The sequence below is a fragment of the Nocardioides sp. SRI_004 genome, from assembly GCF_057586415.1.
In genome coordinates this window covers 1-55180 of record NZ_JBYCZV010000021.1, presented here as the reverse complement: position 1 = coordinate 55180, position 55180 = coordinate 1, and the positions used below count along the sequence as shown (strand labels likewise).

Genomic DNA, 55180 nt, shown 5'->3' with positions numbered 1-55180 from the left:
TGGGCGAAGGCCGTGTCCCGGTCCCAGCGGAAGGTGAGCGCGCCGGACTGCCGGTAGCGGTCGTCGTTGAGGACGGAGTACATCCCGACCTGCAGGCCGTGGAAGCCGGTGAGCATCACGTTGCCGCCGAGCGGCACCGGGTCCTTGTCGCGACGCAGGTTGCCCCATGCGTTCTCGAGCGCCCAGTAGCCCCAGATGCGGCGGTCCAGGACCTTCTCGACCAGGTTGCGCTGCGCCTCGGCGAGGTAGCCGCGGAAGGCCGGCGTGCGGGTGAACTGCGCCATGGCGAGCCCGTAGCCGACGGCATTGATCTGGTACCGCAGGGCGCCCTCGCGGAACTGGTCGAGCCGGGTGAAGCCGGCCAGCCCGTCGACCGGCTGCAGCCCGATGTCGAGCGCCGCGCGCAGCCGGCGCAGGTCGGTGTCGGTGTGCTCGACGACCGGGACGCCGGTCGCGATGTCCGGCGGCCCGCTGATCGTGAAGGAGACCCGACGCAGCCGCTCGTTGATCGCCGCCCCACGACGGGCCTGCGCCCGGTGCCGCAGCGCATGGACGGCGAGCGAGCCCACCAGCAGCGCCGGTACGACGACCAGCACCGCCGTCGCACCACCGTCGCTCACCTCCGGCCGGTCCAGCAGCACCGCGGGCAGCACGGCACCGGCCACCCAGGCGAGCGGTGGCAGCACCGTCGGGCCGGCGGCCCACCACACGAAGACCGCCACCAGCAGCCCGGCCAGCACGAGCAGGCCGCCGACGACGTGGCCGGTCGCCAGCAGCCCGCCGCCGGGGAGCGCCAGCCCGAGGCCGGCGACCTGCCACCGGGCATCCAGCCCGAGCAGGAGCGGCAGCAGGGCGGCGAGCCACAGGACGGCGTACCCGGTGACGCTGCGGAGCAACGCCCGCCGGGTGGCCCGCGGCAGGAGCGGCAGGTCCTGCGGGAGCAGGACGGTGGTGCCGGTGGGGGCTGCGGTCGTCGTCATGCGGATGCCGCCTTCGTAGAGGGGTGGAGGGAGGGTCGGCGCCGGAGGAGGCGGGGGACCAGGACGGCCAGCACGAGGAGCCCGCTGCCGTGGAACAGGACGTCGAGCAGCACCGGGGCGGTGCGGAACTCGAACAGGCCGAGCACGTGCATGTCGACCAGGCCGAGCTCGGTCCAGGCCGCGGCGGCGCCGGCCAGCGCCCAGGACCGGTCGGCGCCGTCCTGCCGGGTGCGCAGGGAGCCGAGCGTCGCGGCGGCCGCGACGACGGCGAGCCCGGTCGCGCGCAGCGACCATGCTCCGTCGAGGGCCCGGGTCGCCGGGGTGGCGAGCAGGGCGGCCACCGCGACGGCGTACAGAAGGGTGCCGGCGGCGATGCCGGCCAGCAGCCCGGCGGTGCCCCGACGTCCGCGGGACGGGGTGGCGGCCGGTGGGGCGGTCGCGACGAGGGGCCCGGCGTCGAGCGGGCGCCGGGCGGGCGGGGCGAAGCCGGCCTCGGCCGGCCGGGCCCCGGGGACGACCCGGAACCACGCCGAGCGGAGCACGCCGATGACGATCGCGATCGCTGCGCAGCAGGCCATCCGTCTCGCCTCCTCAAATCTGTTACGGCACCGTCACAGAATTTAGGACGGCGCGTGAGCCACGTCAATGGCCGCCGTGGCGGTGCGCAAGGATGGCCCCATGGCAGCGACCCCCCGGCCCTACGGCGGCATCAGCGCGGCCGAGCGCCAGACGACCCGCCGGGCGCGGCTGCTCGAGGCCTGCCGCGACCTCGTCGGCCGCGAGGGCGTGGCCGGCGTGACGGTCGAGGCCGTGTGCGGTGAGGCGTCACTCGGCAAGCGGTACTTCTACGAGAGCTTCGCGACGCGCGACGAGCTGCTGCTCGCCGTCGCCGACGCCTTCTTCGTCGGCCTCCGCTCGCGGATGGAGGAGGCGATCGCCGGTGTCGACCCCGCCGAGCGGCCGGTCGTGGTCGTGCGCACCCTCGTCGGTGCCCTGCGCGAGGACCAGCGCGAGGCGCGCCTGTACGTCGAGAGCCCGGCCGTGCCCGTGCTCGCCGCCCGTCGGGAGCAGGCCGTCGCCGACTACGCGGCGTTCGTGGCCGAGGTCGTGATGCCCGACCCGCCGCCGGAGCAGCACGCGATCGTGCGCCGCCGGCTCGCCAGCCGCCTGCTGGTCGCGGGCACGACCGACCTCGTGACCAGCTGGCTCGCGGGGGACGTCGAGGGCGACGTCGACGACGTCGTCGACGCGATCGTCGCGGTCGGCCGGGGCGTCCTCTCCGCCTGAGCGGGGTCCGCCTAGGGGCTCGTCACCTCGAGGATCGTCCGCGCCACCAGCGCGGGATCGTCGGTCATCGGCACGTGCCCGACACCGCGCAGCCGGACCAGCTCCGCGCCCGGCACCAGCGTGCGGAACACCACGCCGTGGTGGCGCCACGGGATGGTGCGGTCGTGCAGCGGCCACGCGATCCGCGCGGGCACGCCGCCCACGTCGAAGGGCGCCGGCGGACCGTGCTGCTCCATCCAGCGCACCAGCGGCGGGAGCGCGGTGCAGGCCCGGGCGTCGGCGAGCAGCGGCGACAGTCGGGCTGCGCCCGGCAGCCGCGAGATGCCCGCGATCAGCCGCAGCTTCGCCAGCAGCAGGTGGTACGACGGCCGCCCCGTCCAGGTGCCGGCAGGGGAGAACGCCACCACCGACGATGCCCGCCCGCGCCGCGCGAGCTCGAGGGCCAGCCACCCGCCGAGCGAGTTGCCGACGACGTGGGCCCGCTCCCAGCCCGCGGCGTCCATTCGCTCCTCGACCGCCTCGACCAGCGGACCGATCCCGATCCGGTCGGCCGGCCACGCCGGTCCGCCGCGGTGGCCGGCCAGCGTCGGCGCGAGAACGTCGTGGTGGGCCCGCAGCCCCGCGAGCACGGGCTGCCACGCGTGCCACGACATGAACAGCCCGTGCAACAGCACCAGCGGCGGACCGGAGCCTCCGCGGAAGGCGGGGCCGGTCGGGGTCACGCGATCAGGTCCGCCCGTCCGTCGGCGGCCAGCGTGGCGACGTACCGCTGCTGGATCGGCTTGGCGCTGGGCAGCAGCGCGATCAGCTTCGGCAGCGCGCCGCCGAGCTTGATCTGGCCGCGCGCGACGGCGAGCGGGACGCTGACCTTGCCCTGCCAGAACCGGTTGGCGGTGTCGGCGGTCAGGCCGAGGGTCATGTTCGCCTCGGGAGCCGCACCGTCGCTGTCGCCGGTGTGGATGGTCTGGTTGACGAGGTCGATGGTCATCACCAGCTCGGGCTCGGTGACGTCCATCCGCAGCACCAGCCCGGACTTCGCGAGCGCGGGACTGATCTCCGGGTCGTCGAAGCCGGCCTGGAAGACGCGGGCGAGGTAGTGCGTGGCGTCGGCGGTGTCGGTGAAGGGCATGGCGGTTCTCCTCGGTTCTCGGGGGGACGTTCGGGGACGGGGATCAGAAGATGAGGCGGAGCAGGCGCCGGGTGAGCGGTCCGTAGGGCGGGTAGACGACGCGCGGGTCGATCCGGGCCGATCGCGCGAGGTGCGCCTTGCGGTGGCTGAAGGCCTCGAAGCCCCAGCGCCCGTGGTAGGCGCCCATCCCGCTGTTGCCGACGCCGCCGAACGGCAGCTCCGGGCAGAGCACGTGCATCGCGGCGTGGTTGGTGACCACCGCCCCGGCCGGCACCTCGGCGCGGAAGAGTCGCTCATCCTCGCCCGACTCGCTGAAGAGGTACGCCGCCAGCGGCTTCGGTCCCGCGTTGACCCGCTCCACGGCCTGGGCCACCGAGTCGACGCTCACGACCGGCAGGATCGGCCCGAAGATCTCCTCCTGCATCAGCGCCGCGTCGGCGGCCGGGTCGAGCACGACGGTGAGGTCGTGCCGCCGGTCGGCGGGAGCCGAGCCACCGCCGAGCAGGACCTCGCCGCCGTGGCCCTGGAGCAGGCCGGCGAGCCGGGCGGCGTGCCGTTCGGTGACGATCGGCAGGTCGCGGCCGCCCCTGCCGTCGGGCGCCATGTCGCGGAAGGCCCGCAGCAGGGCGGCGACGAACTCGTCGCGCACGGAGCGCTCGACGAGCACGTAGTCGGGCGCGATGCAGGTCTGGCCGGAGTTGAGCAGCTTGGTCCACGCGATCCGGCGCGCGGCGACGTCGACCACGGCGTCGGACGAGACCACCGCGGGGCACTTGCCGCCGAGCTCCAGGGTGACCGGGGTGAGGTGCGGCGCGGCAGCGGCCATCACGGCCTTGCCGATCTCCGGGCCGCCGGTGAAGAAGGCGTGGTCGACACCCTGCGCGAGCACGCCCTGGGTGACCTCGGGACCGCCGTTGAGCACGGTGAAGGCGTCGGGGTCGAGGTACCGCGGCACCAGCCGGGCGAGGGCGTCGGCGACGGCCGGCGCGTGCTCGGACGGCTTGAGGACGGCGCAGTTGCCGGCCGCGATCGCTCCGACGAGGGGTCCGAGGGTGAGGTAGACCGGGTAGTTCCAGGGCCCGATGACCAGCACCACCCCGAGCGGCTCGAAGGCGAACCATGCCCGGCCCGGTCGCTGCGAGAGGGGCAGGCCCACCCGCTGCGGCCGACGCCACCGCGCGAGCTTCCTCAGCGCGAAGCGCACCTCCGCCAGGGTCGGTGCGATGTCGCCGAGGAAGCTGTCGTTCGCCGGGCGGCCGAGGTCGGCGAGCAGGGCGGCGGCGAGCTCGGCCTCGTTGTCGACGAGGAGCCGCTCCAGGCCGCGCAGCTGGGCGAGCCGCCACTCGTCGGGCCGGGTGCGTCCGGTGCGGAAGGTGGCGCGCAGCCGGGCCACCTCGGCGGCCTCGAGCGCGCCGTCCGGGGTGGTGGCGATGGATGTCGTCATGGCAGGACCCCCTTCAGGACTGGCTGATCCGGTCGTCGTAGCCCGCGCGCTGGCCACGGTCGAAGTGCAGGAAGGTGTCGTAGGCGCCGAGCCGGCGGCTCATCGCGTCGCGCAGGCGTCGGCCCAGCAGTGGCTGGGTCCGCAGCAGCGGGCCGATCATCCGGGGCACGAAGACGTCCTTGCGCCGGTGCACGATGGCCTCCGCGATCGCCGCCGCCACGTCCTCGGGCTGCACGACCGGGACCAGCCGGGTCGCGGTCGTGCCGGCGATCAGCTCGGTGTCGGTGAAGTGCGGCATCACGCAGGTGAAGTCGACCCCCGTGCCGTCGTACTCGACCCGCGCGGTCTCGGTCAGCGCCACCACCGCGGACTTCGTGGCGCAGTAGGCGATCCCACCCGGGACCGGGGTGCGCCCGGCGGTCGACGCGACGTTGACGACGTGCCCCGAGCCGCGCTCGACCATGGCGGGCAGCGCGAGCTGCAACCCGTTGAGGCAGCCGAGGACGTTGACGTCGAGCGCCCGGCGCAGCGTGGCGGGCGACTGCTCGACGAGCGGGCCGATCGGCATGATGCCGGCGTTGTTGACGAGCACGTCGAGCGGCCCGTCGACGGTCGCCGCCTCGAGGAAGGCGGCATACGACGCGTGGTCGGCCACGTCCAGCGCGAGCCCGGCGACGTCCGGCCCGATGGAGGCGGCCGCAGCGGCCGCGATGTCGCCGTCGAGGTCGCCGATGACGACCGTGGCACCCCGATCGTGGAGCAACCGGGCGGTGGCCAGGCCGATGCCGCGCGCGGCTCCGGTGACGGCGATCCGCCGGCCGGCCAGGGAGTTGGTGGTCATCGTTTCCTCATCTCTCGGGGGTGGGGTCGGCGGTGCTGAAGGCGGCGAGGAGGTCGTCGGCCGCCGCCCGGATGTCGTCGACGAGCCGGGTGCCGTCGGGCAGGCGGCGTGGGTCGGTGGTGACGGAGAAGGTGAGCCGGCCGGCGTAGCTGAGGACCGCCACGGTCAGCGCGTGCCTGCGGGTGAGCGGGGTGGCCCCGAGGATCAGCTCGAGCTCGCGGCCCAGGAAGTGCACCGGCACCGGCGGGCCGGGCACGTTGGTGACGGTCAGGTTGAACAACCCGGCCCGGAGCTGCAGGACGCGGTTGAGGACACCGGCCAGCGGCGCCGGCGCCAGGCCCAGCGCCGACATCAGCGTCGCCGTGGTCGACGGCTGGTGGCCGCGCACGGCCTCGGTGGAGGAGCGCTGGACGAGCGCCAGGCGCTCCCGGGCGGTCATCACCCCGACGGGCAGCGCCGGGTAGGTCATCGCGATCTGGTTGCCGAGCCGGCCGCGGTCGTCACTGGCGCGCCGGTTCACCGGGACGAACGCGTGCACCCGGTCGACCTCCTCGCCGCGCCGGTGGAGGTAGCGCTCGAGCCCGCCGGCCACGACCGTCAGCACCACGGTGTTGAGGGTGGCCTCGGCGGCCTGCTGCACCGCCCGTAGGTCGTCGAGCGGGAGCGTCGCGTAGCGCGTGCGCCGGGTGGGACCGGACGGGCCCGCGTTGAGCGCCGAGCGTGGCGCCTGGCCGAGCATGGCGAGGGTCCCGCCGACCCGGTGGCGCAGCGACGTGCCGGCGCGGGCGGGCGCGGGCCGTGACGTCCCGGCGGGCCGCGCCACCACCGGCAACGGGTCCACCAGCGCCCCGAAGATGTCCATGATCGACAGGCCGTCGACCATGCAGTGGTGCACCTTCAGCGAGATCGCGAAGCCGGCGCCGACGCTCTCGACCAGGCCCAGCTCCCACACCGGCCGGCGCAGGTCGAGCGGCGCGGTCGTCAGCTGGTCGATGTGCGCCTCGACCTCGACCTCCCCGCCGGGAGCGGGGAGTGCGACGTGTGAGAGGTGGTAGTCGAGGTCGAAGGCCGCGTCCTCCACCCAGCGCGGACGACCGAGCCCGAGGACCGAGCCCGCCAGCCGCTGCCGGAAGCGGGGCAGGTCGAGGAGCCTCTCCGCGACGGCGGCCCGGAAGTCGTCGTACGACGGCGCGGGGCCCTCGAAGAGCAGCATGCCGGCGAGCTGCATCCGGTTCTCCGCGTCCTCGACCTGGAGGAAGGCCGCGTCGAGGGCGCTGAGCCGCTGGCTGGCGGGTCGGCCGGTCATCCCCGGCTCACAGGTCCAGCACGAGGCGGTCGGAGCAGGCCCGCGAGACGCACGGCATGAAGCAGCCCTCGGCGCGGTCGTCGTCGCCGAGCACCGAGTCGCGGTGGTCGGGCTCGCCGTCGAGCACGACGGTCTCGCAGGTGCCGCACACGCCCTCGCTGCACGAGCGCACGACGAACACGCCCTCCGCGGTGGCGACGTCGAGGATCGAGACGCCGGCGGGCACGGTTGCGGTCACGCCGGAACGGGCGAACTCGACCTCGAACTCGGTGTCGACCGCGTCCGGGTCGACGGCCCGCGGCGCGAACCGCTCGAGGTGGAGGCTGCCGGCCGGCCAGCTCGCGCAGTGCTGCTCGACCGCGTCGAGCAGGACCTCCGGGCCGCAGCAGTAGACCGCGGTGTCCTCGCGCGGGGTCCCGAGCACGGAGGCCAGGTCGAGCAGGCCGTCGGTGTCGGCGGGCTGCACCCTCACCCGGTCCCCGTACGGCGCCAGCTCGGCCAGGTAGGCCATGGACGCCCGGCTGCGACCGCCGTACAGCAGGTGCCAGTCGGCGCCTGCGGCCTCGGCGGCGCGGACCATGGCGAGGATCGGGGTGATCCCGATGCCGCCGGCGATGAACTGGTAGCGGGGCGCCTCGACGAGCGGGAAGTGGTTGCGGGGGCCGCGGACCTGCAGGGTCGTGCCGACCGCCAGCTCGTCGTGGACGTAGGCGGAGCCACCGCGGCCGTCGGCCTCGCGCAGCACGGCGACCCGCAGGTAGCGCCGGTCGGCGGGGTCGCCGCACAGGGAGTACTGGCGGGCCAGGTCGGGGCCGAGCAGGAGGTCGACGTGGGCGCCCGGCCCCCACGGCGGCAGCGTCGAGCGCGCCTTGAGGACCAGCTCGACGACGCCGTCGGAGAGCGGGCGCTTCTCCTCGAGGGTAAGGGTCAGGTTGAGCTCGGTGCTGGGCTGGACGGCCGGCGGGGCCGGGGCGGTCGTGGTCACGGTTGCTCCTCTCAGGGGGTGCTCGTGAGACATAACATAAGTTACATTACAATCCTCCTGTCAAGGGGTTGACGGATCCGGACGCAGATGTAATGTAAGTCGTATTACATTTGACTTCGAGGAGGTGGCTCCCATGCCGACCCTTGCTCCGAACAGCGTCTCCGCGACTCCCGCCGGCGCCCGCCCGCACGACCCGATCGAGCTCTCGAGCGAGTCCTTCTGGGCGCAGACCGCCCGCCAGCGCGACGAGTCCTTCGCCGTGCTGCGCCGCGAGCGACCGGTCTCCTGGCAGCCGCCGGCGTACGGCTCCCTCATGCCGGACCCCGACGACACCGGCTACTGGGCCGTCGTCGCGCACGAGGACGTGGTCGCCGTCAGCAAGGCCCACGACGTCTTCTCCTCCGCGCCCGAGCACGGCGGCGTGATGTTCGAGGACGTCCCGGCGCCGCTGCTCGAGGAGACCCAGTCGATCCTCGCCATGGACGAGCCCCGGCACGGGATCACCCGCAAGCTGGTGCACGCCGCGTTCAGCCCGCGCCAGATCCGCCGGATCGAGGAGCAGATCAGGCAGCAGGCCGGGGCGATCGTGACCGACTTCCTCGCCGAGGGACCGCGCGACTTCGTCGAGCAGGTCTCGATGCGGCTGCCGCTGTGGACCATCTCCGGGATGCTCGGCGTGCCCGACGACCTGCGCGAGCGCATGGTCAGGGCGGTGGACGACATGGTCGGCCACAACGACCCCGAGTACATCGGCGAGTCCGGCGACCCGTTCACCTGCCTGCTCGGCGGCATCGCCGAGCTGCACGACATCGCGCAGACCCTGATCGACGCCCGGCGCTCGCACCCCACCGACGACCTGATCAGCGACCTGGTCGCCGCCGAGATCGACGGCCACCGGCTCACCGACGACGACATCCGGTCCTACTTCTGCCTGCTCGCCATCGCCGGCAACGACACGACCCGCAACACCACGAGCCACGGGATGAAGGCGCTCAGCGACCACCCCGACCAGAAGGCCCTGCTGACGGAGAACTTCGACCGCGCCATCCCCGGCGCGATCGAGGAGTTCGTGCGCTGGGGCAGCCCGGTGATGACCTTCCGTCGTACCGCCACGGTCGACGCGGTCGTCGGCGGCGTCGACGTGGCGGCCGGCGAGAAGGTCGTCCTGTTCTACTCCTCGGCCAACCGCGACGAGTCCGTCTTCGTGGACCCGTGGCGCTTCGACATCACGCGCAATCCCAACCCCCACGTGGGGTTCGGGGGCGGCGGGCCGCACTACTGCCTCGGCAACCACGTCGCCCGGCTGCAGCTGCGGGCGCTCTTCCGTGAGCTGCTGACCCGCGTCCCGACGCTGGAGCTCGGCGAGCCGGAGCTGGTCGGCGGCCACTTCATGCACGCCGTCAAGCGGATGCCCTGCACCTTCTGAGTCCCTGAGGAGTCCCCACCGATGTATCCCGGCACCCACGCCCGGACCACCCCGGACAAGCCGGCCGTCGTGATGGCCGGCAGCGGCCGGGTCGTCACGTACGCCGAGCTCGACGACGGCTCGCGACGGCTGGCCGTCGCGCTGCACGACCTCGGGCTGCGCCGCGGCGACGTCGTCGCGATGCTCAGCGACAACGCCGCCGAGTGCTTCACCCTCTACTGGGCGGCGCTGCGCTCGGGCCTCTACCTGACGGCGATCAACCACCACCTGACCGCGGGCGAGGCGGCGTACATCGTCGACGACTGCGACGCCCGGGTCCTCATCGCGTCCGGCCGGCTGGCCGGCCTGGCGGCCGAGGTGCGGGCGCAGGCGCCACGAGTCGAGCACGCCGTCGCCTTCGGCGGCGCCGTCGACGGCTTCGGCTCGTACGACGACCTGCTCGCCTCCGCCGGCGAACGGCAGCTCGACGAGCAGCCGCGCGGCAGCGACATGCTCTACTCCTCGGGCACGACCGGCCGGCCCAAGGGGGTCAAGCCGCCGCTGCTGCCGATCGCCGTCGACGAGCCCGGCGACCCGCTGACCGGCCTCGCCGGCGCCGCCTTCGGCTTCGGCCCCGACGACGTCTACCTCTCGCCCGCGCCGATCTACCACGCGGCGCCGCTGCGCTGGTGCGGCGTCGTGCACGCCCACGGCGGGACGGTCGTGGTGATGGAGCGCTTCGACGCCGTCGAGGCACTGGCCGCGATCGCGCGGCACCGGGTCACGATCACGCAGATGGTGCCGACGATGTTCGTGCGGCTGCTCCAGCTCGACGAGGCCGACCGGGCGGCGTACGACGTCGGGAGCCTGCGGCTCGCGATCCACGCGGCCGCGCCCTGCCCGGTCGACGTGAAGCAGGCGATGGTCGAGTGGTGGGGCCCGATCCTGGTCGAGTACTACTCCTCGACCGAGAGCGCCGGGCTGACCCTGATCACCACGCCCGAGTGGCTCGAGCGCCGGGGCTCCGTGGGCCGCAGCATGTTCGGCCCGGTGCACATCTGCGACGAGTCGGGCGCCGAGGCCCCGGCGGGCGAGGTGGGCGCGGTGTACTTCGAGCGCGAGGTGCGGCCCTTCGAGTACCACAAGGACCCCGACAAGACCCGCGCCGCCGAGCACCCCGCGCACCCGACCTGGACGACCGTCGGCGACCTCGGCCGGGTCGACGAGGACGGCTACCTTTACCTGACCGACCGCAAGTCCTTCATGATCATCTCCGGCGGCGTGAACATCTACCCGCAGGAGGTCGAGGACGCGCTCACCCTCCACCCCGCCGTGTACGACGTCGCGGTGATCGGCGTGCCGGACCCGGAGATGGGCGAGCAGGTGAAGGCCGTCGTCCAGCTCCGCGCGGGCGTCACCGGCAGCGACGAGCTGGCCGCCGAGCTGGTCGGTCACGTCAGGGCGCGGCTGGCGTCGTACAAGGCGCCGCGGAGCGTGGACTTCGTCGACGACCTGCCGCGCACGCCGACGGGCAAGCTGGTGAAGCGGACCCTGGTCGAGCACTACCGCGCGCTCGCCGGCGCGGGCGCCTAGGTCGAGGTCGGGATAGCGTTGCGCCGTGCGACTGCTGGTGACCCGCGACGACTACTTCGCCTCGGCGATGGACCTGCTCGCGACCGAGGGCGCGGGCCGGCTGAAGATCGCCGTGCTCTGCAAGCGGCTGAAGGTCACCACGGGCTCCTTCTACGGCTACTTCGGCAGCTTGGACGGCTTCGTCGAGCAGTTCCTCGAGTACTGGGAGGAGGAGCAGACCAACCGCATCGAGCGGCTGGTGGCGGCCTCCGAGGACCCGCTCGAGCGGGTGCTGGTGATGAAGAGGCTCGTGGCCACGGTCCCGCACGCGGCCGAGGCGGCGATCCGCGGGTGGGCGCACACGAACGCCGCGGTCGACGTCGTGCAGAAGCGGGTCGACGAGCACCGGGTCCGGGCGCTGCAGGACGTGCTCGCCTCCGTCATCCCGGACGCCGCGGAGGCGCACCGGCTGGCCGTCATGGGCATCACGCTGCTCGTCGGTCTGCAGCAGTGGCGCTCGCCGGTCACCCCGGCCGACTTCGACCTCGTCTTCGACAGCTACGAGCAGATGGTGCTCGCCCGGGTCGCTCGCGGCTGATCCCCCGCGGGCCGCGCCTGTCGAGCCCGTTGTGCAGCCGGACAATCCGTCCGGCGAGCGTTGGACCCTCGCCACGAGCCTGTGACGGTCGTCTCCCGGTCTCATGGACCTCCACCGGAGGTGGCGTCCGAGCAGGGGGACGTCGCCCGGCCAGCTCCGAAGGATGTGCCGCCGTGGCCCAGACGCGTGCCGACCACGACTACGACGTCCTCGTCGTCGGATCGGGCTTCGGCGGCTCGGTGACCGCCCTCCGGCTCACCGAGAAGGGCTACCGGGTCGGCGTCCTGGAGGCCGGCCGCCGGTTCGCGGACGAGGAGTTCGCGAAGACCTCCTGGGACGTGCGGAGGTTCCTCTACGCGCCGCGCCTGGGCTGCTTCGGCATCCAGCGGATCCGGCTGCTGCGCGACGTCGTCGTGCTCGCCGGCGCGGGCGTCGGCGGCGGGTCGCTCGTCTACGCGAACACCCTCTACGAGCCGGCGTCCGACGCGTTCTACAACGACCCCCAGTGGCGGCACATCACGGACTGGAAGGCCGAGCTGGCGCCGTACTACGACCAGGCGAAGCGGATGCTCGGCGTCGTCCAGAACCCCACCGTCACCGCCTCCGACGAGATCATGAAGGAGGTGGCCGACGAGATGGGCGTCGGCCACACCTACCGCCCCACCCCGATCGGCGTGTGCTTCGGCGCCGGCGGCGAGAAGCAGCCCGGCGCCGCCGTCCCGGACCCCTATTTCGGCGGAGCCGGCCCCGAGCGGCGCGGCTGCATCGAGTGCGGCGAGTGCATGACGGGCTGTCGCCACAACGCGAAGAACACGCTGCTCAAGAACTACCTCCACCTCGCCGAGAAGGCCGGTGCGGAGGTGCTCGAGCGGACCACGGTCGACGCGATCACGCCCCGCCCCGACGGTGGGTACGACGTCACGACCCACCGCTCGGGCCGCTCGGCCCGCCGCAAGCAGGTCCTCAGCGCCGGCCAGGTCGTCCTGGCCGCCGGCACCTGGGGCACCCAGGAGCTGCTGCACGGCATGCGCCGCTCCGGCGACCTGCCCGGGCTCTCGGACCGGCTCGGGTTCCTCACCCGCACCAACTCCGAGGCGCTGTGCGCGTCGAGCACGAAGATGCGCAACAAGGGCTCCTACGACTTCCACCACGGTGTCGCGATCACCTCGTCGATCCACCCCGACCCGGTGACCCACGTGGAGCCGGTCCGCTACGGCAAGGGCTCGGGCCTGATGGGCATGCTGCTCACGGTCATGACCGACGGCGGCGGCCGGACCCCGCGCTGGCTGCGCTGGATCGGGCAGGCGCTGCGCCACCCGCTCCTGCTGCTGTCCTGCCTGGGCGGCCTCGGCAGCTGGCCGGAGCGCACGATCATCGCGCTGGTCATGCAGACCAGCGACAACTCGATCACCGTCCTCCCCAAGCGCGGCCGCGCCGGCAAGCGGGCGCGGCTGACGTCGGAGCAGGGCCACGGCGAGCCGAACCCGACCTGGATCCCGGCGGGCAACGAGGTGGTCCGCAAGATCAGCGAGCGGATCGACGGCGGCTCGTACTCCACGGTCGGCGAGATCTTCAACATCCCCATGACGGCGCACTTCCTCGGCGGCTGCGCGATCGGGGAGAGCGCCGGGACCGGCGTCATCGACCCCTACCACCGGGTCCACGGCCACCCCGGGCTCCACGTCGTCGACGGCGCCGCGATCTCGGCCAACCTCGGCGTCAACCCGAGCCTGACGATCACGGCGCAGGCCGAGCGGGCCATGTCGCTGTGGCCCAACAAGGGCGAGCCGGACCAGCGTCCGGCGCCCGGCGCCGCCTACCAGCGGCTCTCGCCGGTGGCGCCCGTGCGCCCGGCCGTCCCGCCGACCGCGCCCGCGGCGCTGCGCCTCCCGCTGTACGTCGTCCCGAGCCCGGCCACGAAGCAAGCAACGGAGGCCACCGCATGACCCTCGCTCCCGAGCGTCCCGTCGAACCGAAGGGCGCCGGCCCGGCCGGCATGTCCCCGGGCTCGCGGAAGATGGCCGACGACGCGCTGCGCGGCACGCTGCCGTTCAAGGCGCTGTCGACCTTCGGCGACTTCTACACCTTCGTCGGCAAGGTCTTCCGGACTATGTTCACGACGCGCTTCCGGTTCGCGGAGTTCATCTCGCAGGCCTGGTTCGTGACCACGGTGTCCTTCGGCCCGGCGCTGCTGGTCTCGATCCCGTTCTGCGTCGTGATCATCTTCCAGGTCAACCAGCTGCTCATCCAGATCGGTGCGGTCGACCTCGCCGGCGCGGGTGCGGCGGTCGCGGTCGTCCGCGAGATCGGGCCCATCGTGTCGGTGCTCGTCGTCGCCGGTGCCGGGGCGACCGCCATCTGCGCGGACCTCGGCTCCCGCAAGATCCGCGAGGAGATCGACGCGATGGTGACCCTCGGGATCGACCCGATCGAGCGCCTCGTCGTACCGCGGATCGTGGCGTCGACCCTCGTCGGCGTGGCGCTCAACGGCATGGTGACCGTGGTCGGGCTCGTCGGCGGCTACTTCTTCTCGGTCGTGCTGCAAGGGGCCACACCAGGGCTCTACCTGTCGGACCTGACCCTGCTCGTCGGCCTCCCCGACTTCCTCGCCTCCGAGGCGAAAGCCGCGATCTTCGGCCTGCTGGCCGGCCTGACGGCCTGCTATCTCGGGCTCAACGCCAAGGGCGGCCCGAAGGGCGTGGGCGAGGCCGTCAACCAGACCGTCGTCTTCGCGTTCATGCTGCTCTTCGCCGCCAACAGCGTGATCAGCGCCCTGTTCCTCCAGATCAAGCTGGGAGCGTGAGGTAGTCGTGCCCATCAAGCAGCTCGCCAGGCCGACCACGGCCCTGCGCAACCTGGGTGACCAGCTGAGCTTCCACGGTGACGCCTACTCGCACATGCCGCGGGTCATGAGGCACTACCCGAAGGAGGTCGTGCGGCTGCTGGCCGAGGTCTCCCTCGGCACCGGTGCGCTCGCGCTCATCGGCGGCACGGTGCTGGTGATCGGCTTCCTCACCGCCGCCTCCGGGATCGAGGTCGGCCTGCAGGCCTACACGTCCTTCGACAACATCGGCGTCTCGACGCTCTCGGGCTTCTTCTCGGCGTACTTCAACACCCGCGAGGTCGCGCCGATCATCGCCGGCATCGCACTCACCGCGACCGTCGGCGCGGGCTTCACCGCGCAGATCGGCGCCATGCGGGTGAGCGAGGAGATCGACGCGCTCGAGGTGATGGCGGTGCACCCGGTGCCCTTCCTGGTCACCACGCGGATCATCGCCGGGATCATCGCGGTCGTCCCGCTGTTCGCCATCGCGCTGATGATGTGCTGGCTGGCGACGTACCTCGTCGTGACGGTCGGCTACGACCAGGCGCCGGGCACGTACCTGCACTACTTCGACACCTTCCTCATCCCGAGCGACCTCTTCCTCGCGATCATCAAGGTCGCGTTGATGGCGCTCGTGATCGTGTCGATCTGCTGCTACCACGGCTTCCGCGCGTCCGGCGGTCCGGCCGGCGTGGGCAAGGCGGTCGGCAAGGCGGTCCGCTCCGCGCTGATCTGCACGATGTTCATCGACCTGATCTTCGCGATCGCGATCTGGGGTGGGCCGTCGGTCCACATCGCGGGGTGAGCGGCCGATGAGCACCTCCTCCGCGGGCCACGCGCACAGGATCGACCGTCAGGTCGTCTACGGCTTCGTCTTCCTCGCCCTCATCGTCGCGCTCATCGCCGGCACGATCGCGAAGTACCGCGGCGCCTTCGCGGACACCGTCGAGGTCACCGTCCAGGCCGACCGCGCCGGGCTGACCCTCGCGTCCGGGGCGCCGATCAAGCTGCGCGGCGTCGAGATCGGCACCGTCAGCGACATCGAGACCGACGGCAGGCAGGTCACGATCACCCTCGAGATCGACAAGGACAAGGTCGACCGGGTGCCGGCCGACGTCACGGCGCAGATCGTGCCGCCGACCGCCTTCGGCGCGAAGTACGTCCAGCTCACGCCGGCGAAGGAGGGCGGCCCCACGATCGAGGCCGGCGCGGTCATCCCCGCCGACAAGGTGACCGTCGAGGTCGACGAGGCGTTCGAGAACCTCACCAAGGTCCTCGACGTCGCGCGGCCCGCCGAGGTCAACTCGGCGCTCACGGCGGTGGCCGGTGCCCTCGACCAGCGCGGCCGGCTGATCGGCGACCTGATCTCGCAGACCGACGCCTATCTCGTCTCCTTCAACCCGTCCCTGCGCACGCTCAGCGCCGACCTGCGGGTTGCCGACGACGTCGCCGACGTGTACGACGTCGCGCGGCCCGACCTCGTCGCGGCGCTCAGCCAGGCGGGCACCGTCTCGCAGACGCTGGTGCGCCAGCAGGCGTCGCTGCGGGCGCTCGAGCGCAGCCTCACGGGCTTCAGCGACGAGGCGGACTCGCTGCTCCGCAGCTCGCAGCAGGGACTCGTCACGACGCTCGAGCTGCTGGGCCCGGTGACCGAGGTGCTCGATCGGTACTCGCCCGAGCTGCCGTGCCTCGTGCTCGGCCTGGCCCGGACCAACGAGCTGGCGGAGGCGGCCGTGGGTGGTACGCACCCCGGCATCACCACGATCACGCGGATCGTGCCCGGTCGGGACCCGTACACCTACCAGGAGAACCTGCCGCTCGTCGGCGACGACCGCGGCCCCGCCTGCTACGGGCTGCCGGTCATCAGCGCGAAGGAGGCGGCCCAGCAGCCGCCGCGCTTCCGCACCGGCGCCAACCCGTACGTCGGCCCGCAGCCCACGCCCGACCAGGCAGTCCTCGACACCCTGCTCGGCCTGATCAAGGGAGGGACGCAGCTCCGATGAGCCGTGCAGACCGGATCAGCCCGGAGAAGCGCCGCGAGCGCAACGACCTGATCAAGTTCAGCGCCTTCCTCGCGATGGCGGCCGCGTTCACCCTGTGGGTCGCCGCCGTCACCGGCGAGGTCCGGCCCGGCGACCGCGAGGACTACAAGGCCGTCTTCAACGACGTGTCCGGCCTCGCGGTCGGCGACGAGGTGCGGATCGCCGGCGTCGACGTCGGGAAGGTCCGCGAGATCGACGTCCAGCCCGACAACACGGTGCTGGTCACCTTCGACGTCCGCAAGGGACAGCGGCTGACGACCGGGACGCACGCGACGATCCAGTACCGCAACCTGATCGGCGACCGGGTGATCCAGCTGACCCGCGGCGAGGAGGACTCGGGGGAGACGCTCGCCGTCGGCGGCACGCTCCCCGCGGCCCAGACCGCCTCCGCGCTCGACCTCGACACCCTGCTCAACGGCTTCAAGCCGCTGTTCGCCGGGCTCAGCCCGACCCAGGTCAACGAGCTGTCCGGGCAGCTGGTGCAGGTGCTGCAGGGCCAGCAGTCCTCGGTGGCGACGCTCGTCGACAGCGTCGCGTCCTTCACGACCACCATCGGCAACCGCGAGGAGCTGATCGGCCAGGTGGTCCGCAACCTCAACAGCGTGCTCGGCACGGTCGACGACCGGAGGGCGACCGTCGGGCTGCTGCTCGACCGCCTCGACGCCCTGCTCACCGGGCTCGACAGGCAGGACACGCAGGTGCTCGACGCGGCGGCGCGGATCAGCGGCTTCGCCGACCGTACGGCGACGCTCGTCGCCCGGGCGAGGGGCGACCTCCGCTCGGACCTCCAGGGCCTGGCGGTCACCGCCCGCGGGCTCAACAAGCGCCGCGACACCCTCGACGCGCTGGTCAAGAAGCTCCCGAGCCACTACGAGACGCTGCAGAACACCGCGTCGTACGGCAACTTCTTCAACTTCTACCTCTGCGGGGTCCGCATCCAGACCGGCCTGTCGGCCGACCAGCCGGTCCTCACCCCCTGGATCTACTCCGACGCCCCGAGGTGCCAGCGATGAGCCGCGACATCACCCCCGACCGCCTCGCGGTCCGCGGCATCATCGGCACCCTCGTCCTGGTGCTCGCCGTGATGGCCGCGATGAACATCAACAAGCTGCCGCTGATCGGCAACAACGACGTCATCGAGGTCGACTTCGCCGAGGCCGGCGGCCTCAAGGGCGGCGACGCCGTGATGATCTCCGGCGCCCAGGTCGGCAAGGTCCGCGAGGTCGGCATCGACGGCGACCACGTCACCGCCGAGATCGTGCTCACCGACGACTCGGTGAAGCTCGGCGACCTCACCGAGGCGCGGATCATCACGATCACCCTCCTCGGCCGGGCCGCGGTCGAGCTCGAGCCGCGCGGCAGCGGTGACCTGCAGGCCGGTGACACGATCCCGGTCGAGCGGACGTCGTCGCCGTACAACCTGACCGCGACGCTCAACGAGCTGACCGAGACCACCGCCGAGATCGACAAGTCGCAGCTCGCCGCGGCGCTCGACCAGGCGTCGAGGACGCTCAACGCCAGCAGCCCCGACCTCGGTCCCGCGCTCGAGGGCATCACCGCCCTGTCCCGGGCGGTCTCCTCCAACGACGACGAGCTGCGCTCGCTGCTCGCCCACGCCAACGGGGTCACCGAGGTGCTGGCCGGCCGCGACGAGCAGATCGCCTCACTGCTCGGCTCCGGCCGCTCGCTGCTCACCGAGCTCGACGCCCGGCAGAAGGTCGTCACGAACCTGCTGTCCAGCGCCCGTGAGCTGTCGACGGCGCTGCGGACGCTGCTGAAGGACACCGACGACGTCCTCGGCCCGGCGCTCGACGAGCTGGACGGCGTGGTGGGCCTGCTGAACAGGAACCGGAAGAACCTGCAGGCGACGATCACCGGACTGCGCGGCTACGCGACCGCGTTCGGCGAGGCGGTCTCCACCGGGCCGTGGTTCGACGCCTACATCCAGAACCTCACCTCGCCCGCGACCCTCGCCCCGATCATCTCCGGAGTGATGCCATGAACACCCTCGTCACGGGCCGCCGCATCGTGACCCTCCTCGTCGTCGCGGCCGTCGCGCTCGGCCTCCTCGCGTGGAACCGCGACACCAGCAGTACGACGGTGCACGCGATGTTCTCCAGCGCCGAGGGGCTCAACAAGGGCGACGACGTGAAGGTGCTCGGCGTCCGCGTCGGTGAGATCACCGGCATCGAGAACAAGCCCGAGGGCGTGCTGGTCACCATGACGGTCGACTCCGGCCAGCCGATCCCGGCCGACGCGCACGCCGCGATCGTGTCGCCGAGCCTGGTCAGCGGGCGCTTCGTGCAGTTCGAGCCCGTCTACACCGGCGGCGACGAGCTGGAGGACGGCGCCACGATCGCGCTCGATAAGACGGCCGTGCCGGTGACCTTCGACGACGTCAAGCAGCAGCTGACCGACCTCGCCACCACCCTCGGCCCCGACAAGGGCAAGCGGAACGGCCCCCTCGCCGACGCCATCACCGCGATCGAGAAGGGCCTGCGCGACGGCAACTCGACCGACCTGCGGCAGGCGATCACCGAGCTGCAGGGCGCCGCGACCGCGCTGTCCGACGGCCGCTCCGACCTGTTCAGCACGATCCGCAACCTCAACACCTTCACGAAGAACCTCGCCCTCAACGACGCCGCCCTGCGCGGCGTCACCACCGAGCTCGACGACGTGAGCGGCGTGCTGGCGGCCAACCGCAGCAACCTGAGCGGCGCGATCCGCGACCTGGCCGCGGTCCTGCCCGTCGTGGAGAAGTACTTCAGGAAGCACCGTGGCCGGATCAGGGAGTCGGTCACCGACCTGAACACGCTCGCGGCCACGCTGGCCGACCGGTCCAACGAGCTGGCGGGCATCCTGCACCTCGCACCGCACGCGATCGTCGACCTGAGCAACACGATCGAGCACGAGGCCATCACCGGACGCGCGACGCTCAGTGGCCTGGACAGCGCCGCTCAGCTCCTCTGCGGAGCGGTCCTCGGTGCGGGTGGGACCAGCGAGCAGTGCACGCAGGCCCTCCAGCCGTTGCTCGGCCTGCTCGGACTCGACGACCTGGGGAGCGCGCAGTGAGCACGAAGGGGATGCGGGGCCGTCGTACCCGCGGGGCGGTCGGGGCGCTGCTGGTCGGCGCCGCACTGCTCGGCTCGGGCTGCGACATCCAGCCCAACGACAACACGCTGCCCGGCCAGGTCGCCGTCGGCGACGACGGCTACACCGTCACGGTCCACTTCGACCAGATCGAGAACCTGGTGCCGAACTCGACGGTCCAGAAGGACAACGTCGTGATCGGCACGGTCGGCGAGATCGACGTCGAGGGCTGGGAGGCGGTCGTCCAGCTGCACCTGCTCGAGGACGTGCCGCTCCCGAGGGACGCCATCTTCTCGATCGGACAGAAGACCCTCCTCGGCGCGCAGTACGTCGAGGTGTCGGTGCCCGGCTCGGGCGACGGCCGCTCCGACGTCGGCGCCGACGAGGTCGCGCTCGCCGCCGCCGACACCGGTGCGACCGGTCCGGTGCTCGGTGAGGGCGACGTGATCGGCGTGGAGCAGACCGGCACCTACCCGGCGACCGAGCAGGTCCTCGGCGCGGTCGCGCTGCTGCTCAACAACGGCGGCCTCTCCCAGATCAGCACGATCACCGGCGAGCTCTCCACCGCGCTGCGTGACAGGGTCCCGGACACCCGCGGCCTGATCCGTCACGCCAACGAGCTGCTGGCCGTCCTCGACGCCAACAAGGGCGAGATCGTGTCGGCGCTGGAGTCGCTCAACAGCCTGTCCGCGGGGCTCCGCAAGGACGAGACGACGATCGCCACGGCGATCGACCGGATCACGCCCGGGCTCGAGGTGCTCGAGACCGAGCGGGCGCGGCTGGTCAAGGCGCTCACCCATGCCGGCCGGGCGGGCGACCGCGCGGTCCGTGTCGTCGACGCCAGCGAGAGCGCGCTGCTCGCCAACCTGGACGCGCTCGGGCCGATCCTCAGGAACCTCGGCGAGGTCAGCGAGACCCTGCCGGACGCGCTGAAGATCGGCATCACCATGCCCTTCCCCGCCATGACGACCTCGGACGCCGTCCGCGGCGACTACGCCAACCTGTTCGCCACCCTCGACCTCACCACGACGGCGCTGTCGGGCACCTGGCTGGGCGGCGTCGCACCTGCCCTGCAGGCCGGCGACCCGGTCGAGAACCCGCTCGCCGAAGTGCCGGACGGTGCCGCCGCCGAGGGCAGCGACGGGGACCACGGCTCCGACGGTGCGGCTCCGTCCGACAGCGACGAGCCGGCGACCCCGGCACCGACCGACGAGCCGACGAAGAACGGCTGCCTGCTCTCGATCCTGGGCCTCTGTTAGGAACGCCGATGCTGCTCACACCCCTCATCAAGCGCCAGCTGCGCATCTTCGCGGTCCTCGCGACGCTCGCCCTCGGCCTCGCGTTCATCCACTACGCCCGGGTCCCCGCGATGCTCGGCGTCGGCGTGTACGACGTCACGGTCGACTTCGAGGACGCCAGCGGCCTCTACCCGAAGGCCGCGGTGACCTACCGGGGCGTCAACGTCGGCCAGGTCTCCGACCTCGACGTCACCGACAGCGGGGCCGTCGCGACCCTGCGCATCGACAACGGCACCGACATCCCCGCCGGCGTCTCCGCCGAGCTGCACAGCACGTCCGCCATCGGTGAGCAGTACGTCGACCTGGTGGACCCGTCCGGCAAGGACACGGGCAAGGACACGAGCAGTGGCGAGCTCCTCGCCGACGGCGCCGCGATCCCGCGCGAGCGGGCGGTCGGGATGCCCCAGATCACGCCCGTGCTCGACTCCCTCAACCGGCTCCTCGAGTCGGTGCCGAAGAAGGAGACGAAGGCCGTCCTGGACCAGGTCGACGAGGGCCTGGGCGGGTCCGGGCCCGAGCTCAGCGAGCTCGTCGACTCCTCCGGCAGGCTGCTGACCGAGGCGCAGGCGGAGATCGACGCGACCACGTCCCTGATCTCCGCGCTGGAGCCGGTCCTCGGCACCCAGGCCGACCTCGCGCCGAAGACGCAGGGCTACGCCGACTCCCTCGACAAGGTCACCGCCGCGCTGGCGAAGGGCGACAGCGCCGACCTGCGCGCCCTGCTGGAGCGGGCGCCCGGCGGGCTCGACGCGGCGACCGCGACGGTCACCGACCTGCAGCCGGTGCTGCCGATGATGCTCGCCAACCTGACGACCAACGCGCAGGTGCTCAACACCTACCTGCCACACGTCCGGCAGATCCTCGTGGTCTACCCCTCCGAGGTCGCCCGTGCCCTCACCGTGCTGCAGCCGCGGGCCGGCCAGGGCGACGTACAGCTCGACCTGCGCGGGGCGCTCAACAACCCGCCGTCGTGCCAGTCGGGCTATCTCGCGCCGACGCAGCGACGCAGCCCGCGGGTCACGACCACCCGCAAGGTCGACCGGCTCGCGCACTGCGAGGCGCCGGTGGACAGCCCGGTCGGCGTCCGGGGCGCGCGGAACGCGCCCTGCCCGCAGTCCAGCGCGCGCGGACCGCTCCCGGCGGCCTGCGGCCTGACCTTCCGCGGCGGGGTGTGGCCCGCCTCCAGCGGCACGGTCGCCTACGACCTGGCGGTCGGGCGCGGCGACGACACCGCCGCCAAGGACGTGACGACAGGCAGGTCGGCGAAGGCCGACGACCTCTGGAAGATCCTCGTGCTCGCACCCCTGGAGGCGAACTGACATGACCAGCCTGACCCTCGAGCGCCGCAGGATCGCGCTCCCCTCGATCAGTCGCGGCCTGGTGGCGACGACGCTCCTGGTGCTGGCGCTGCTGGCCCTCGCCGGCTGGCGTGGCCTGGCCTGGCAGGACGCCCGCGACCGGATCGCCGACGAGAACGCCGCGGCGGCGGCCGCCAGCGCCGAGGTCGAGGGCCTGATCGACATCAGCGGCGCCACCTCCGACGCCGACATGGCGAAGCTGCTCGACGGCGCCACCGCCGACTTCCGCTCCGAGCTCGAGGCCCAGGCGGACCGCCTGCAGAAGGCGCTCGCCGCCAACAAGGTCAAGGCCACCGGCGAGGCGGTCTCCACCGGCGTCGTGAAGCTGGACGGCGACAGGGCGACCGTGATCGTCGCAGCCACCGGCACCGTGCAGAACAAGAGCACCAAGGCCGCCGAGCCGCGCAACTACCGGCTGAAGATCGACCTGGTCAGGAGCGACGGCGACTGGCTCGTCTCGGGACTGGAGTTCGTGGCATGACCACCCTGACGAACCTGACGAACCCGACGAACGTGACGAAGGAGAGCGCCGTGGGCGACGGGACCACCGCGGACGGCGCGGTGCAGGACGGAGGGCCGGCCGGGAGGACGGCGACCAGCGCGGGTCGGGGGGCCCGCCTGGTCGCCGTGGGAGCCGTCCTGCTCGCCGCGGCCGCGGCCCTCCTCCTGGGCGTCCAGGCCCACCGGGCCGCCGCCGAGGCGGACGCCCGCACGGACGCCCTCGCCGCGGCCCGGGAGCGGGTGCCCGAGCTGCTCGGCTACGACAGCGCCACGCTCGACGAGGACCTCGCCGACGCGCTCGCCCAGACGACGGGAAAGTTCACCTCCGACTACGGCGCGATCCTCGACGACGTCGTGAAGCCGCAGGCGAAGGCGCGCCGGATCAGCACGGTGGCGCGGGTGAGCGCGGCCGGCGTGGTCCGCGGCGACGCCGACCGGGTCGTCGTACTCCTGTTCCTGACGCAGACCACGACCAGCGGCGGCGACGGCGAGACCGTCGCCGGCAGCCGGGTCGAGGTGACCATGGAGCGGGCCGGGGACGACTGGAAGATCGCCGGCCTCCGCCCGGTGTGACCCGGTCGTCGAGGAGGTCGCGCAGCGACTGCCCGGTCGTCGAGGAGGTCGCGCAGCGACTGCCCGGTCGTCGAGGAGGTCGCGCAGCGACTGTCACGAGACGCCTAGCTCCGGTGCACCCGCTGTGCCCATCACCCCGCCACACCACCCGGTCCGTGCGCCGGCCTCAGTCCGGCAGGTTGAACTCCACCTGCGCGAGCAGCGGGTCGCGCAGGCCGGTGGCGTCGTGCTCCCACCACACGTCGCGATAGACCACCCGCCCGGTCATCCACGGCTCGTGCCCCGGCAGAGCGACGACCTGGAAGGCCGGGCGGGGGATCCGCGGTGAGGGCGCCTCGATGCCGTACGACGACGCGGGCTGCCACCCGTGCCGGGCGTAGTAGCCGGGGTCGCCCTCGAGGACGACGACCGGTGCGCCGAGCCGCGCGGCCTCCTCGACCGCGGCCGCGAGCAGGGCCGCGCCGATGCCGGTGCGCTGGCGGTCCGGGGCGACGCTGAGCGGACTGAGCACCAGGATGTCGAGCAGCTCGGAGCGGGCGTCGAGCCAGCCGTGGCTGAGCCCGACGTGCCCCACGACCTCGTCGCCGTCGACGGCGACCAGCTGCGCCCGGTCGAGCCCGCGCGCCACGACGTCGGCCCACAGGTCGACGATCGCGCTGCCCTCGTCCCCGAACGCCGCCGCGATGACGGCAGCCGCCCCGCCTCGGTCCGCCTCGGTCAGGGGTCGCACGGCTGCGGTGCTGGTCGCTGCGCTCATGGGCCCAGCATGCCGGACCGTGGGAGTCGTCGCCCCCGCGTTGCGTCATGCGTTTCGGTCGTCGGGACGGCCGTTTCGTATGACGTCGACGGCGGGGCGACCTCGGCGCCTGTGTTGCGTCATGCGTTTCGGTCGTCGGGACGGCCGGTTCGTATGACGTCGACGGTGGGGCGACCTCGGCGCCTGTGTTGCGTCATGCGTTTCGGTCGTCGGGACGGCCGGTTCGTATGACGTCCCCGGTGGGGCGACCTCGGCGCCTGTGTTGCGTCATGCGTTCCGGTCGCTCGGGCGGCCGCTTCGTATGACGCAACCCCGACGCGAGCCCCCGGACCGCGCCGCAGGAGACAGCTCAGCGCGAAGCGGCGAGCTCCTGGACCGCCGCGAGGTCGTAGGACCCCGCATCCGTGCCGAGTCCCTGCGCGACCTGGGCCGCGGTCGCGCACCCGAGCCGGGCCGCCTCGGCCGGAGCCAGCCCGAGCGAGAGCCCCCGCAGGAAGCCGGCGGAGAAGGCGTCGCCGCAGCCGGTGGTGTCGACGACCTCGATCGGGAAGGCCGGCACCTCCACGACCCCCGAGGCCGTGGCGACGAGCGCGCCCTTCGCGCCCTGGGTGACCGCGACGCAGCCGACCCCGCGCTCGAGCAGGGCCTGCGCGCCCTCGGCGAGCGTGGCTGCGCCGGTGAAGCCCAGCACCTGCTCGTCGTTGGGCAGCAGGAAGTCGGTGTGGGGGAGGGCGTCTGCGATCCAGGCGAGCATGTCCGCGTCCCCCGGCGCGAGTACGTCGACCGAGGTGGTCACGCCCGCGGCGCGGGCCCTGCCGAGGAGCTGCCCGGCGGCCTCGCCGCCGAGGAACTCGGGGCCGCCGAGGTGGAGGTGGGTCACGCCGTCGAGCAGGTCCGCGGGCAGGTCGTCGAGCGTGAACGCGCCGTTGGCCCCGATGCAGTGCCACGCCGGGCGGTCGCCGTTCGGGCGCACGGGGAGCACGGACGCGGACGTCTGCGCCTCGGCCTTGCGCACCAGCCCGTCGACCTCGACGCCCTCGCGGGCGAGCAGTGCGAGCAGGGTGTCGCCGACGGGGTCGGTGCCGACGGCGCCGTACGACCGCACCTCGGCGCCGAGCCGCGCGAGCACCACCGCCGTGCCGCCGGCCGTCCCGGCGGGCGACATCCGGATGGTCTCGACGAGCTGGCCCTCCGAGCCGTCCGGGATCGACTCGATGCCGAGGACGTGCGTGTCGAGGACGTGCACGCCGACGGCGGCGACGGTCATGGTGGTCACTGGGGGTTCTCCTTGGTGGTGCCGTAGTCGCGCTCGATGGCGACCCGGATGACGTCGGCCTGCTGCTCGGCGGTGAGCACGCGCGGCGTGCCGAGCGCCGAGGCGCGGTGGTGGAGCTGGCAGAGCCACTCGAGCAGCACGGCGTTCTCGACCGCCTTCTCGAGGGTCGCGCCCACGGCGACCGAGCCGTGGTTGGCCATCAGCGCGGCGCTGCGGCCCTCGAGCGCGGTGCGGACCGAGGCGGCCAGTGCGTCCGTCCCGAAGGTCGCGTACGACGCCACGCGGACCTCGCCGCCCAGCGCGAGCTGCTGGTAGTGCAGCACCGGGAGCTCGTCGAGGACGCAGGCCACCGCGGTGGCGAAGGGCGCGTGCGTGTGGACGACCGCGGCGACGTGGGGGCTGTCGTCGTACACGCCGAGGTGGAGGGCGAGCTCGGAGGTGGGCGCCAGCCGGCCCTCGACGACGGCGCCGGAGCGCGAGACCACGGTGACGTCGTCGGTGGTGCAGGCGCCGAGCACGACGCCGGTGCCGGTCACGGCGACCAGGTCGCCCGCGCGGGCGCTGACGTTGCCGGCGGTGCCGACGAGGAGGCCGGCCTCGGCGAGCTGCCGGGCCGCCGCGGCGACACCGGCCCGGAGGTCCCCGGCCCGGGGGAGGCTCACCGGGCGGTGACCTTCTGGAGGTAGCCCGCGACCAGGTCGATGGCCTCGTCGATGAGGAACTCGTCGCCGTGCGGGTCGCGCTCGAAGGCCAGCTGGAAGGCGCGGTCGCCGAGCTCGACGGCGAGCTCGCCGATCGCGGTCAGCTCGGCGTCGGAGTAGCTGCCCTGGTCGATCAGGCCGAGGTCGGCGGCGTAGGCGAGCAGGTTCTCGGTGATGCGCTTGTTGTGGTGGCGGCCGTAGTCGTAGACCGCGGTGTTGGTGCGCCCCCGCATCCAGATCTGCATGAAGGCCGGGCGGCGGTGGTAGACCTTCACGAACGCCCGCATGGACGTCTCGACGAGGCCGGCCATCGTGAGCTCGCCGGCGGCGGCGAGGTCCTCGGCCACCTGCTCGTCCATCTCGGCCATGTCCCGCTCGCACAGGGCGAGGAGCACGGCCTCCTTGTCGGCGAAGTACTGGTAGAGCGAGGCCACCGGGAGGCCGGCGGTCTCCGCGATGGAGCGCGTGGTGAGTCCCTCGACGCCGTCGGCGACGACCAGCTGGGCGGCCGCGTCGAGGATCCGCTCGACCCGTTCGCGCGAGCGCGCCTGGGTGGGCAGCCGGCGACGGGTGGGCCCGACAGCACCCGGCACCGGGTCGGTCGTTGATCCCTCGACGCTGGCGGAAGTCATGGCCGCAGTGTAGCCTCCCAAACCAGAAACTGACACAGATTCACGTTTGTCGCCGGCGAAAGGTGTTCCCTTGCTCTCCTCCGACGCACTCGCCCTGGGTCGCCGCGGCCTGCTCGCCGGTGGCGCGGTCGCCCTCGGGGCCCTCGCCACGGACGCCCTCGAGGCCGAGGTCAACGCCGCCACCCTGAGCGGCTCGCTGCCCCGCAAGGTCGACGTCGTGGTCGTCGGTGGCGGCATCGCCGGCCTGGTGACCGCCGACCGGATCGCCCGCCGCGGCCGCTCGGTCCTCGTCGTCGAGGCCCGCGACCGGGTCGGCGGCCGGGTCCTCAACCACGGCCTGCGCACCGGCGGCACCATCGAGGCCGGCGGCGCCTTCATCGGCCCCACGCAGAACCACATCAAGGCGCTCGCCGACGAGCTCGGCATCGCCACCTTCAAGGAGTACGTCGACGGCAACAACGTCTACGTCTCGTCGAACCCGCTGGTGGGACGCCAGGAGTTCAAGGGCACCGTGCCGCCGGACCCGACGATCCTGCTCGACGCCGCGCTCGCGCTGACGCGGCTCGACGAGATGGCCGCCGAGGTGCCGGTCGACGCGCCCTGGGCCCACCCCAAGGCCGCCCAGTGGGACGCGATCACCCTCGGTCAGTGGCTCAGCAGCAACACCCTCAACAGCAAGGGCATCGACAACCTGATCAAGTCGTGGACCCAGCCCGGGTTCGGCGCCGACCCCGACCAGCTCTCGCTGCTCTACGTCCTGCACTACATCGCCTGCTCGGGCAACGAGACCCACGTCGGCACCTTCGAGCGCAACTCCGACACCGCCGGTGGCGCGCAGGAGAGCCGGTTCGTCGGGGGCTCCCAGCGGGTGCCGCTCGCCCTCGCGCGCAAGCTCGGCGACCGGGTCGCGCTGGCGGCCGCGGTCACGCGGATCGAGCACGTCGACGGCCGCGCCGTCGTGCACACCACGCGCGGGCGGGTCGCGGCCCGCCGGGTCGTGGTCGCCGCCCCGCCGAAGCAGGTGCTCGACATCGCCCTGCCCGGCATGCCGGCCGGGCGTCGTACCCTCCTGTCGAAGATGCAGATGGGTCGCCTGATGAAGTGCGACGCCGTCTACGAGAAGCCGTTCTGGCGCGAGGACGGGCTCAGCGGCTTCGGCCTCGCCGACTCCGGCGCGGTCCGGGTCGCCTTCGACAACGGCGTGCGCAACACCGGCCACGGCATCCTGCTGGCGTTCGTCGGCGGCTCGACGTGGCGGCAGTACGGCTCGCTCTCGCGCGCCGAGCGCCGTGCGGCCGTGCTGCAGGGCTTCGCGCGGATGTTCGGCGACAAGGCGCTCAAGCCCATCGAATACACCGAGCACGACTGGACCCACGAGCGCTGGACCCGCGGCGGCCCGGTCGCGATCTACCCGCCCCGCGTGATGGCGACCTACGGACACCACATCCACCGGCCCTACGGGCGCGTGCACTGGGCCGGCACCGAGACCTCGACCTACTGGACCGGCTACATGGACGGGGCCGTGCGCTCGGGCAAGCGTGCGGCCGTCGAGGTGCTGGAGAAGCTGTGATCCGTCGTACGACGCTGCTGGCCCTGCTCGCCGTGCTGGTCGCGGTCGGGCTGGTCCCCGCGCACGCCGCCGAGCGCGCGCCCGGCACCGCCCGGGTCTTCGCGAAGGTCCAGTCGCCCGGCTTCCCGGCGTACGTCCACGTCCACCCCAACGGACGCGTGTACGCCGGCACCTACACCAACCCGTCCGGTGACTCGATGCGCTCGCGGGTCTTCGAGTACACCGCGGGCGGCACGCTGCTGCGCTCCTGGACGGTCCCCGGCCAGGACCTCGCCAAGCCGCGCGGCGTCCAGGTCGCGGCCAACGACGCCCGCGGCCGGCTGGTCCTGCTGGAGAAGTCGCGGGCGCGGGTGCTGACCCTCGACGTGCGCACCGGCAGGTTCCAGGTGCAGGCGACGATCCCCGACCTCCCGGGTGGTGGGCACCCGATCCCCAACTACGCGACGTGGGGCCCGGGCGGGGCGCTCTTCGTCAGCGACTACGGCCAGGCCGTCATCTGGCGGATCCCGGCTGCCGGCGGCACGCCACGTGCGTGGTTCCGGTCGACCAAGCTGGAGGGCGTCGCCGGGTTCGGTACGACGGGCCTCGTCTACCAGCCCGCGACCCGGTCGTTCCTGGTCAGCCAGCAGACCAGCGGCGACCCGCTGGAGCTGTTCCGCGGCCACCTCTACCGGCTCGCCGTGCGCGCGGACGGAAGCCCGGGCGCGCTGTCGACGGTGTGGACCGCGGGCGGAGCGCTCGACCTGCCCGACGGCTTCGGTGTCGCCAGGTCCGGCAACATCTACCTCGCCCTGCTCGGCGCCAACAAGCTCGTCAAGCTCAGCCCCACCGGCAAGGTGCTCGCCCGGTGGTCCGCCACCGGGTCGGCGGTCCCCTTCGACAGCCCGTCGAACGCGACCTTCCTCGGCACCCGGGTGCTCGTCGCCAACCAGTCGGCGATCCTCGGCGAGGCCAGCCACCACGTGATCCTCGACGTGGAGGTCGGCGAGCGCGGCGCGCCGGTCGTCGTACCGAAGGGGTCCGTGCTGCGCTGACGGGCGGTGGGTGGGCTGCGATGTAACACGCTGTTCGGCCATCTGCCCGCCGCTCTTCAGGGCGATGGGGGCCGATTCACGGCGTGTCGCCCCTGACTTCCGCCGACCAGATCGACGAACAGCGTGTTACATCGACGCCGCCGGAGCCGCCCCAGCCGCCCCGGCCGCCCCAGCCGGATCGAGCTCCGGCCGGCGCCTCAGCCCGCGCACCGAGGGTGCTGCCAGCGCGGCCAGCGAGCTCACCCCCATCACGCCGGCGACCACGACCAGCCAGCGGTCGGTGCCCACGACGCCCGCGACGGGGCCGGTCAGCGCGAGCCCCAGCGGCCGGCAGACGAACGAGCCGACGAGGTCGAAGGCGTAGACCCGGGAGAGCTTGTCCTCGGCGACGTTCTCCTGGATGGCGAGGTCCCAGCTGACGCTGAACAGCTGCAGGCCGATGCCGTGCACGGCCGCGCCGGCGAGCACCAGCCAGAGCTGGTCGGCGAGCGCCATCGCCAGCGGGAACGCGGCGGTCAGCGACAGCAGGACCACGCCCGAGCGGAGCAGGTGGCGCGGGCGCCAGCGCAGCGCGACCAGCCCGCCGATCACGAAGCCCGCCATGAGTGCGGCCATCGCGCCGCCCCAGGCCTCCTCGCCCCAGGTGTCGCCGACGACGATCGGGCCGAGCACGCCCTGGGCGCCGCCGAAGCACAGGTGGTAGAGCAGCGCCTGCCCGATCAGCAGCCACAGCCAGGTGTGCCGCAGCACCTCGCGCGCGCCGTCGGCCAGCTCGGCCAGCAGCCGCTCGCCCCCGGCGGTCGTCGGGGCCGCGACCCGGATCATCGCGAAGCACCCCGCGGCGACGGCGTAGGTCAGCGCGTCGACCGCGATCGCCCAGCCCGGGCCCGCGGTCGCGACGACGATGCCCGCGAGCGCGAACCCGATCGCGTACGACGTCTGGCTGGCCAGGCTGCGCACGACCACCGCCCGCGGCAGCTGGGCCTCGGCCACGGTGAAGCGGGTCATCGAGTTGGACGCGGGCTGCGCGAGCGCCCCGAGGCAGCCGTTGACGACACCGATGAGGGCGAGGAAGAGGATCGAGCCGTGGTCGGTGACGAGCACCGTCGCGCAGATCGCCTGGCTGACGCAGGTGGCCGTGGCGGAGCCCTGCATCAGGAGCTGGCGGGGGAGCCGGTCGCCGAGTACGCCGCCGTACAGGGTCGTGACGACGTCGGCCAGGGCGAAGGCGGCGATCACGAGGCCGAGCTGGCTCGCCGACCCGCCGAGGTCGAGGACCGCGAACGCCAGCGCCACCGGGGTCATCGCCGAGCCGAGGCCACTGACCGCGATGCCGGACACGAGCCACCGGAAGTCGGGGGAGGTGAGCGGGGAGGCGGGCATGCCGACCAAGATAGTTCGCTGGCTAAGTATTCGACAACTAAGTATTCGCTGGCGAAGCGGTCGCCACTACCCTGACGCCATGCCCGAGGACTGGACCGACCGCCACGTCGCGCGGTGGCGGGACCACTGGCTCGACATCGCCTTCGACGACCAGGTCGAGGCGGCCTTCGTGCGGATCGGCCGGATCGACCGCTACCTGCGCCACGCCAAGCAGCACGCGGTCGCCGAGGTCGGCCTGACCGACTTCGAGTACGACACCCTCCACGTGCTGATGATCCGCGACACCCCGGGCTCGGCCTCGCCGACCGAGCTGGCCGCGGAGCTCGCCGTCTCCGGAGCCGGCATGACCGGCCGGCTGGACGGCCTCGAGAAGGCCGGCTGGATCCGGCGGATCCCGTCGGTCGACGACCGGCGCCGGGTGATCGTCGAGGTCACCAAGGCCGGCATCGAGATCTGGCGCCGCGCGATGGACATCCGCGGCGAGGCGGAGAACGACCTCGCCGACGCCCTCACCGAGCGGGAGCTCGCGACGCTCAACCGGCTGCTGAAGAAGGTCACCGTGCGCACCGAGGAGCGCGGCGCGGGCAGTTGATCTGCGCGGTGCCGGGTCGGCGCGTTTTCGGTCGGCGAGTCCGGGCAAGAGGGGAGTCCCCAGCCCACACCGACATGAGCCCTCGGGAGGACTCGTGAACCTCGGACTCGTCCATGCCGCCCTCGACCGGGGCAAGGAGGACATCGTCACCGCCGCGACCGAGCTGCGGGCCACCCGCGACCGCATCGACCGGAGGGTCCACGACCTGCTCGGGAAGGGATGGACCGGGGACGCCGCCGAGTCCTTCCTCCCGATCTGGGCGGACTGGCTGGCCGGAGCCACCGACGCGGAGGAAGGGCTGGTCGCGATGCGTGAGCTCATCGACGCCTTCCACCGCGACATCCGCCAGGAGGACGCCGAGAGCCAGGCCAACCTCGACCAGATCTCCGCCCACATCATCGAGCGGCTCGGCTGATGGAGAAGTCCGACCGGTACTCCCTCGACTCCGACGAGCTCGACGAGCTGGTCCGCGAGCTGACGACCTGCCACGCGAAGATCGACCGCAGCATCACCGACTTCCGCCGCCAGATGCGGATCCTGGAGTCGGAGTGGGAGGGTCTCTCCGCCGAGGCGCAGAAGCTCGCGCGCGCCGAGCTCGACAAGGGACTCGACGCGATGGCGCTGGCCCTCTCGGACCTGATCGCCGAGAACAACGACGCGCACGGCCTCTACGTCGCCGCCTGGCAGGCCAATGTCGACATGTGGCGGGCCGTCCAGTGACGCGCGTCGACGTCGGCGGCACGGGCTACGACGACGCCACCGAGGCGCTGATCTCCGTCAACCAGCGCGCGGCCATCCACTACGAGACGCTCACCTCCGACCTCGCGGGACACGGCGGGATGGCCGGCGACGACTCGACCTCGCACGACTTCGCCGTCGAGTACGACCCCGGTGCCCAGGGAGCGGTCGACGCGCTGCGCGACTTCGTGGACGCCGCCGGCAACCTCGGCGTCCTCACCGCCCTGTCGATCGAGAACCACCGCAAGGCCGACAACGGAGCCGTCTACGGCGCCCCGCCCCTCGTGTACGACGGCAGCCAGTCGCTCAGCGGAGCGGGCGAGATCGACGTACCGTCCTTCTCGGTGCCGTCCGCCGAGGGCGGCGACGCCGGCGGCGCACCGGAGTTCTGGGACCTCGTGGTGGACCACCTCGAGGGCTTCGTGTGGCCCAACGCCGACACCGGCAGGCTGCGCCAGGCGGCGAACACCTGGCGCACCGCACAGCGCTCGGTCGCCCTGCTCCCGGGCACCTGCGACAGCGCCATCGGGCTGCTGGAGGCGCAGAAATCGCCGGAGATCCCGCTGGCGGTCAACGCCGTCACCGAGCTGAAGGACGCCGCCGTCGACCTCGCCGAGGCGTTCGGCGAGCTGGCCTCGGCCTGCGACGGCTACGCCGACGTCGTCGACCAGCAGCGTGAGGTCATCAAGGGGATCCTCAAGGAGCTGGCGATCGAGCTCGGGATCACCGCCACCATCGGGGTCATCACCAGCTTCTTCACCTTCGGGGGCGGCGGCGCGGTGGCCGCCGGCGTCGCGACGGCCCGGGCCATCAAGTTCGCGAAGCGGATCATCAAGGCCATCGACGACATCCGTGACCTCGCGAAGGCAAGGGCCCTGCTCGCGCTCGGCCGGGTCGGCACGAAGGTGAAGGGCCTGGGACCCGTCCTGCGGCGGCTGGCGACCAAGTCCCGCAACTCCTTCAAGGGCTTCAAGGGCCCCAAGAAGCCCCCGAACGCCAAGGAGATCGCCGACATCGGCAAGAAGGTGAGCCGCCAGAAGCAGGCCCGCCACGTGAAGGACACCCCCGAGTGGGTCAAGCGCGGCAAGGGTGGCTACTTCAACAGCGAGAAGGACGCGCAGGACGTCCTCGACGCGCTGCACTCCGGGAAGGCCAAGATCGTCGGGTACGACAAGCACGGCCACCCGATCGTGCGCCACAACGACGTCACGGGGTACAACAACAACCCGCTGGCCGGCTACCACGACCAGCCGACCCACGTCTTCATCATCAAGGGCACGAAGCCGCCGAGCGTCGTACCGACCAGTCCCACCAAGGGGTGAGCATGAGCCAGCACCTGGATCTCGAGAACACTGTCGTCCTGGCCGCCGTGCAGGCACTGATCGGCGCGGTGACGCCGTCGATGGCGGCGATCTCCGTGGAGGTCGACGCCGAGGCCGAGACGGCGGTCCTCCACGTCGCCCTGCAGTACGCCGACAACACGATCGCCTCGTTGCTCGAGGAGGTCGCCGACGACATCAACCAGTACTCCGACGACGCGGTCGCCGTGTCCGTCACCACCTGGGTGGGCGAGGACTGGTCCGCCGACTGGCCCGGCCGGCACCACCGCATGGTCTTCGCGGCCTTCAGCAGGTAGGCGGACGTGGACACCTTCGAGGAGTACACCGGCGACCGCGCCGCCGCCCGGCAGATGCGGGAGGGCCTCACGGTCCTCGCCGGCCGGTACGCCGGCACCCCGCTCGGCGACCAGATCTCCGACACCCTGGCCGGCCGCACCTCGATGCGGGAGCTGGCCGACGACCCGGAGTTCGCCACCCTGGCCCTGCAGGGGGCGAGGGAGTACCTCGACGCCTGGCGGGAGCTGAGCCCCGAGCAGCGGGCCGAGATCAACCGGCAGGCGCGGGAGATCGACGCAGCGGACGACTGAGGCGGCCGGACGCGACAAGGGGTGGCCCGCCCCGGAAACGGACCACCCCTTGCGGTGTGCGTCATCAGGCCCCCCACTGGCCCGAGAACGCGGGAAGTGCCGCGGTCTCAGTGCGCCGCGTCCCGGGAGCGGGCTCCCGTGGCCCCGGCAGGGGCCTGGCGCAGGGTGAGGACCGCGAGCACACGCCGGCTGAGGTACGGCGAGGGCTCCAGCCCGAGCTTGTCGAAGATCCGCGTGCTGATCTCCTCGGTGGCCAGCGGCGAGAGGCCGAGCTGGCGCCCGATCGCGGCGTCGGACTGGCCGTGGGCGATGAGCTGGAGCACCTGGCGCTCCTGGATCCCCAGCCGGTCCAGCCGGCTGGTGGCGGCGACGTACGTGAGCTCGAGCATGGCGTCGTACCCCTTCTCGTCGGTTCCCGTCGGTCCGTGCTGCCGGTCAGACCGGCAGCACGGGGCCGCGGAGGTGCAACCGACGGGCCCGCGCGAGGGAGGGAGCGGGGCGCGGGCCCGTCAGTGTCAGGAGGTCCACCGCTGCCGCGGCCGCGTGGGCGGCGTCGGCGCGCTGGAGGATCGCGAGGATCGCGGACTGGGTGCGGCGCAGGCGCGTGTAGGCGTCCTGGAACTGGTCCTCGCCGTCCTGCACGTCGAGCTGGGCCTCGCACATGTGCTGCCAGCGGGCGCGGAGTGCGGCGACCAGGCCGTGCGGGCCGCTGAAGTACTGGTTCCACTCCTCCCGCCAGGGGAGGGCGCCGCTCATGTCGACCGCGGCGGCGGCCTCGACCTCGCGGATGATGCGGGTGCGTTCGTGGGTCTCGTTCCAGGTCATGACGATGTTCCTTCCGGGAGCTGCGCGGCGGGGAGTTCGCCGCTTCGGCTTGACGGAGGGAGGAGCGCTCGGGATCGGGTCCTGATACACGGGGACCCAGGAAAATTCCGGTGCTGGCGTACGCCGCCGGGCTCGGGGCAGGATCGGCGCCATGACCGATGCCGGCCCGCCGCCCTATCCCGCCCCGCCGTCGCACGACTTCGGTCCGCCGGCGCCCTTCGGCTCACCGGGGCCCGGATCGCCGGGTTCGTCCGGCTTCCCGGGCTCTCCGAGGCGCCGGTCGATGGTGTTGCGCCACATCGTCGGTCCTCTGGTCGCGCTCGTGGCCACGCCGATCGGGCTGGCCCTCGTGGACTACGGAGCCGAGAAGTACCTCCGCAACGTCTACGCCTTCGCCGACTCCGGCTGGTCCGCGGAGCTGTTGTGGCTGTTCGGCGGCGGGATCTTCCTGACCGTCGCGGCCCTGTCCGCCCGACTGTCCGGGCTCGGCCCGGTGCTCGCCGCGATCGTGTGGGGGCTCGCCCCGTTCCTGTGGTTCGTGTCCGACGCGGGCAGCTTCTACGACTTCTCCCAGGACCTGCCCTCGACCCACTTCTGGTTCGGCTACGCGCCGGTCGAGTTCCCGCTCCTCGGCGCCCTGCTGCTGGGCGCCGGGATCGCGGGGCGGTGGCGCGGGCGCGTCGTACCTGGCTGAGTACCTGGCTGAGGCGGATTCGACGTATCAGCGGTACTGGCTCGCGGGTCCTCGATGCGGGACGATGCAACCGTGCCAGAGCCGCTGTCCACGCTCGTCCCCGCAGCGCGGGAAGGAGACCAGCATGCGTGGGACGCGATCGTCGATCGTTTCCTGCCCCTGGTGGGCGCGATCGTTCGCGGCCACCGGCTCTCGGAGGTGGATGGGGACGACGTCAGCCAGACGGTGTGGCTGCGACTGGTGGAACACCTCGGTGACCTGCGGGAGCCGGACGCCCTGCCGGGCTGGATCCGTACGACGACCCGCAACGAGTGCCTGCGCCTGCTCGCCGCGCGGGGCCGGGTCCGCCCGGTCGACCCGCAGGAGGACGGTGCGGCCGGCGGCCTGGACGCCGTCGAGGACGACGTGGCCGGCGACGACCTGCTCGCCGCCGAGCGCCGCCAGCTGCTGCGCGACGCGCTCGACGAGCTCCCGGCGGGCCGTCGCGACCTGCTCCTCCTGCTGCTCGAGGACCCGCCGGTCGGCTACGAGGAGATCAGCCGCCGGCTCGGGATCCCGATCGGCAGCATCGGACCGACCCGCGCCCGGGCGCTCGACCAGCTGCGTCGTACCCGGTCCCTGCGGGGCCTGGGACCTGATCTCGTGGGAGGGGAGAGGTCATGAGTGAGTGGGACGACCTGAGCAAGCTCGACGACGACGCGCTGATGGCGCTGCTCGACGAGGCGGTCAAGGAGGCGGACGCCGTCCCGGACCGCCGCCGTGAGGCCGCCCGCGCCGCCTTCACCTGGCGCTCGGTGGACGACGAGCTCGCGGAGCTGCTGCACGACTCCGCACTGGACGCCGGTGCGGCCGTGCGCTCCTCTGCCGGTGCCCCACGCTCGCTGGCCTTCGGCCGCAGCGGGCTGACCCTCGAGGTCGAGGTCGACGGCGACCAGGTGCTCGGCGAGGTGATCGCCTCCGGCGTCGCCATGGAGGCCGAGGGACTCACGTCGGTGACCCTGCAGCGCCCGGAGGCCCCCGATGTCACCACCACCGTCGACGGAGCCGGCTTCTTCCGGTTCGCCGGGGTGGGGACCGGTGCGGCGCGGTTCGTGGTCGAGCGGGGTGGGTGGTCGCTCACCACGCCCTGGGTCACCCTCTGACCGCTCGGGATCTCGTTCGGCGCCTCGTGGGGCGGCTCGTTCGTGGATGGCCGGGTTTGCGTCATACGAAGCGCGCGCTGGGGCGGCCGTTTCGTATGACGTCCCGGGCTGGCCAGGTGGGTGCCGGCGGGGACGTCATACGAATCGAGCCTTCGAGCGACCGTTTCGTATGACGTCCCGCCGCGGCCTGCCTCAACGGTGGTCGAGGGGGTTGCGCAGCAACCGTCACGAGACCCCCGGGCCCGTGCGCCGGGCGCCACCACTCAGGTCAGCGGACCGACGATCTGGATGTCCTCACCGATCCGGGCGTCGTACTCGGTGATCGCGGTCTGCCGTACGACGTCCCACGCCGCTCGCGCGGTGAGGCCGTTGTCGCGCATCTCGGCGGCGATCAGCCCGGTGACGATCGGGGTCGAGAAGGACGTACCGCTCCACTGGGCGAGCCCGTCGAACTGCCGGACCTGCCCGGCGTTGGGCGGCTCGTGGCAGGTGTAGGTCCCCTTGGGGAAGGCATTCACCAGGTTGCGGCCACGGGCGTAGATCGATACCCAGTCCTTGCCGAAGTTGGAGAAGTCGGAGACCTTCTTGTCGGGGTCGACGGAGCCGACGGAGACCACCCAGTCGAAGGCGGCCGGCCAGAACGGCTTGTTGCTCGAGTCGTTGCCGGCCGCTGCGACGATCAGGACGTCCTCGCGCTCCGCAAGCTTGTTCTCGGTGCCGAGCACCTCGAACGCCACTGAAGTGAAGTCGTCCCGTGTGTGGGTGCCGGCAGAGATGCTGATGATCTGGGGATGGTCGTCGTCGTTGATCGCCTGGTGGAGCTGCTCGACGATCTCAAGCTCGAACACGGCGCCACCCTTCGTGAGCACGCCCTCGACCTCGACGCGGGTGTCTGGGGCGAGGCAGCTGATGACCCCGGCCACGAACGTGCCGTGGCCGGCGTACGGGTGGATGTTGTCGAAGTCGACTACCTCGACATCGTCGAGATCGGCGAGGACGTCGCCCTTCTCCAACCAAGGAGACTCCGGGCTGTCCAGCGCCTCGACCCACAAACCGGTGTCGACAACCGAAACACGAACTCGGTCCTTGTCGGCAACGTCTGTCCGAGAGCGTTTCGGCGGCGGCCACGGCGTAGCCCGGCGGGAGCGAGGTGTCTCGGGCTCGGTCGCGGGGCAGAGCTGTCCGCGCGGCGTCACGTAGACCACGTGGTCCGGCGTTGCGGAGCCGCGCTCCAGAACCTTGGATTCCTCCAGCTCGGCCAGCGTGGCGAGTACGTCGTCCCGTTGGTCGACTCGTGCCGGCAGAGCGGCCAGGACCAGACCGGGTACGCGGGTCTCGCGGCCTTCCAGGCGTCCGGTGAATCGTTCACGATTCTCATCCGCGCTGAAGTACTTCTCGAGCTTTCCGAAGTCTCTCCGTCGAACGAGTGCGTGCCCCGTCCGGTAGAGGTAGTGGACGTCGGCGTCGTCGGTCGGGGGTTCGATGCCCTCCACGGGACCGCCGGACACTGGTAAGCCGGCCTCTTCGAAGGCTCGGCGGACGATGCCGACCTGAATGCGCAATCTTTCCGCTGCGTCCTTGGAATCCGGCCGTGGTCCCCCTTCGCCGGGCCGAATTCCACCCGGGCGGGGAAACCGCCACTTCCGGATCAGGTCGCGCAGGATGCCGATGGGGAATGCGGGACGCGCAGGTTCTTCCATGACCGCTCCTCAGCGTGGAAACGGACGGCACGTGGCCGGCCGGCGGCGCTAACGTAGTGCTGCTCGGCCGGTCGCGTAAAGGAGCAGATCCTGTGGAGGAGCTGTTGGCGCTGGCGCTCGAGAATCCGGATGAAGCGGTGCTGCAGGCGGAGCAGGTTCTTGCCACGAGGGCGGACCCGTGGGCGCGGTCCTTTGCCAACCAGTGCCTCGGAATCGTCTACCGGGACAGGGGATTGACCGAGGAATCGGTGCGGAGACTCCGGGATGCGCTGTCGGACGCGGCCGCTGCCCACTCGCCAGACCGGCGACGGGATGTCCGCGCGACCTACGCCGGCGCGCTCGCATATGCCGGTCGGACCGCGGCCGCGCTCCACCAGTTCGCGAGGGCGTTGGACGGCGCGAACGGTGAGCTGGAAGCAACGATCCGGATGAGGAAGGCAGGCGTGCTGGCGCTCATCGGCCGCCACGCCGACGCGGTCCCCGAGCTGGTCCGCGCACTTGAAGTTTTGCCCGCGACGTCGAGCGTCGAATGGCAGGCCAGGACCCGGATCTGGCTCGGTTACCTGCAACTCTGCCTGGGTCATCTCGACGTTGCGGAACGGGAGGTGCTGCGCGCCAAGGAGATGCTCCGAGGTTCGGAAGCCAGCATGCTCAGGCTGACGGCAATCGAGAACCTCGCCGAGATCGCCGTCGCAGGGGGAAACCTGGCGCGGGGCCTCCAACTCTTCGGGGACGCGTTGGCCGAGTACGCGCAGGTGGGCGCAGTTCCTCGATTCGTGGTCGTCGACCTCCTGGCGGCGACCTACCTGTCCGCGGGGCTCGTTGCGGACGCAGCGGACCTGCTCGACAAGTTCGTCGGTACGCCGCTGCCGGTCGTTGAGCAGGCCGAGCTCCACCTCCGGCAGTCCAGCACTCTCCTGGCTGCTGGAGACCTCAGTCGAGCTCACGACATCGCAATCCGCTCGGCCGAGATGTTCCAGAAGCAGGGGCGTACTTGGTTCGAGCGAAGGGCACGACTCGTCGCGGCGGCTTCCGGGCACGATGACCCAGACCAGGTCATCTCCTTGGCTCGGGCGCTCGATGCAGAATCGGCGCGCGAGGCGCCGATGGCCCTGACGCTGGCCGGCCGCCTGTCCCGCCCGCAGGATCGCCTCGCGCTCTGGACCCGTGCGGCGTCGTACCGCACCCACCCCAACGCCCTCGTCCGAGCCGCCGCCTGGCACGCCCAGTCCCTCGCCCACGAGGAGCAGCACCACCGCGGCGGCGTCCTCCGCGCGGCCGCCGCGGGCCTCGACGCGATCGACGAGCACCGCCGCCTGATCGGGTCCTCCGAGCTCCGCGCCCTCGCCACCACCCACGGCCGCGACCTGACCACGATCGCCCTGCGCCATGCCGCCACCGACCCGCGCACGCTGCTGAGGTGGAGCGAGCGCACCCGCGCGACCGCCCTCGCCCAGCCGCCGGCGACCTCCGACGCGGCGACGATCCCCGCCTCCCTCGCCGCGCTCCGCGACAACGGCCGGCGGCTGGCGGAGGCGCGGGCCGAGGGGGAGCCGACGGACGCGCTCGAGCGCGAGCGGCTGCGGCTGGAGCGGGCGGTCCGCTCCGAGAGCCACACGCTGTCCGCGACGACCGCCGAGCAGCAGAAGCCCCCGACCGTCGAGGAGATCGTTGCCGCGGTCGGTGACGGGTGCCTCGTGGAGCTCGTCGACGTGGACGGGACCGTGCACGTGCTGGTCACCCACGCCGGCCGTGTACGACGAAAGGTGGCCGGCTCCACCGAGGAGATCGCCGCGCTGCTCGGCCCCACGCAGATGCTGCTGCGCCGGGCGTCCCGCGGCCGGGCGACCGACATGAGCGCGCTGGGCGGGCAGTTGCAGGAGGCGATCCTCGGCGACGCGGTGCGCCTCATCGCCGACGGACCGGTCGTGCTCGCCCCGACGGCGCGGCTCCACGGCCTGGCCTGGCCGTTGCTCCCGGTGCTCGGGGACCGGCCGTTCAGCGTCGTACCGTCGGCCGGGCAGTGGCTGCGCGCCCGCGCCACCCCCCGCCCGGCCGCCACGAGACGCCGGACGGTCCTCGTCAGCGGCCCCGGTCTCGCCACCGGCGGCGCCGAGGTGCCGCTGCTCGCTGCCAGCCACCCCGACGCGACGCTGCTGGCCGGCAGGGACGCGGCGCTCGAGCGGGTGCTGGACCAGCTCGACGGCGCCGACCTCGTCCACCTCGCCGCCCACGGCAACTTCCGCGCCGACAGCCCGCTGTTCTCCGCGCTCGACCTCGCGGACGGGCCGCTGACGGTGCACGACCTGGAGCGGGTGCGCCGGGCGCCGTACCGGGTCGTCCTGTCGGCCTGCGAGTCCGGGGTCCTCGCGCCGGTGGGGGCGGAGGAGCTGCTGGGCCTCGCCGCCGCCCTCTTCTCGCTCGGCACCGCCGGCCTGGTCAGCAGCGTCGCCGAGGTCAACGACACCGCCACCGCCGACCTGATGGTCGAGCTGCACGCATCCCTCGCGAGCGGTGCCGACCCCGCGACCGCGCTCCACCGGGTGCGCCGGCAGGCGGCCGACGACCCGGTCGCCGCCGGCACCGCCGCCGCCTTCCTCGCCCTCGGCGTCTGAGGCCCCTGTGCGGTAGTCCCTGACGAAAAGCACCGAGATCCTGCCGATTCCGGTGCTTTTCGTCAGGGACTACCGCAGCGGGGCGACGGGAGGGACCACCCCGAGCGGCCGCTGGGCGAAACTCCCTCCAGCCCTCCCGGCCGCCCCGCATAGGCTTCGCCCATGACTGAACAGCGCCTCACTGCCCGGGAAGCCATCACGGCCGTCCAGGGGCACGAGGCGTGGGCGATCATCCGGCGCTCCACCCGCGCGGGCGACCGCGACACCGTCGGGGTCCTCGGCGGCTCCCGCAGCGTCGTCGAGTCGATCATGGACATCCCGTTGGAGACCGGCGTCCCGGAGCCGGGGCACATCTGCGACCGGCTCGTCGCCGTCCCCTTCCGCCAGGTCTCCGAGCGCGGCTTCGAGGCCCACGACGACGGCACCCCGCTCGTGGTGGTCGACGTGCAGACCGAGCACGAGTTCTCCGTCGCCGAGGTGGTCGACGCGATCGACCCGGTGCCGGTCGAGTTCACCGACCGCGGTGGCTTCGAGACGAATGACGAGGACTACGGCAAGCTCGTCGCGCAGATCATCGGCGAGGAGATCGGCCAGGGCGAGGGCGCCAACCTCGTCATCGGCCGCAACTACCGCGCCGTCGTCGCCGACTTCGGCCCCGACGTCGCGCTCACCGTCTACCGCCGCCTCCTCGAGCGCGAGCGCGGTGCGTACTGGACCTTCGTCTTCTTCACCGGCGACCGCTTCCTCATCGGCGCCAGCCCCGAGCGACACGTCTCCGTCCACGGCGGCGACGTCCGGATGAACCCCATCTCGGGCACCTTCCACCTGCGCCCGCCGGCCGGCGAGACCCGCAGCACGGAGGCGCGGATGCGGGAGTTCCTCAAGGACGAGAAGGAGATCTACGAGCTCTTCATGGTCGTCGACGAGGAGCTCAAGATGATGTGCGACATCTGCACGGAGGGCGGCCAGGTGCTCGGCCCGTTCCTCAAGCCGATGACCCACCTCATCCACACCGAGTACCTCCTCGCCGGCCGCACCAGCCGCGACGTCCGCGAGGTCCTCCGGGACACGATGTACGCCGCCACGGTCACCGGCTCCCCGGTCGAGAACGCCTGCCGGCTGATCAAGCAGTACGAGCCGGAGGGCCGCGGCTACTACGCCTCCGCGCTGGCCCTCTTCGGCCGCGACGAGGCCGGCGAGCCGGTCCTCGACAGCCCGATCATCCTGCGTACCGCCGACGTCTCGCCCGCCGGTGAGCTGAAGGTGACCGCCGGAGCCACGCTCGTGCGCGACTCCGACCCGGCGTACGAGGTCGCCGAGACGCACGCCAAGGCCGGCGGCATCCTCTCCGCCTTCGGCCTCGTGCCGCCGGCCCCGGTGCCGACCACGGACATCGCCACCCTCGTCGCCGACGAGGAGGTGCTGATCGCGCTCAACAGCCGCAACAACCGGCTCTCCAGCTTCTGGCTCGCCGACCAGGCCGGCACCCCCGTCGACCCGCGCCTGATCGGGAAGACCGCGGTCATCCTCGACGGCGAGGACGACTTCGTGAACATGCTGCGCCACATGCTCACCCGGATGGGCGTGAGCTCGTCGGTCGTCCGCCACGAGGAGTACGTCGACGGGGCGCTCGACGGCTTCGACCTGGTCATCGTCGGGCCGGGCCCCGGCGACCCGCGCGCGGACGACGACCCGAAGATGGCCAAGCTCCGCGCGGCCGTGCGGTGGCTGCTGGACAACGAGAAGCCCTTCCTCGCGATCTGCCTGGGCCACCAGGCCCTGTGCCACACGCTCGGCATCCCGCTGGCGTACAAGGACATCGTCTTCCAGGGCACCCAGGCCAACATCCTGCTCGACGGCCGCCCGGAGAAGGTCGGCTTCTACAACACCTTCGTCGGCCGGGTCGGCGACGGCGTGGAGCTCCCCGAGGGCGTGAGCGTCGACGCCGATGCCGACACCGGCGACATCAACGCCGTGCGCGGCCCGCACTTCCGCGGCGTGCAGTTCCACGCCGAGTCGATCCTGACCGAGCACGGCTTCGTGATCGTGCACGACCTGGTGTCCGACGTCCTGCTGTGACCCGGCGCCCGGTGGTTTCGAGGCTCGCTGGCGCTCGCACCTCAACCAGCGGGCGCGAGGAGGTCGTGCGGTGAGCACGCCCGACGTGGTCGTGGTCGACCACCACGACTCCTACACGTGGAACCTGGTCCACCTCGTCGCGGAGGTCTCGGGGCGGCTGCCGACGGTGGTGCAGTGGGACGACCCGGTCGACCTGGCGGCGTACTCCCACATCGTGCTGTCCCCCGGGCCCGGGCACCCGGGCGAGTACCGCTGGGGCTTCGACGAGGGTCGGCCGACCCTGGGGGTGTGCCTCGGCCTGCAGGGGATGGTCGTCGCCTTCGGCGGCGAGGTCGGCCGGGTCGAGCCCGCGCACGGCACCGTCGAGCCGGTGACCCATGACGGGCGCGGGATCTTCGCCGGCGTACCCACGCCGTTGGACGCCGTGCGCTACCACTCCCTGGCGGCGGTCCGGCTGCCCGACGAGCTCGAGGCGACGGCGTGGGCGGCCGACGGCACGGTGATGGGTGCGCGCCACCGGTCGCTGCCCATCGAGGGCGTGCAGTTCCACCCCGAGTCGGTGCTCTCCGAGCACGGGGCGCGGCTGGTCGCCAACTTCCTCGCCATGGGACGCTGACCGGATGGTGTCCCGATGGTGACCCAGGGTGACCCGGTCGAGGCGTTCGCCCGGCTGCAGGCGCGCCACGCCCGCTGCGTGTGGCTCGACGGCGGCGGTGCGCGCGACTGGTCGGGCCGGCGCTCGATCCTCGGCTGGCTCGACGACGACGACGTCTCCCTGTCGTACGACGCCGCCGCGCGCGAGGTGACCCGCCACGCCGGCGGCCGGTCGACCGTCGTGGGGGACGACCCGTTCACCGTGCTCGAGCAGGAGCTGGCCGACGGCCGCCCGAGCGACCAGTGGTTCGGCTACTTCGGGTACGCCGCCCGCCCCGACCTGCCGGCCGATCCCGATCCCGACCTGCCCGACGCGGTGTGGCTACGGCCCTCCCACCTGCGCGAGTACGACCACCCGGTGCTGACCCCGGCGGCGACCGGCGCGCTCGGCGGCGCGCCCCTCGACGGGGCGCCGCCGACCTATGCCGCCGCCTTCGCGCAGGTCCAGGAGCACCTCCACGCCGGCAACTCCTACGAGGTCAACCTGACCTACCGCACGCGCACGCCGAGCACGCTGAGCCCCGCGGGGGCCTATCTCCGGCTCCGGTCGGCCAACCCGGCGCCGTACGCCGGCTTCCTGCAGCACGACGTGCCGGGCGCGCGCGCCTGGCTGCTGAGCTCCTCGCCCGAGCGCTACGCGCTGGTCACCGAGGACCGCGTCCTCGAGACCAAGCCGATCAAGGGGACGACGGCGCGGGGCGCCACGCCCGCGGACGACGAGGCGGCCCGGGCGCACCTCGCGGCCGACCCGAAGTTCCGCGCCGAGAACCTGATGATCGTCGACCTGCTCCGCAACGACCTCGCGATGGTCTGCGAGGTGGGCAGCGTCGAGGTTCCGGTGCTGATGGACGTCGAGTCCTACGCCTCGGTGCACCAGCTGGTCTCGACGGTGCGCGGCCGGCTCCGCGACGACGTCTCCACGGTGGGTGCGCTGCGGGCGCTCTTCCCCGCCGGGTCGATGACCGGCGCGCCGAAGCTGCGCACGATGGAGATCATCGGCGAGGTCGAGGCCACCCCGAGGGGTGCCTACAGCGGGGCGTTCGGCTGGATCTCCGGCGACGGGCGTGCCGACCTCGGTGTCGTGATCCGCACCCTCGTCACCGCGGGCGAGGACTATGTGCTCGGGACCGGCGGCGGGATCACGGTCGCCAGCGACGTGGACGAGGAGTGGGCGGAGACCGGCTGGAAGGCGGCGCGCCTGCTCGCGGCGGTCAGCCCGTAGGGCTGGCCGATGCCCGGCCGGCGTCCTTCGCGTCGGCGTGCTCCGCCAGCGCGGTCAGCGTGGCGGTCACGCCCCGCACGTCGCGCTCCTTGTCGAAGGGCGCGGGGTCGACGACGTTGACGACCTGGTAGAGGAACCCGGTCTGCACGAAGCCCGTGACGTAGAGCTGCTTCTCCACGACCGACACCACGATCCGGGCCGCGTCGGCGCCCTCGATCTCCGGCTCGCGGACGTCCGCGTCCTCGGGCTGGCCCATCTGCTTCCAGAGCTCGTCGAGCGTGCCGCCGTACTGCTGGTAGTTCGCCTGCACCACCGGCTCGCCCGAGGACTCCTCCGGCGCGAACCGGCAGTCCGGCGAGGTCGGCGTGCCGTCGTCCTCGGTGACCGTCGCCCCGAAGTGCTTCTTGATGAACGCCGCGTCCAGCGCGTCGCAGGGGTTCCACAGGGCCGGCGTCTCGCTCGGCAGGTCCGGCTTCGCCGCGGTCGCGCCGTCGTCGCCGCAGGCGGCCAGCGCCAGGGCGGGTACGACGACCAGCGCGGCCGCGCTGCGCAGTGGATGGGTCATGAGGGGTTGTTCTCCCGTCCCGGCAGGCGCAGCACGAGTCGTGCGCCGCCGCTGGCGTTCTCGGTGGCGTGCACGGAGCCGGAGTGGCGCTCGGCGACCTGGCGCACGATCGCCAGGCCCAGCCCCGACCCGGGCATGGTGCGGGCGTCGGGGGAGCGCCAGAACCGGTCGAAGATCCGGGCGCGGTCGGCCTCGGCGATGCCGGGGCCCTGGTCGTCGACGGTGAGCACGCCGTCGCTGAGCCGCACCGTCACCAGGCCTCCCTCCGGGCTCCACTTCGCCGCGTTGTCGAGCAGGTTGGTCACCGCCCGCTCCAGCTCCGCATCCTCGCCGATCACCCACCACGGCCGCGTGAAGACCTCGAACGTGAGACCGGGCGCGCGGCGTCGTACCCGCTGGACGGCGTGGTCGACGACGTCGGCGAGGTCGACGGGCTCGACCTGGACCCGGATCGGCTCGTCGCGCGCGAGCGCGGTCAGGTCGCCGATCAGCGTGGTCAACTCCTGGATCTGGGCCTGGACGTCGTCGAGGAGCTCGTCGCGGGCATCGGCCGGCAGGCTGACGGCCTGGTCGCCGCGGGCGCTCATCGAGAGCAGCTCGACGTTGGTGCGCAGGGCGGTGAGCGGGGTGCGCAGCTCGTGGCTGGCGTCGGCCACCAGCTGCCGCTGCCGGATCCGGCTCGCGTCGAGCGCGAGCAGCATGTGGTTGAACGCCGTCGCCAGGCGGGCGATCTCGTCGTCGCCCTCGACCGGCATCGGCGTGAAGTCCTCGGTGCGCGCGATGTCCTCGACCGAGTCGGTGAGGCGCCGCACCGGTCGCAGGCCGTTGCTCGCGACGGTCCAGCCGGCCAGGCCGGCCACCAGGACGCCGAAGATGCCGAACGCGAGGGTCACCCAGCCGAGCCGCGCGAGGGTGCGGTCCTGGTCCTCCAGGGGCTGGGCGATGACGAGCGCGATGCCGTTCTGCTTCGTCGGTACGGCGACCACGCGGTAGCGCTCGCCCGCGATGGAGATCGTGCGCAGGCTCTGGTCCTCGTGGCCCCGGGCGACCTCGATCTCGGGCTGCCCGAACTCGATCGTCGGACCCCGGTCGAGGATGGCCGGGGTGCCCTCGTAGTCGACGAACGCGATCCGCACGTCGCCGGCACCCAGCGCCCACGAGGGGATGCCGGCCGACCCGGCGCTGAGCAGGCTGTTGGACCCGGCGGCCTTCTCGGCGCGGTCGACGAGCGCGTTGTCGAGCGTGTCCTGCATCTGCACCCGCGCTGTGAGGTAGGCCCCGACCGCCACCAGGGCCACGGACATGCCGACGGCCATCGTGGTCAGCCAGATCACCCGGCTCGCCAGTGAGCGCCGGTAGTGCCAGCGTCCGTCCGACCCCTGTCCGAGCGCCGGGCCCTTCGCCTCGCTCACGCCCCGCTCACGCCTCGATCACGACGACTCGGGGGCGCGGAGGACGTACCCGATGCCGCGCACGGTGTGGATCAGCCGGGGCTCGTCCTCGGCCTCGGTCTTGCGGCGGAGGTAGCCGACGTAGACCTCCAGCGAGTTGGCGGTCGTGGGGAAGTCGTAGCCCCAGACCTCCTCGAGGATGAAGCTGCGGTCGAGCACGCGGCGCGGCCGGCGCAGGAACATCTCGAGCAGGGTGAACTCCGTGCGGGTGAGCTCGATGTGGCGGGTCCCGCGCACCACCTCGCGGGTGGTGACGTTCATGGTCAGGTCGGCGAACGAGAGCACCTCCTCCTCGCCGTCCGCCTCCACGGGCGAGACCCGGCGCAGCAGCGCCCGCAGCCGGGCCAGCAGCTCCTCCAGCGCGAACGGCTTCGTGAGGTAGTCGTCGGCGCCCGCGTCGAGGCCCTCCACCCGGTCGCCGACGGCGTCGCGCGCGGTCAGCACGATGACGGGGACGTCGTTGCCGGCCGCCCGCAGCGCGCGGGTGGCCTCGAGCCCGTCGAGCTTCGGCATCATCACGTCCATCACCACGACGTCGGGCGCGATGGCGCCGATCCCCGCGAGGGCCTCGGCCCCGTCGGAGGCCAGGTGGACGTCGTACCCGTTGAAGGCGAGGGAGCGCCGCAGGGACTCACGGACCGCGCGGTCGTCGTCGACGACGAGGACACGGGCGGGCGCAGCAGTACCGGACACGACCCCATCATGGCCGATCGGCCTGAGCAGCGGCTGAGAGCGCGCGGCGGGGCCGGTGTCGGGTCAGGTGATGTCGTCAGGACAGCTGCGCGGCCGCGGGGTGGTCTGCAGGCAGTAGGCGTGGCTCGGGAGCGGCGGCGTCGGGTCCGGGCGCGGCAGCTGGAGGCGCCGGTCCTCGGCGATCTCGAGGAGCTGGTTGGCGCTCATCGCCACCTGGCTGCGGAACTGCGCGAGCGTCAGCCGGGCCGCGGGGTCGTCCAGGCGCTCGCCGACGATGACCTGGGGGATGCCCTTGTCGATGTCGGAGGGGATCGCGACGTTGTGCGAGGCGATGTCTGCGCCGGGGTAGCGGTACCAGTACTCGAACGCGGCGCGCCCGTCACTGGTCGTCAGCTCGTTGCACTCGGTCTCGAAGTCGTCGCCGGACGTGAAGCTGTCGCAGGACCAGTCGAAGAACTTCCCGGCGTCGGACGGCTCGTGCTCGACCGAGATCGTGAAGGTCCGGTTGGTGGCCTCGGTGCGCACCGTCCACGACGTGGCGTCGTCGCGCTCGCCGACGGCGAGCTCGCGCGGGAAGCCGCTCTCGAGGTTGTCCGGGGCGACGCTCCAGGACTGGGCGGAGACCGACGGAGCGCCCCCACCGGGGAAGGACTCCGTCGCCACCGTGGTGAGCAGGGTCGCGATGGCGACCGGGTCCGCGTCGTCGAGCAGCCCGTCGGAGCCGCGGTCGGCGCCACCCGTGGCGGTCCCCTCGGAGGTCACGATCGCGATGGTCGGGTCGTCGACCGTCCTCGCCCGGGGCGGGTCGTCGGTGAGCACCACCGCGGCGACGATGCCGCCCGCGATGACGACGACGGCGAGCAGCACGGCCCCGACGACCCGTCCGGTACGACGGCGGGCGGGCGCCTGCGCGCCCGGGGGAGCCCAAGCGGGAGGAGCCGCGAGCGGGACGACCGGCGGTGGACCGGCGGCGGGCGCGGCGGTCGGGCGCGGCGCGGTCGGCGGAGTGGCCGGGGCGGGCGGAGTGGGCGGAGTCCGTGGCAGCGGGGGCGGCGGTGGCGACACCGGCGGCGCCGCCGTGTCCGGCGCTGCCTGCGCGTCGAGCACGTGACGGTCCACGGCGCCCACGGCGTACCCGAGCAGGGCGACCGCCCACCGGCTCGGCCCGGCGTCGGTCGCCGCCCGGTCGCGGGCCAGCTGGTCGCCCGAGGCGATCACCGCACGGGCCGGGTCGCCGCCGTGCGCGATGTCGCGCAGCAGTCGCGCCAACGCGCCCTGCCGGACGGCGTCGACCAGCAGGTTCAGCACGCCGCGGCTCGCGGCCTCGGGCGAGACGTAGTCGTCGAGCGCCGCGCCGAAGCTGGTCGCGTCGTCGAGCACGCCGCGCCCAGCGTGCGCGACCAGGGCGGTCAGTTCGTCAGCGAGGGCCACCGCGACAGTCTCGCAGGCGGACTACCGCACCCAGGTGCGGTAGTCGTAGACCAAGCGGACGTACTGCAGGTCGTAGCGGTTGCCGTCGGTCACCCGGGCCTGCACCAGCTTGTTGAGGTGGATCCCGTAGCGCGGTGCCACGTCGCGGAGCTGTCCGATGTGCCAGCCCAGGCCGGCTCCCAGAACAGCTGTACGACGCCAGACCGGCCCGCTGCGGCGAAGGTCGACCGCCATGACGATGCTGCCGCGCGAGCCCGCCCGCGCGGGCGCGCCGTAGCCGTCGACCCGCATCCGCACCACTCGGTCGAGCAGGACGGCCTGGAGGTTGGTCCCGAGCGTCTGGAAGGCCCGGTCGGCAGTGCCCAGGCCGCTGCGGCAGCGTGACTTCGACAGCAGGCCGATCGAGCCCTCCCAGCTGTGGGGCCCCGGGGCGGTCACGGACGAGCAGCGGCCGATCACGGAGTAGCGGTCCGTGCGGATGTCGGCAGCCGGCAGCACGTCGCTCGCGCGGCGCGTCTCGAGGTGGCGGATCCAGAAGTCGCCGAGGTCGACGTCGACCAGGCGGCCGAACCGGTCGGGCAGGCGTCCCGTGAGCTGGTAACGCCCCGCCGGCTGCTGGCGACCGCTGACCTTGCCGTCCCAGCTCCACTCGTAGAGGTCGGTCGCGTCGACGTGCTCCCCGGCGATGCAGAAGACCCCGTCGCCGAGGCAGGTCGCGGCGATCGCCCGGGACTGCACGGCGCTCCCGGCGGCGTTGCGGACCGTGAGCACCCCGTCGGGCACCTGGGCGTGGTAGCCGACGCGCGGCATCGTCGAGACGTAGGCCCGGGCGGTGCGGTAGTGGCCCGCCCGGGTCGACGGGACCATGTCGCTGATGGTGGGACTCGGCGGCAGGGGCTCGGCCGGCGGGTCGTTGGCCAGGGCCACGCCGAAGGTCGACGTCGTGGTGTGGCTGCCTGTGTCGTCGGTCCAGACCAGCCGGATCACGTAGGAGCCGTCCGCGAGCGGGGCGCCTTCGTTGGCCGCCGTGGGGTTGATCGTGAACGAGCCCGACGTCGTGGGCGCCGGACCTTGGGCTGCGACCGTGTCGGTGCCGGAGGGGACGAGCTGCCAGCTGGCGCTGGTTGCCGGGGCGTCGTACACGACGTCGACGGGCAGGTTCGCGGATGCAGCGGGAGTGCCCGGAGCGGTGATCACACCCGAACGTCGCGGGGTCACGAAGGCCGCCGCGGCTGCGTCGGCGGGCGCGAGAGGCACGAGCAGGACAGCGACGACGGCGGCGACGACCGCCCCCGAGAACCAGCGCGACATGTGGTGATCCCTCCCGAGAAGTCCCTGGTGCCATTGGACCACGCGGGCCCGACCCGCGCAGCCGCTCGCGGAAGCCGGGGCTCAGGCGTAGCGGGAGGCGACCCGGGCCGCGCGGGCGGCGTACTGGCCGCCGAAGAGGCAGGCGTGCACCAGCAGCGGGAAGAGCTGGTGGAAGCCGAGCCGGTCCTCCCAGCCGTCGGCGAGCGGCGCGGCCTCGTCGTACGCCGCCATCACCTGGGGCAGCTGGGGGAGGCCGAAGAGGGCCAGCATCGCGAGGTCGACCTCGCGGTGGCCGCCGTACACCGCCGGGTCGATGACGACGACCCGGTCGTCGCCGGCCCACAGCACGTTGCCGTTCCAGAGGTCGCCGTGGAGCCGTGCGGGCGGCTCCTCGGGGACGATCTCGGCGCCCTTCGCGACGGCGACCTCGATCGTCGCGGCGTCCTCGGCCGTGACCATGTCCTTGTCACGCAGCACCTTGAGGTACGGCGCGATCCGGCGCTCGGCCCAGAACTCGGCCCACGTGGGGAGGGCCCTGTTGAGCAGCGGCAGGCGCCCGATGTAGCCGTCGTCGGCGGCCCCGAAGCCGTCGGCCCCGGAGCGGTGCGTCGCGGCGAGCGCGCGCCCGAAGGCACCCGCGGCCTCGGCCCCGGGCCGCGCGGACTCGACCCAGCCGAGGATCAGCACGTCGTGGTCGACCGCGAGCACCTCGGGGGTGGCGACACCGCCGTCCGGGGTGGCCTCGGCCAGCCAGCGCAGGCCCCCGGCCTCCCGCTCGAAGAAGTGCGGCGGGGCGGCGGTCAGCGTCTTCAGGAAGGCGGTGCGGCCGTTGGAGAGGCGCAGCTTGACCGCGGTGGCGATGTCACCGCCTGCGACGGGCGCGGTCGCGACGACCGCCGAGCCGAGCAGCTGCTCGGCCCGCCCGGCGACGACCGGCTGCCTCGCCATGGGCTCGGGTCAGGCCCGGTCGAGCGTCTTGGCGAGGTCGGTCTGGGCTGCGGCGGCCTGGTGGGCCCCCTGACCCTTCAGGGCGCGCGGGATCTCCTTGCCCTGCTCGATCGCGCGCTCCGGTGCCTTCACCTTCTTGAAGCTGCGCACCGCGAGGAACAGCAGCAGCAGCGCCAGCAGCACGTAGGCGCCGAAGACGATCAGGAAGGCCCACTGCAGGTCGAGCCCCGAGCCGTTCCAGTGGATCAGGTAGGCGAACGCCACCGACAGCATGATCACGGCGAGCAGCAGCAGGAACAGCGCCGCGCCGACGAGGCCCAGGCCGACACCGCCCGCGGTGACGCTGACCTTCAGCTCCGCCTTGGCGAGCTGGATCTCCTTGCGCATGATCGTGGAGAGGTCGGTCTGCGCGTCCTTGATGAGGCGCCCGATGGTCGGCTCTTCACCGTTGACAGTGCGCGGTTCGATGGCCATGCGGCCGACCTTACCGATACCGATAGGCTGGCTGTAGGTGAGCCGGGAAGTCTGGTCGGCAGGCGAACGCCCCTGCCCGGACGACCCCGACGGAGAGATCCCCGTGACCGAACCGCCTTCCGCCCCCGACGAGCTGTGGCGCCGAGGCCCCGTCTGGACCGCCAGTGACCGCCCGTTGGCGCGCTATGTCGCCCGCCCGATCCGCGAGTTCCTGCACGTCGAGTCGGCGGGTTCGCTGCTGTTGCTCGCCGCCACGGTGGCCGCCCTGCTGTGGGTGAACCTCGGCATCAGCGGATGGGCCGAGGGCTACGACCACTTCTGGCACACCCCGCTCGCGCTGGAGGTCGGCGACTGGCGGATGGAGGAGTCGCTCCAGCACTGGGTCAACGACGGCCTGATGACGATCTTCTTCTTCGTCGTCGGCCTCGAGATCAAGTACGAGCTGGTCCACGGCGACCTCCGCGACCCCCGCACCGCCGTGCTCCCGATCGTCGCGGCCGTCGGCGGGATGGCCGTCCCCGCCCTGCTGTACGCCGCCATCGCGGGCGGCGGGCCGGACGGGGCGGGCGCCGGCTGGGGGATCCCGATGGCGACCGACATCGCGTTCGCCGTCGGTGTGCTCGGTGTGCTCGGCGACCGGGTGCCGTCGGCGGCGCGCCTGTTCCTGCTGACCCTCGCCATCGTCGACGACATCGGCGCGATCCTGGTCATCGCGGTCTTCTACACCGACGACCTCGCGCTCGGCTGGCTCGCCGTCGCGCTCGGCCTCCTCGCGGTGATGGCCGTGCTCCGGGCCGCCCGCGTGTGGGCGGTCCCGGTCTACGTCGTGCTCGGCGTCGCCACCTGGTTCGCGCTGCTGGAGTCGGGCGTGCACGCGACCCTCGCCGGTGTCGCGATCGGCCTGCTCACCCCGGCCGTCGCGCTGCTGCGACCCGACGTCGCGACCGGCTTCGCCGCCGATGCGCTGCGCGACAACGAGCTCGACGCGGACGAGCTGCACCGGCTGCGCTTCCTGGTGGGCGAGTCGGTGCCGATGGTCGAGCGTCTCCAGGCGCGGCTGCACCCCCTGTCGTCGTACGTCGTGCTGCCGGTGTTCGCGCTCGCCAACGCCGGTGTCGCGCTCGACGGGTTCGGCGACGCCGTGACCTCGGCGGTGGGCCTCGGGATCGGCGTCGGCCTGGTCGTGGGCAAGCCGCTGGGCATCGTGCTGGCCTGCTTCCTCGCGATCCGGCTCGGTGTCGGCCGGATGCCGGCGGAGACGACCTGGGCGCACCTGCTCGGCGTCGGCGCCGTCGCCGGCATCGGCTTCACCGTGTCGCTCTTCATCGCCGGGCTGTCGTTCCCCGGCTCCGCGGCGCTGACCGACGAGGCGAAGGTCGGGATCCTGCTCGCGTCCGTGCTCGCCGCGGTGATCGGCGTGCTCGTGCTGCTGCTCGCGACGCGGCGCTCAGGTCAGAACGGCACCTCGGTCGCGAGCAGCCCCGACCCCTCGCCGCGGCCCGAGAGCACCCGGCAGAACTGAACCGCGTCCATCTCGATCGTCTCGCCGCCCGTGCCGGCGCCCCACTCGCCGCCGGCCGGGCCGGTGAGGATCAGCCGGTACGGCTGGAGGTGGCGCCCGGCCCACTCGGCCACGACGTCGGCGACGATGGCGCCGTCGTGGTCGGGGGTCAGGACCATCGCGGTGCCGGTGGCCTCGGCGAGGTCGCTGCGGTGCATCCAGGTGTCGCGGGTCAGGATCACGTCGACCAGGAAGCCGAGCGCCCAGTGCTCGTCGACCCCCTGCACCGTCTGGGGAACCCCCATGTCGCGGCGTCGTACGAACGACGGCGTCATCCGGCGGCCGCGGGCTGCGCGCGGTCCCACCTTGCGCATGTCGTCGGTGAGCCGGGCGGGTGTGTGGTCGGCGCGCTCGCGCACCTGGACGTCGGTGAGGGCGTCGATGAACGCGATGCCCTTCGCCGCGGCGTCCGCCCCCGCGATCCGGCGCTGACGGGCGCCCTCCCGGAGGCCCGCCGCCATCTCGGCCATGCCGACCACGTGGGCGGTCAGCTGCCGCACGTCCCACAGGGTGCAGGCGGTCGGGCGGGTCCATGCCGCGGCGTCGAGGCCGGCGACGGTGTCGGCGAAGCGGGCGTACTCGTCGGCCGCGAGGGTCATGGCCGTCCGGTGGTCGAGGGCCGGGCGGCGCAGCGGCCGGCGGTTCTGGTCCTTCATGGTGGTGCTCATCTCGGGGTGCCTGCCTTCCGGCGGGTCGGGTGCTTCTGGGGGAGCGGTGGCATGCCGACGGCGTCCGCGAACATGTCGATGGCCCGTTCGAGCAGCCGCGAGAAGCGGTCACCACCCGGGTCGTTGGCGAGCTGCTGGTCGATCAGCCCGCCGATCAGCGAGATCCAGATGTCGAAGTCGGCGCGCTCCGTGACCCCTTGGGAGGCGAGGAACGCGATGCCGTGGTCGAGGACGCGCACGGCCGGCGCGTAGGCCTCGGCCGTCGGCTCGAACCCGGGGATGGTGCGCTGGTTCATCAGCTGGTGGCGCGCGAGGTCGGCGACCGCGAAGTCGAAGAACACCCGCCCGGCGCGGTGGATCGCCGCCCGCGGGTGGGCCGGCACGTCGTCGAGCTGGGCGAGCGCGTGGGCCTCGTACTCCGCCCAGGCCTCGGCGTACATGGCGTCGTACACGGCGTTCTTGGAGTCGAAGTGCGAGTACAGCGACGGCGGCTGCATGCCGACCTCGCGGGCGATGTCGCGCAGCGTGATGTTCGCGATCCCCACCTCGCGGGCCTGTGCCCACGCGGCGTCGAGGATCTCGCGCCGGGTCGCCGCACGTCGTTCGGCAACCCTATCTCGCTTCGTTTCTCCTAACATGGTTAGGAGAATGCGCCCAGGGGTGGTCGCCTGTCAAGGGGGGTGAAGCTGGCGCGCGGTGCGTCGCCACCCGGGCGGCCCTCACGCCGGAGGCAGCACCTGCGACGACCCCAGGAACCGCTCGACGGTGATCCGCAGCGCCACCCGGTTCGGGTTCTCCCGCGGCGTCCGGTAGCGGGCGGCGTACCGCTCGCACGCACGCTCGACCGAGGCGGCGTCCGAGAGGACCTCGGCGCTGCCGATGATCGTCGACCAGCGGGCGCCGTCGACCTGGCTGACGGCGAGCCGGCCGTCGCGGCGCAGGTTGGCCACCTTCTGCGAGCCGCCGTCGGTGATCACCCAGGCGCACTCGAGCTCGGGGTCGAGCACGGCGCCGACGGCGACGGCGTGCGGAGCGCCCTCGCGGTTGAGGGTGCTCAGCGTGCAGAGGTGCCGCTCGGTCCAGAAATCCGCCAGCGTGGGCGGGAGGGCGGTCCAGACGACGGGTTCCCAGACGGGCACGGCAGCTCCTCGGTGGCGGCGCGGGACGTCATACGAACCGGCCGCGGGAGCGACCGGTTCGTATGACGCTAGCGGACCCGACCGAGGGGTCAGTCCTCCGTGGAGGTGGCCTGCCCGGCGGAGATCAGGTCCATGATCGAGGCGTCGGCCAGGGTCTGGGTGTCA

Annotated in this window: 57 protein-coding genes and 1 pseudogene (1 of these 58 cut by a window edge); 31 read left to right on the top strand and 27 right to left on the bottom strand. The window is 72.6% G+C overall.

Annotated features, from left to right (window positions below; all coding sequences use genetic code 11):
• Together AC2YHB_RS22805 and AC2YHB_RS22800 are read right to left on the bottom strand one after the other, a co-directional pair.
• Positions 1-980, bottom strand: the 5' portion of a protein-coding gene (locus AC2YHB_RS22805) for a linalool dehydratase/isomerase domain-containing protein (RefSeq protein WP_487354670.1). The gene continues 943 nt to the left of window position 1, outside the view; only the first 980 of its 1923 coding nucleotides appear in the window; its start codon is at positions 978-980; its stop codon lies beyond the left edge, outside the window.
• Positions 977-1558: a hypothetical protein gene (locus tag AC2YHB_RS22800; protein WP_487354669.1), complete on the bottom strand. Its 582-nt coding sequence runs from the start codon at positions 1556-1558 to the stop codon at positions 977-979. The genes AC2YHB_RS22805 and AC2YHB_RS22800 overlap by 4 nt, the downstream gene beginning before the upstream one ends.
• Positions 1559-1658: 100 nt before the next feature.
• Here AC2YHB_RS22800 and AC2YHB_RS22795 point away from each other — a divergent pair, with 100 nt between their 5' ends.
• Positions 1659-2267, top strand: coding sequence for a TetR/AcrR family transcriptional regulator (locus tag AC2YHB_RS22795; protein ID WP_487354668.1), 609 nt, complete (start codon positions 1659-1661; stop codon positions 2265-2267).
• Positions 2268-2278: 11 nt separating this feature from the next.
• Here the strand turns inward: AC2YHB_RS22795 and AC2YHB_RS22790 are convergent, their stop codons facing one another.
• From AC2YHB_RS22790 to AC2YHB_RS22765, 6 genes and pseudogenes are all read right to left on the bottom strand, one after another.
• Entirely contained in the window at positions 2279-2989 is a 711-nt protein-coding gene (locus AC2YHB_RS22790; protein ID WP_487354667.1) for an alpha/beta fold hydrolase, read from the bottom strand.
• Entirely contained in the window at positions 2986-3396 is a 411-nt protein-coding gene (locus tag AC2YHB_RS22785; RefSeq protein WP_487354666.1) for a hypothetical protein, read from the bottom strand. The genes AC2YHB_RS22790 and AC2YHB_RS22785 overlap by 4 nt, the downstream gene beginning before the upstream one ends.
• Positions 3397-3439: 43 nt before the next feature.
• Complete coding sequence (locus AC2YHB_RS22780) at positions 3440-4840, bottom strand: aldehyde dehydrogenase family protein (protein ID WP_487354665.1); 1401 nt, start codon at positions 4838-4840, stop codon at positions 3440-3442.
• Positions 4841-4853: 13 nt separating this feature from the next.
• Positions 4854-5681: an SDR family oxidoreductase gene (locus AC2YHB_RS22775; RefSeq protein WP_036543599.1), complete on the bottom strand. Its 828-nt coding sequence runs from the start codon at positions 5679-5681 to the stop codon at positions 4854-4856.
• A 7-nt stretch (positions 5682-5688) separates the two neighbouring features.
• Positions 5689-6987 carry a wax ester/triacylglycerol synthase domain-containing protein gene (locus AC2YHB_RS22770; protein ID WP_487354664.1) on the bottom strand — a complete coding sequence of 433 codons (1299 nt, stop codon included), beginning with the start codon at positions 6985-6987 and terminating at the stop codon, positions 5689-5691.
• 7 nt (positions 6988-6994) lie between these two features.
• Positions 6995-7957, bottom strand: a pseudogene (locus AC2YHB_RS22765) (PDR/VanB family oxidoreductase); the annotation flags it as partial.
• A gap of 148 nt (positions 7958-8105) precedes the next feature.
• Between AC2YHB_RS22765 and AC2YHB_RS22760 the strand changes: the two are divergent.
• From AC2YHB_RS22760 to AC2YHB_RS22695, 14 genes are all read left to right on the top strand, one after another.
• Complete coding sequence (locus tag AC2YHB_RS22760) at positions 8106-9398, top strand: cytochrome P450 (protein WP_487354663.1); 1293 nt, start codon at positions 8106-8108, stop codon at positions 9396-9398.
• Between the two features lie 21 nt (positions 9399-9419).
• Positions 9420-10970, top strand: coding sequence for an acyl-CoA synthetase (locus AC2YHB_RS22755; protein WP_487354662.1), 1551 nt, complete (start codon positions 9420-9422; stop codon positions 10968-10970).
• Between the two features lie 25 nt (positions 10971-10995).
• A complete protein-coding gene (locus AC2YHB_RS22750; RefSeq protein WP_036543595.1) occupies positions 10996-11547 on the top strand; it encodes a TetR/AcrR family transcriptional regulator in 552 nt (183 codons plus the stop codon).
• A 173-nt stretch (positions 11548-11720) separates the two neighbouring features.
• Positions 11721-13493: a GMC oxidoreductase gene (locus AC2YHB_RS22745; RefSeq protein ID WP_207008169.1), complete on the top strand. Its 1773-nt coding sequence runs from the start codon at positions 11721-11723 to the stop codon at positions 13491-13493.
• Positions 13490-14350 (top strand): MlaE family ABC transporter permease, encoded by an 861-nt coding sequence (locus AC2YHB_RS22740; protein WP_257026863.1) that lies wholly within the window; start codon positions 13490-13492, stop codon positions 14348-14350. The genes AC2YHB_RS22745 and AC2YHB_RS22740 overlap by 4 nt, the downstream gene beginning before the upstream one ends.
• Before the next feature lie 7 nt (positions 14351-14357).
• On the top strand, positions 14358-15176 hold the full coding sequence (locus AC2YHB_RS22735) for an MlaE family ABC transporter permease (protein ID WP_242530442.1): 819 nt from the start codon (positions 14358-14360) through the stop codon (positions 15174-15176).
• A 7-nt stretch (positions 15177-15183) separates the two neighbouring features.
• Positions 15184-16374 carry an MCE family protein gene (locus AC2YHB_RS22730; RefSeq protein ID WP_487354661.1) on the top strand — a complete coding sequence of 397 codons (1191 nt, stop codon included), beginning with the start codon at positions 15184-15186 and terminating at the stop codon, positions 16372-16374.
• Positions 16371-17426 (top strand): MCE family protein, encoded by a 1056-nt coding sequence (locus AC2YHB_RS22725; protein ID WP_179648890.1) that lies wholly within the window; start codon positions 16371-16373, stop codon positions 17424-17426. Before AC2YHB_RS22730 ends, AC2YHB_RS22725 begins: the two co-directional genes overlap by 4 nt.
• Positions 17423-18415, top strand: coding sequence for an MCE family protein (locus AC2YHB_RS22720; RefSeq protein ID WP_179648891.1), 993 nt, complete (start codon positions 17423-17425; stop codon positions 18413-18415). The genes AC2YHB_RS22725 and AC2YHB_RS22720 overlap by 4 nt, the downstream gene beginning before the upstream one ends.
• Positions 18412-19485, top strand: coding sequence for an MCE family protein (locus AC2YHB_RS22715; protein ID WP_179648892.1), 1074 nt, complete (start codon positions 18412-18414; stop codon positions 19483-19485). The genes AC2YHB_RS22720 and AC2YHB_RS22715 overlap by 4 nt, the downstream gene beginning before the upstream one ends.
• A complete protein-coding gene (locus AC2YHB_RS22710) occupies positions 19482-20762 on the top strand; it encodes an MlaD family protein (protein ID WP_179648893.1) in 1281 nt (426 codons plus the stop codon). The genes AC2YHB_RS22715 and AC2YHB_RS22710 overlap by 4 nt, the downstream gene beginning before the upstream one ends.
• A gap of 8 nt (positions 20763-20770) precedes the next feature.
• Complete coding sequence (locus tag AC2YHB_RS22705; protein WP_487354660.1) at positions 20771-22120, top strand: MCE family protein; 1350 nt, start codon at positions 20771-20773, stop codon at positions 22118-22120.
• 1 nt (position 22121) lies between these two features.
• On the top strand, positions 22122-22640 hold the full coding sequence (locus AC2YHB_RS22700; RefSeq protein ID WP_487354659.1) for a hypothetical protein: 519 nt from the start codon (positions 22122-22124) through the stop codon (positions 22638-22640).
• On the top strand, positions 22637-23233 hold the full coding sequence (locus tag AC2YHB_RS22695; protein ID WP_179648896.1) for a hypothetical protein: 597 nt from the start codon (positions 22637-22639) through the stop codon (positions 23231-23233). The genes AC2YHB_RS22700 and AC2YHB_RS22695 overlap by 4 nt, the downstream gene beginning before the upstream one ends.
• A 166-nt stretch (positions 23234-23399) precedes the next feature.
• Here AC2YHB_RS22695 and AC2YHB_RS22690 read toward each other — a convergent pair whose 3' ends face one another.
• The 4 genes from AC2YHB_RS22690 to AC2YHB_RS22675 form a co-directional block, all read right to left on the bottom strand.
• On the bottom strand, positions 23400-23990 hold the full coding sequence (locus AC2YHB_RS22690; RefSeq protein WP_179648897.1) for a GNAT family N-acetyltransferase: 591 nt from the start codon (positions 23988-23990) through the stop codon (positions 23400-23402).
• Between the two features lie 349 nt (positions 23991-24339).
• Positions 24340-25257 (bottom strand): carbohydrate kinase family protein, encoded by a 918-nt coding sequence (locus tag AC2YHB_RS22685; RefSeq protein WP_036544189.1) that lies wholly within the window; start codon positions 25255-25257, stop codon positions 24340-24342.
• A gap of 5 nt (positions 25258-25262) precedes the next feature.
• On the bottom strand, positions 25263-25928 hold the full coding sequence (locus AC2YHB_RS22680) for a class II aldolase/adducin family protein (protein WP_179648898.1): 666 nt from the start codon (positions 25926-25928) through the stop codon (positions 25263-25265).
• Positions 25925-26599 (bottom strand): TetR/AcrR family transcriptional regulator, encoded by a 675-nt coding sequence (locus AC2YHB_RS22675; protein WP_179648899.1) that lies wholly within the window; start codon positions 26597-26599, stop codon positions 25925-25927. The genes AC2YHB_RS22680 and AC2YHB_RS22675 overlap by 4 nt, the downstream gene beginning before the upstream one ends.
• 70 nt (positions 26600-26669) lie before the next feature.
• Between AC2YHB_RS22675 and AC2YHB_RS22670 the strand changes: the two genes are divergently transcribed.
• Positions 26670-28169, top strand: coding sequence for a flavin monoamine oxidase family protein (locus AC2YHB_RS22670; protein WP_179648900.1), 1500 nt, complete (start codon positions 26670-26672; stop codon positions 28167-28169).
• Positions 28166-29203, top strand: coding sequence for an SMP-30/gluconolactonase/LRE family protein (locus tag AC2YHB_RS22665; protein WP_179648901.1), 1038 nt, complete (start codon positions 28166-28168; stop codon positions 29201-29203). Before AC2YHB_RS22670 ends, AC2YHB_RS22665 begins: the two co-directional genes overlap by 4 nt.
• 126 nt (positions 29204-29329) lie before the next feature.
• Here the strand turns inward: AC2YHB_RS22665 and AC2YHB_RS22660 are convergent, their stop codons facing one another.
• On the bottom strand, positions 29330-30586 hold the full coding sequence (locus AC2YHB_RS22660; protein ID WP_179648902.1) for an MFS transporter: 1257 nt from the start codon (positions 30584-30586) through the stop codon (positions 29330-29332).
• Positions 30587-30665: 79 nt separating this feature from the next.
• Here AC2YHB_RS22660 and AC2YHB_RS22655 point away from each other — a divergent pair, with 79 nt between their 5' ends.
• From AC2YHB_RS22655 to AC2YHB_RS22630, 6 genes are all read left to right on the top strand, one after another.
• Positions 30666-31178, top strand: coding sequence for a MarR family winged helix-turn-helix transcriptional regulator (locus tag AC2YHB_RS22655; RefSeq protein WP_036543585.1), 513 nt, complete (start codon positions 30666-30668; stop codon positions 31176-31178).
• A 94-nt stretch (positions 31179-31272) separates the two neighbouring features.
• Positions 31273-31593: a WXG100 family type VII secretion target gene (locus AC2YHB_RS22650; RefSeq protein WP_036543584.1), complete on the top strand. Its 321-nt coding sequence runs from the start codon at positions 31273-31275 to the stop codon at positions 31591-31593.
• The gene (locus AC2YHB_RS22645) at positions 31593-31898 is read left to right on the top strand and encodes a WXG100 family type VII secretion target (protein ID WP_036543582.1); all 306 of its coding nucleotides are present in this window, start codon (positions 31593-31595) and stop codon (positions 31896-31898) included. Before AC2YHB_RS22650 ends, AC2YHB_RS22645 begins: the two co-directional genes overlap by 1 nt.
• Entirely contained in the window at positions 31895-33238 is a 1344-nt protein-coding gene (locus AC2YHB_RS22640; RefSeq protein ID WP_179648904.1) for a WXG100-like domain-containing protein, read from the top strand. Before AC2YHB_RS22645 ends, AC2YHB_RS22640 begins: the two co-directional genes overlap by 4 nt.
• Before the next feature lie 2 nt (positions 33239-33240).
• A complete protein-coding gene (locus AC2YHB_RS22635) occupies positions 33241-33552 on the top strand; it encodes a hypothetical protein (RefSeq protein ID WP_179648905.1) in 312 nt (103 codons plus the stop codon).
• A gap of 6 nt (positions 33553-33558) precedes the next feature.
• Positions 33559-33843, top strand: coding sequence for a hypothetical protein (locus AC2YHB_RS22630; RefSeq protein WP_036543579.1), 285 nt, complete (start codon positions 33559-33561; stop codon positions 33841-33843).
• Between the two features lie 107 nt (positions 33844-33950).
• On the opposite strand, the gene AC2YHB_RS22625 is transcribed toward AC2YHB_RS22630, so the two are convergent.
• Complete coding sequence (locus tag AC2YHB_RS22625) at positions 33951-34232, bottom strand: LuxR C-terminal-related transcriptional regulator (RefSeq protein WP_036543576.1); 282 nt, start codon at positions 34230-34232, stop codon at positions 33951-33953.
• 46 nt (positions 34233-34278) lie between these two features.
• Entirely contained in the window at positions 34279-34668 is a 390-nt protein-coding gene (locus AC2YHB_RS22620; RefSeq protein WP_036543575.1) for a hypothetical protein, read from the bottom strand.
• A gap of 283 nt (positions 34669-34951) precedes the next feature.
• Between AC2YHB_RS22620 and AC2YHB_RS22615 the strand changes: the two genes are divergently transcribed.
• From AC2YHB_RS22615 to AC2YHB_RS22605, 3 genes are all read left to right on the top strand, one after another.
• Positions 34952-35362 carry a hypothetical protein gene (locus AC2YHB_RS22615; RefSeq protein WP_179648906.1) on the top strand — a complete coding sequence of 137 codons (411 nt, stop codon included), beginning with the start codon at positions 34952-34954 and terminating at the stop codon, positions 35360-35362.
• 72 nt (positions 35363-35434) lie between these two features.
• Entirely contained in the window at positions 35435-36025 is a 591-nt protein-coding gene (locus tag AC2YHB_RS22610; protein WP_218864681.1) for an RNA polymerase sigma factor, read from the top strand.
• On the top strand, positions 36022-36504 hold the full coding sequence (locus AC2YHB_RS22605) for a hypothetical protein (protein WP_179648907.1): 483 nt from the start codon (positions 36022-36024) through the stop codon (positions 36502-36504). The genes AC2YHB_RS22610 and AC2YHB_RS22605 overlap by 4 nt, the downstream gene beginning before the upstream one ends.
• A 263-nt stretch (positions 36505-36767) precedes the next feature.
• On the opposite strand, the gene AC2YHB_RS22600 is transcribed toward AC2YHB_RS22605, so the two are convergent.
• Both AC2YHB_RS22600 and AC2YHB_RS22595 read right to left on the bottom strand, forming a co-directional pair.
• On the bottom strand, positions 36768-38204 hold the full coding sequence (locus AC2YHB_RS22600; RefSeq protein ID WP_179648908.1) for a S8 family peptidase: 1437 nt from the start codon (positions 38202-38204) through the stop codon (positions 36768-36770).
• Positions 38153-39151 (bottom strand): hypothetical protein, encoded by a 999-nt coding sequence (locus AC2YHB_RS22595; RefSeq protein ID WP_487354658.1) that lies wholly within the window; start codon positions 39149-39151, stop codon positions 38153-38155. Before AC2YHB_RS22595 ends, AC2YHB_RS22600 begins: the two co-directional genes overlap by 52 nt.
• Positions 39152-39310: 159 nt before the next feature.
• Between AC2YHB_RS22595 and AC2YHB_RS22590 the strand changes: the two genes are divergently transcribed.
• From AC2YHB_RS22590 to AC2YHB_RS22575, 4 genes are all read left to right on the top strand, one after another.
• Entirely contained in the window at positions 39311-40819 is a 1509-nt protein-coding gene (locus AC2YHB_RS22590) for a CHAT domain-containing protein (RefSeq protein ID WP_487354657.1), read from the top strand.
• A gap of 162 nt (positions 40820-40981) precedes the next feature.
• The gene (locus AC2YHB_RS22585) at positions 40982-42898 is read left to right on the top strand and encodes an anthranilate synthase family protein (RefSeq protein ID WP_487354656.1); all 1917 of its coding nucleotides are present in this window, start codon (positions 40982-40984) and stop codon (positions 42896-42898) included.
• Between the two features lie 70 nt (positions 42899-42968).
• Positions 42969-43514: an anthranilate synthase component II gene (locus AC2YHB_RS22580; protein ID WP_179648911.1), complete on the top strand. Its 546-nt coding sequence runs from the start codon at positions 42969-42971 to the stop codon at positions 43512-43514.
• 15 nt (positions 43515-43529) lie between these two features.
• A complete protein-coding gene (locus tag AC2YHB_RS22575) occupies positions 43530-44774 on the top strand; it encodes an anthranilate synthase component I family protein (protein ID WP_487354655.1) in 1245 nt (414 codons plus the stop codon).
• Here AC2YHB_RS22575 and AC2YHB_RS22570 read toward each other — a convergent pair.
• From AC2YHB_RS22570 to AC2YHB_RS22540, 7 genes are all read right to left on the bottom strand, one after another.
• Positions 44764-45339: a hypothetical protein gene (locus AC2YHB_RS22570; protein WP_487354654.1), complete on the bottom strand. Its 576-nt coding sequence runs from the start codon at positions 45337-45339 to the stop codon at positions 44764-44766. The genes AC2YHB_RS22575 and AC2YHB_RS22570 overlap by 11 nt on opposite strands.
• Positions 45336-46751 (bottom strand): sensor histidine kinase, encoded by a 1416-nt coding sequence (locus tag AC2YHB_RS22565; protein WP_051931990.1) that lies wholly within the window; start codon positions 46749-46751, stop codon positions 45336-45338. The genes AC2YHB_RS22570 and AC2YHB_RS22565 overlap by 4 nt, the downstream gene beginning before the upstream one ends.
• A gap of 18 nt (positions 46752-46769) precedes the next feature.
• On the bottom strand, positions 46770-47483 hold the full coding sequence (locus tag AC2YHB_RS22560; RefSeq protein ID WP_036543556.1) for a response regulator transcription factor: 714 nt from the start codon (positions 47481-47483) through the stop codon (positions 46770-46772).
• A 63-nt stretch (positions 47484-47546) separates the two neighbouring features.
• Positions 47547-48914, bottom strand: coding sequence for a hypothetical protein (locus AC2YHB_RS22555; RefSeq protein ID WP_487354653.1), 1368 nt, complete (start codon positions 48912-48914; stop codon positions 47547-47549).
• 21 nt (positions 48915-48935) lie between these two features.
• Positions 48936-50225, bottom strand: coding sequence for a hypothetical protein (locus AC2YHB_RS22550; RefSeq protein ID WP_487354652.1), 1290 nt, complete (start codon positions 50223-50225; stop codon positions 48936-48938).
• 81 nt (positions 50226-50306) lie between these two features.
• Positions 50307-51173 (bottom strand): fructosamine kinase family protein, encoded by an 867-nt coding sequence (locus AC2YHB_RS22545; RefSeq protein WP_487354651.1) that lies wholly within the window; start codon positions 51171-51173, stop codon positions 50307-50309.
• Positions 51174-51182: 9 nt separating this feature from the next.
• A complete protein-coding gene (locus tag AC2YHB_RS22540) occupies positions 51183-51647 on the bottom strand; it encodes a phage holin family protein (protein ID WP_487354650.1) in 465 nt (154 codons plus the stop codon).
• Positions 51648-51750: 103 nt separating this feature from the next.
• Here AC2YHB_RS22540 and nhaA point away from each other — a divergent pair, with 103 nt between their 5' ends.
• Complete coding sequence (gene nhaA / locus AC2YHB_RS22535; RefSeq protein WP_487354649.1) at positions 51751-53169, top strand: Na+/H+ antiporter NhaA; 1419 nt, start codon at positions 51751-51753, stop codon at positions 53167-53169.
• On the opposite strand, the gene AC2YHB_RS22530 is transcribed toward nhaA, so the two are convergent.
• From AC2YHB_RS22530 to AC2YHB_RS22520, 3 genes are all read right to left on the bottom strand, one after another.
• Complete coding sequence (locus AC2YHB_RS22530) at positions 53100-53876, bottom strand: maleylpyruvate isomerase family mycothiol-dependent enzyme (protein WP_487354648.1); 777 nt, start codon at positions 53874-53876, stop codon at positions 53100-53102. The two genes, nhaA and AC2YHB_RS22530, sit on opposite strands and share 70 nt — an antisense overlap.
• Positions 53873-54514 carry a TetR/AcrR family transcriptional regulator gene (locus AC2YHB_RS22525; RefSeq protein ID WP_207008212.1) on the bottom strand — a complete coding sequence of 214 codons (642 nt, stop codon included), beginning with the start codon at positions 54512-54514 and terminating at the stop codon, positions 53873-53875. The genes AC2YHB_RS22530 and AC2YHB_RS22525 overlap by 4 nt, the downstream gene beginning before the upstream one ends.
• A gap of 81 nt (positions 54515-54595) precedes the next feature.
• A complete protein-coding gene (locus AC2YHB_RS22520) occupies positions 54596-55015 on the bottom strand; it encodes a pyridoxamine 5'-phosphate oxidase family protein (protein WP_487354647.1) in 420 nt (139 codons plus the stop codon).
• Positions 55016-55180: the final 165 nt, after the last annotated feature.

Bases quoted from the DNA above. Each gene is read 5' to 3' on its own strand.
- AC2YHB_RS22800 (WP_487354669.1), bottom strand. From the start codon at position 1,558: ATGGCCTGCTGCGCAGCGATCGCGATCGTCATCGGCGTGCTCCGCTCG.
- AC2YHB_RS22795 (WP_487354668.1), top strand. From the start codon at position 1,659: ATGGCAGCGACCCCCCGGCCCTACGGCGGCATCAGCGCGGCCGAGCGC.
- AC2YHB_RS22785 (WP_487354666.1), bottom strand. From the start codon at position 3,396: ATGCCCTTCACCGACACCGCCGACGCCACGCACTACCTCGCCCGCGTC.
- AC2YHB_RS22780 (WP_487354665.1), bottom strand. From the start codon at position 4,840: ATGACGACATCCATCGCCACCACCCCGGACGGCGCGCTCGAGGCCGCC.
- AC2YHB_RS22775 (WP_036543599.1), bottom strand. From the start codon at position 5,681: ATGACCACCAACTCCCTGGCCGGCCGGCGGATCGCCGTCACCGGAGCC.
- AC2YHB_RS22770 (WP_487354664.1), bottom strand. From the start codon at position 6,987: ATGACCGGCCGACCCGCCAGCCAGCGGCTCAGCGCCCTCGACGCGGCC.
- AC2YHB_RS22760 (WP_487354663.1), top strand. From the start codon at position 8,106: ATGCCGACCCTTGCTCCGAACAGCGTCTCCGCGACTCCCGCCGGCGCC.
- AC2YHB_RS22755 (WP_487354662.1), top strand. From the start codon at position 9,420: ATGTATCCCGGCACCCACGCCCGGACCACCCCGGACAAGCCGGCCGTC.
- AC2YHB_RS22740 (WP_257026863.1), top strand. From the start codon at position 13,490: ATGACCCTCGCTCCCGAGCGTCCCGTCGAACCGAAGGGCGCCGGCCCG.
- AC2YHB_RS22730 (WP_487354661.1), top strand. From the start codon at position 15,184: ATGAGCACCTCCTCCGCGGGCCACGCGCACAGGATCGACCGTCAGGTC.
- AC2YHB_RS22725 (WP_179648890.1), top strand. From the start codon at position 16,371: ATGAGCCGTGCAGACCGGATCAGCCCGGAGAAGCGCCGCGAGCGCAAC.
- AC2YHB_RS22720 (WP_179648891.1), top strand. From the start codon at position 17,423: ATGAGCCGCGACATCACCCCCGACCGCCTCGCGGTCCGCGGCATCATC.
- AC2YHB_RS22715 (WP_179648892.1), top strand. From the start codon at position 18,412: ATGAACACCCTCGTCACGGGCCGCCGCATCGTGACCCTCCTCGTCGTC.
- AC2YHB_RS22705 (WP_487354660.1), top strand. From the start codon at position 20,771: ATGCTGCTCACACCCCTCATCAAGCGCCAGCTGCGCATCTTCGCGGTC.
- AC2YHB_RS22700 (WP_487354659.1), top strand. From the start codon at position 22,122: ATGACCAGCCTGACCCTCGAGCGCCGCAGGATCGCGCTCCCCTCGATC.
- AC2YHB_RS22695 (WP_179648896.1), top strand. From the start codon at position 22,637: ATGACCACCCTGACGAACCTGACGAACCCGACGAACGTGACGAAGGAG.
- AC2YHB_RS22690 (WP_179648897.1), bottom strand. From the start codon at position 23,990: ATGAGCGCAGCGACCAGCACCGCAGCCGTGCGACCCCTGACCGAGGCG.
- AC2YHB_RS22685 (WP_036544189.1), bottom strand. From the start codon at position 25,257: ATGACCGTCGCCGCCGTCGGCGTGCACGTCCTCGACACGCACGTCCTC.
- AC2YHB_RS22675 (WP_179648899.1), bottom strand. From the start codon at position 26,599: ATGACTTCCGCCAGCGTCGAGGGATCAACGACCGACCCGGTGCCGGGT.
- AC2YHB_RS22660 (WP_179648902.1), bottom strand. From the start codon at position 30,586: ATGCCCGCCTCCCCGCTCACCTCCCCCGACTTCCGGTGGCTCGTGTCC.
- AC2YHB_RS22655 (WP_036543585.1), top strand. From the start codon at position 30,666: ATGCCCGAGGACTGGACCGACCGCCACGTCGCGCGGTGGCGGGACCAC.
- AC2YHB_RS22645 (WP_036543582.1), top strand. From the start codon at position 31,593: ATGGAGAAGTCCGACCGGTACTCCCTCGACTCCGACGAGCTCGACGAG.
- AC2YHB_RS22635 (WP_179648905.1), top strand. From the start codon at position 33,241: ATGAGCCAGCACCTGGATCTCGAGAACACTGTCGTCCTGGCCGCCGTG.
- AC2YHB_RS22625 (WP_036543576.1), bottom strand. From the start codon at position 34,232: ATGCTCGAGCTCACGTACGTCGCCGCCACCAGCCGGCTGGACCGGCTG.
- AC2YHB_RS22620 (WP_036543575.1), bottom strand. From the start codon at position 34,668: ATGACCTGGAACGAGACCCACGAACGCACCCGCATCATCCGCGAGGTC.
- AC2YHB_RS22615 (WP_179648906.1), top strand. From the start codon at position 34,952: ATGGTGTTGCGCCACATCGTCGGTCCTCTGGTCGCGCTCGTGGCCACG.
- AC2YHB_RS22605 (WP_179648907.1), top strand. From the start codon at position 36,022: ATGAGTGAGTGGGACGACCTGAGCAAGCTCGACGACGACGCGCTGATG.
- AC2YHB_RS22600 (WP_179648908.1), bottom strand. From the start codon at position 38,204: ATGGAAGAACCTGCGCGTCCCGCATTCCCCATCGGCATCCTGCGCGAC.
- AC2YHB_RS22590 (WP_487354657.1), top strand. From the start codon at position 39,311: ATGGCCCTGACGCTGGCCGGCCGCCTGTCCCGCCCGCAGGATCGCCTC.
- AC2YHB_RS22585 (WP_487354656.1), top strand. From the start codon at position 40,982: ATGACTGAACAGCGCCTCACTGCCCGGGAAGCCATCACGGCCGTCCAG.
- AC2YHB_RS22575 (WP_487354655.1), top strand. From the start codon at position 43,530: ATGGTGACCCAGGGTGACCCGGTCGAGGCGTTCGCCCGGCTGCAGGCG.
- AC2YHB_RS22570 (WP_487354654.1), bottom strand. From the start codon at position 45,339: ATGACCCATCCACTGCGCAGCGCGGCCGCGCTGGTCGTCGTACCCGCC.
- AC2YHB_RS22550 (WP_487354652.1), bottom strand. From the start codon at position 50,225: ATGTCGCGCTGGTTCTCGGGGGCGGTCGTCGCCGCCGTCGTCGCTGTC.
- AC2YHB_RS22545 (WP_487354651.1), bottom strand. From the start codon at position 51,173: ATGGCGAGGCAGCCGGTCGTCGCCGGGCGGGCCGAGCAGCTGCTCGGC.
- AC2YHB_RS22540 (WP_487354650.1), bottom strand. From the start codon at position 51,647: ATGGCCATCGAACCGCGCACTGTCAACGGTGAAGAGCCGACCATCGGG.
- AC2YHB_RS22530 (WP_487354648.1), bottom strand. From the start codon at position 53,876: ATGAGCACCACCATGAAGGACCAGAACCGCCGGCCGCTGCGCCGCCCG.
- AC2YHB_RS22525 (WP_207008212.1), bottom strand. From the start codon at position 54,514: ATGTTAGGAGAAACGAAGCGAGATAGGGTTGCCGAACGACGTGCGGCG.